General features: G+C 73.2%; 51 protein-coding genes (1 of these 51 running past the window's edge). 17 read left to right on the top strand and 34 right to left on the bottom strand.

Annotated elements, in window-relative coordinates:
* A protein-coding gene (locus AC069R_RS13185; RefSeq protein ID WP_478766933.1) for a serine/threonine-protein kinase crosses the window boundary here: on the top strand, positions 1-807 show its 3' portion. 645 nt of this gene lie to the left of the window's left edge; only the last 807 of its 1452 coding nucleotides appear in the window; its start codon lies beyond the left edge, outside the window; its stop codon occupies positions 805-807.
* Positions 808-820: 13 nt separating this feature from the next.
* Here the strand turns inward: AC069R_RS13185 and AC069R_RS13180 are convergent, their stop codons facing one another.
* The 8 genes from AC069R_RS13180 to AC069R_RS13145 form a co-directional block, all read right to left on the bottom strand.
* Positions 821-1639, bottom strand: a complete 819-nt coding sequence (locus tag AC069R_RS13180; protein WP_478766932.1) for a TrmH family RNA methyltransferase — start codon at positions 1637-1639, stop codon at positions 821-823.
* Between the two features lie 108 nt (positions 1640-1747).
* Complete coding sequence (cobA, locus tag AC069R_RS13175) at positions 1748-2980, bottom strand: uroporphyrinogen-III C-methyltransferase (protein WP_478766931.1); 1233 nt, start codon at positions 2978-2980, stop codon at positions 1748-1750.
* A gap of 420 nt (positions 2981-3400) precedes the next feature.
* On the bottom strand, positions 3401-7186 hold the full coding sequence (cobT, locus tag AC069R_RS13170; RefSeq protein ID WP_478766930.1) for a nicotinate-nucleotide--dimethylbenzimidazole phosphoribosyltransferase: 3786 nt from the start codon (positions 7184-7186) through the stop codon (positions 3401-3403).
* A 336-nt stretch (positions 7187-7522) separates the two neighbouring features.
* On the bottom strand, positions 7523-8746 hold the full coding sequence (gene cbiE / locus AC069R_RS13165) for a precorrin-6y C5,15-methyltransferase (decarboxylating) subunit CbiE (RefSeq protein WP_478766929.1): 1224 nt from the start codon (positions 8744-8746) through the stop codon (positions 7523-7525).
* Positions 8747-8859: 113 nt separating this feature from the next.
* Complete coding sequence (locus AC069R_RS13160; RefSeq protein WP_478766928.1) at positions 8860-9498, bottom strand: GNAT family N-acetyltransferase; 639 nt, start codon at positions 9496-9498, stop codon at positions 8860-8862.
* Between the two features lie 171 nt (positions 9499-9669).
* Positions 9670-10500, bottom strand: a complete 831-nt coding sequence (locus AC069R_RS13155) for a MetQ/NlpA family ABC transporter substrate-binding protein (protein ID WP_478766927.1) — start codon at positions 10498-10500, stop codon at positions 9670-9672.
* Between the two features lie 113 nt (positions 10501-10613).
* Positions 10614-11360 carry a methionine ABC transporter permease gene (locus AC069R_RS13150; RefSeq protein WP_478766926.1) on the bottom strand — a complete coding sequence of 249 codons (747 nt, stop codon included), beginning with the start codon at positions 11358-11360 and terminating at the stop codon, positions 10614-10616.
* On the bottom strand, positions 11357-12391 hold the full coding sequence (locus AC069R_RS13145; RefSeq protein ID WP_397986860.1) for a methionine ABC transporter ATP-binding protein: 1035 nt from the start codon (positions 12389-12391) through the stop codon (positions 11357-11359). The genes AC069R_RS13150 and AC069R_RS13145 overlap by 4 nt, the downstream gene beginning before the upstream one ends.
* A 591-nt stretch (positions 12392-12982) precedes the next feature.
* On the opposite strand from AC069R_RS13145, the gene AC069R_RS13140 reads away from it, so the two are divergent.
* Together AC069R_RS13140 and AC069R_RS13135 are read left to right on the top strand one after the other, a co-directional pair.
* On the top strand, positions 12983-13342 hold the full coding sequence (locus AC069R_RS13140) for a hypothetical protein (RefSeq protein WP_471065933.1): 360 nt from the start codon (positions 12983-12985) through the stop codon (positions 13340-13342).
* 2 nt (positions 13343-13344) lie between these two features.
* Complete coding sequence (locus tag AC069R_RS13135) at positions 13345-13764, top strand: hypothetical protein (protein ID WP_478766925.1); 420 nt, start codon at positions 13345-13347, stop codon at positions 13762-13764.
* A 19-nt stretch (positions 13765-13783) separates the two neighbouring features.
* On the opposite strand, the gene AC069R_RS13130 is transcribed toward AC069R_RS13135, so the two are convergent.
* Positions 13784-14281, bottom strand: a complete 498-nt coding sequence (locus AC069R_RS13130; RefSeq protein ID WP_478767074.1) for a GNAT family N-acetyltransferase — start codon at positions 14279-14281, stop codon at positions 13784-13786.
* Positions 14282-14462: 181 nt separating this feature from the next.
* A complete protein-coding gene (locus AC069R_RS13125) occupies positions 14463-15638 on the bottom strand; it encodes a glycerophosphodiester phosphodiesterase (protein WP_478767073.1) in 1176 nt (391 codons plus the stop codon).
* Between the two features lie 362 nt (positions 15639-16000).
* Between AC069R_RS13125 and AC069R_RS13120 the strand changes: the two genes are divergently transcribed.
* Positions 16001-16672, top strand: coding sequence for a lysophospholipid acyltransferase family protein (locus AC069R_RS13120; RefSeq protein WP_478766924.1), 672 nt, complete (start codon positions 16001-16003; stop codon positions 16670-16672).
* A gap of 148 nt (positions 16673-16820) precedes the next feature.
* Positions 16821-18491, top strand: a complete 1671-nt coding sequence (locus tag AC069R_RS13115) for a multicopper oxidase family protein (RefSeq protein WP_478766923.1) — start codon at positions 16821-16823, stop codon at positions 18489-18491.
* 22 nt (positions 18492-18513) lie between these two features.
* Here the strand turns inward: AC069R_RS13115 and AC069R_RS13110 are convergent, their stop codons facing one another.
* The 5 genes from AC069R_RS13110 to AC069R_RS13090 all read right to left on the bottom strand — a co-directional run bounded on the left by AC069R_RS13110 (position 18514) and on the right by AC069R_RS13090 (position 24572).
* Complete coding sequence (locus AC069R_RS13110) at positions 18514-20037, bottom strand: MFS transporter (protein ID WP_478766922.1); 1524 nt, start codon at positions 20035-20037, stop codon at positions 18514-18516.
* Positions 20034-20585: a TetR/AcrR family transcriptional regulator gene (locus AC069R_RS13105; RefSeq protein ID WP_397986854.1), complete on the bottom strand. Its 552-nt coding sequence runs from the start codon at positions 20583-20585 to the stop codon at positions 20034-20036. Before AC069R_RS13105 ends, AC069R_RS13110 begins: the two co-directional genes overlap by 4 nt.
* A 110-nt stretch (positions 20586-20695) precedes the next feature.
* Positions 20696-21667 carry an aldo/keto reductase gene (locus tag AC069R_RS13100; protein ID WP_478766921.1) on the bottom strand — a complete coding sequence of 324 codons (972 nt, stop codon included), beginning with the start codon at positions 21665-21667 and terminating at the stop codon, positions 20696-20698.
* A gap of 164 nt (positions 21668-21831) precedes the next feature.
* The gene (gene argH / locus AC069R_RS13095; RefSeq protein ID WP_478766920.1) at positions 21832-23265 is read right to left on the bottom strand and encodes an argininosuccinate lyase; all 1434 of its coding nucleotides are present in this window, start codon (positions 23263-23265) and stop codon (positions 21832-21834) included.
* Positions 23266-23378: 113 nt separating this feature from the next.
* Complete coding sequence (locus AC069R_RS13090; RefSeq protein WP_478766919.1) at positions 23379-24572, bottom strand: argininosuccinate synthase; 1194 nt, start codon at positions 24570-24572, stop codon at positions 23379-23381.
* A gap of 177 nt (positions 24573-24749) precedes the next feature.
* Between AC069R_RS13090 and AC069R_RS13085 the strand changes: the two genes are divergently transcribed.
* Positions 24750-25469 carry a L,D-transpeptidase family protein gene (locus AC069R_RS13085; protein ID WP_478766918.1) on the top strand — a complete coding sequence of 240 codons (720 nt, stop codon included), beginning with the start codon at positions 24750-24752 and terminating at the stop codon, positions 25467-25469.
* Positions 25470-25539: 70 nt separating this feature from the next.
* Here AC069R_RS13085 and AC069R_RS13080 read toward each other — a convergent pair whose 3' ends face one another.
* Positions 25540-26994, bottom strand: coding sequence for a sensor histidine kinase (locus tag AC069R_RS13080; RefSeq protein WP_478767072.1), 1455 nt, complete (start codon positions 26992-26994; stop codon positions 25540-25542).
* Positions 26995-27419: 425 nt separating this feature from the next.
* Positions 27420-28166 (bottom strand): response regulator transcription factor, encoded by a 747-nt coding sequence (locus AC069R_RS13075; protein ID WP_478766917.1) that lies wholly within the window; start codon positions 28164-28166, stop codon positions 27420-27422.
* A gap of 248 nt (positions 28167-28414) precedes the next feature.
* Here AC069R_RS13075 and AC069R_RS13070 point away from each other — a divergent pair, with 248 nt between their 5' ends.
* From AC069R_RS13070 to AC069R_RS13050, 5 genes are all read left to right on the top strand, one after another.
* Positions 28415-29767 carry a ferredoxin reductase family protein gene (locus tag AC069R_RS13070; RefSeq protein WP_478766916.1) on the top strand — a complete coding sequence of 451 codons (1353 nt, stop codon included), beginning with the start codon at positions 28415-28417 and terminating at the stop codon, positions 29765-29767.
* A gap of 19 nt (positions 29768-29786) precedes the next feature.
* Positions 29787-30278: an FMN-binding protein gene (locus AC069R_RS13065; protein WP_478766915.1), complete on the top strand. Its 492-nt coding sequence runs from the start codon at positions 29787-29789 to the stop codon at positions 30276-30278.
* Positions 30279-30303: 25 nt separating this feature from the next.
* Positions 30304-31038 (top strand): FAD:protein FMN transferase, encoded by a 735-nt coding sequence (locus tag AC069R_RS13060; RefSeq protein ID WP_478766914.1) that lies wholly within the window; start codon positions 30304-30306, stop codon positions 31036-31038.
* A 95-nt stretch (positions 31039-31133) separates the two neighbouring features.
* Entirely contained in the window at positions 31134-31343 is a 210-nt protein-coding gene (locus AC069R_RS13055) for a hypothetical protein (RefSeq protein ID WP_478766913.1), read from the top strand.
* Positions 31344-31420: 77 nt separating this feature from the next.
* Complete coding sequence (locus tag AC069R_RS13050; RefSeq protein WP_478766912.1) at positions 31421-33265, top strand: ABC transporter ATP-binding protein; 1845 nt, start codon at positions 31421-31423, stop codon at positions 33263-33265.
* 29 nt (positions 33266-33294) lie between these two features.
* Here AC069R_RS13050 and AC069R_RS13045 read toward each other — a convergent pair whose 3' ends face one another.
* From AC069R_RS13045 to argC, 7 genes are all read right to left on the bottom strand, one after another.
* Positions 33295-34077 carry a zf-HC2 domain-containing protein gene (locus AC069R_RS13045; RefSeq protein ID WP_478766911.1) on the bottom strand — a complete coding sequence of 261 codons (783 nt, stop codon included), beginning with the start codon at positions 34075-34077 and terminating at the stop codon, positions 33295-33297.
* On the bottom strand, positions 34067-34654 hold the full coding sequence (locus AC069R_RS13040) for an RNA polymerase sigma factor (protein ID WP_086809001.1): 588 nt from the start codon (positions 34652-34654) through the stop codon (positions 34067-34069). Before AC069R_RS13040 ends, AC069R_RS13045 begins: the two co-directional genes overlap by 11 nt.
* Positions 34655-34743: 89 nt before the next feature.
* Positions 34744-35289, bottom strand: a complete 546-nt coding sequence (locus tag AC069R_RS13035) for an arginine repressor (protein ID WP_285560682.1) — start codon at positions 35287-35289, stop codon at positions 34744-34746.
* A gap of 7 nt (positions 35290-35296) precedes the next feature.
* Positions 35297-36517: an acetylornithine transaminase gene (locus tag AC069R_RS13030; RefSeq protein ID WP_478766910.1), complete on the bottom strand. Its 1221-nt coding sequence runs from the start codon at positions 36515-36517 to the stop codon at positions 35297-35299.
* Complete coding sequence (gene argB / locus AC069R_RS13025) at positions 36514-37422, bottom strand: acetylglutamate kinase (RefSeq protein ID WP_478766909.1); 909 nt, start codon at positions 37420-37422, stop codon at positions 36514-36516. The genes AC069R_RS13030 and argB overlap by 4 nt, the downstream gene beginning before the upstream one ends.
* A complete protein-coding gene (argJ, locus tag AC069R_RS13020; RefSeq protein ID WP_478766908.1) occupies positions 37419-38570 on the bottom strand; it encodes a bifunctional glutamate N-acetyltransferase/amino-acid acetyltransferase ArgJ in 1152 nt (383 codons plus the stop codon). The genes argB and argJ overlap by 4 nt, the downstream gene beginning before the upstream one ends.
* Positions 38567-39595 (bottom strand): N-acetyl-gamma-glutamyl-phosphate reductase, encoded by a 1029-nt coding sequence (gene argC, locus AC069R_RS13015; RefSeq protein WP_478766907.1) that lies wholly within the window; start codon positions 39593-39595, stop codon positions 38567-38569. The genes argJ and argC overlap by 4 nt, the downstream gene beginning before the upstream one ends.
* 252 nt (positions 39596-39847) lie before the next feature.
* On the opposite strand from argC, the gene AC069R_RS13010 reads away from it, so the two are divergent.
* Together AC069R_RS13010 and AC069R_RS13005 are read left to right on the top strand one after the other, a co-directional pair.
* On the top strand, positions 39848-40525 hold the full coding sequence (locus tag AC069R_RS13010; protein WP_478766906.1) for a DUF4232 domain-containing protein: 678 nt from the start codon (positions 39848-39850) through the stop codon (positions 40523-40525).
* A 23-nt stretch (positions 40526-40548) separates the two neighbouring features.
* Positions 40549-41352 carry a VOC family protein gene (locus tag AC069R_RS13005; RefSeq protein ID WP_478766905.1) on the top strand — a complete coding sequence of 268 codons (804 nt, stop codon included), beginning with the start codon at positions 40549-40551 and terminating at the stop codon, positions 41350-41352.
* Here the strand turns inward: AC069R_RS13005 and AC069R_RS13000 are convergent.
* The 6 genes from AC069R_RS13000 to AC069R_RS12975 form a co-directional block, all read right to left on the bottom strand.
* Positions 41309-41701: a GtrA family protein gene (locus tag AC069R_RS13000; protein WP_478766904.1), complete on the bottom strand. Its 393-nt coding sequence runs from the start codon at positions 41699-41701 to the stop codon at positions 41309-41311. The two genes, AC069R_RS13005 and AC069R_RS13000, sit on opposite strands and share 44 nt — an antisense overlap.
* Positions 41698-42648 (bottom strand): glycosyltransferase family 2 protein, encoded by a 951-nt coding sequence (locus AC069R_RS12995; protein ID WP_478766903.1) that lies wholly within the window; start codon positions 42646-42648, stop codon positions 41698-41700. The genes AC069R_RS13000 and AC069R_RS12995 overlap by 4 nt, the downstream gene beginning before the upstream one ends.
* A 24-nt stretch (positions 42649-42672) precedes the next feature.
* Positions 42673-45240, bottom strand: coding sequence for a YfhO family protein (locus AC069R_RS12990; protein WP_478766902.1), 2568 nt, complete (start codon positions 45238-45240; stop codon positions 42673-42675).
* Positions 45241-45495: 255 nt separating this feature from the next.
* Positions 45496-46089, bottom strand: coding sequence for a histidine phosphatase family protein (locus tag AC069R_RS12985; protein WP_478766901.1), 594 nt, complete (start codon positions 46087-46089; stop codon positions 45496-45498).
* A gap of 73 nt (positions 46090-46162) precedes the next feature.
* Positions 46163-46606 carry a GNAT family N-acetyltransferase gene (locus AC069R_RS12980; RefSeq protein WP_478766900.1) on the bottom strand — a complete coding sequence of 148 codons (444 nt, stop codon included), beginning with the start codon at positions 46604-46606 and terminating at the stop codon, positions 46163-46165.
* 69 nt (positions 46607-46675) lie between these two features.
* Complete coding sequence (locus AC069R_RS12975) at positions 46676-48109, bottom strand: aminotransferase-like domain-containing protein (protein WP_478766899.1); 1434 nt, start codon at positions 48107-48109, stop codon at positions 46676-46678.
* Here AC069R_RS12975 and AC069R_RS12970 point away from each other — a divergent pair.
* A complete protein-coding gene (locus tag AC069R_RS12970) occupies positions 48108-49022 on the top strand; it encodes a DMT family transporter (RefSeq protein ID WP_478766898.1) in 915 nt (304 codons plus the stop codon). The two genes, AC069R_RS12975 and AC069R_RS12970, sit on opposite strands and share 2 nt — an antisense overlap.
* Positions 49023-49042: 20 nt before the next feature.
* A complete protein-coding gene (locus AC069R_RS12965; RefSeq protein WP_478767071.1) occupies positions 49043-49240 on the top strand; it encodes a DUF1918 domain-containing protein in 198 nt (65 codons plus the stop codon).
* Between the two features lie 153 nt (positions 49241-49393).
* On the opposite strand, the gene AC069R_RS12960 is transcribed toward AC069R_RS12965, so the two are convergent.
* Positions 49394-50719, bottom strand: coding sequence for a glycoside hydrolase family 10-like protein (locus AC069R_RS12960; protein WP_478766897.1), 1326 nt, complete (start codon positions 50717-50719; stop codon positions 49394-49396).
* Positions 50720-50893: 174 nt separating this feature from the next.
* Between AC069R_RS12960 and AC069R_RS12955 the strand changes: the two genes are divergently transcribed.
* Positions 50894-51769, top strand: a complete 876-nt coding sequence (locus AC069R_RS12955) for a 3-hydroxybutyryl-CoA dehydrogenase (RefSeq protein WP_478766896.1) — start codon at positions 50894-50896, stop codon at positions 51767-51769.
* Positions 51770-51964: 195 nt separating this feature from the next.
* Complete coding sequence (locus AC069R_RS12950) at positions 51965-52225, top strand: hypothetical protein (protein WP_397986822.1); 261 nt, start codon at positions 51965-51967, stop codon at positions 52223-52225.
* 33 nt (positions 52226-52258) lie between these two features.
* On the opposite strand, the gene AC069R_RS12945 is transcribed toward AC069R_RS12950, so the two are convergent.
* From AC069R_RS12945 to AC069R_RS12935, 3 genes are all read right to left on the bottom strand, one after another.
* The gene (locus AC069R_RS12945; RefSeq protein WP_397986821.1) at positions 52259-52795 is read right to left on the bottom strand and encodes an NUDIX hydrolase; all 537 of its coding nucleotides are present in this window, start codon (positions 52793-52795) and stop codon (positions 52259-52261) included.
* A 65-nt stretch (positions 52796-52860) separates the two neighbouring features.
* Positions 52861-54201, bottom strand: coding sequence for a transcriptional regulator (locus AC069R_RS12940; protein WP_478766895.1), 1341 nt, complete (start codon positions 54199-54201; stop codon positions 52861-52863).
* Positions 54202-54395: 194 nt separating this feature from the next.
* The gene (locus tag AC069R_RS12935; RefSeq protein ID WP_478767070.1) at positions 54396-55445 is read right to left on the bottom strand and encodes a PP2C family protein-serine/threonine phosphatase; all 1050 of its coding nucleotides are present in this window, start codon (positions 55443-55445) and stop codon (positions 54396-54398) included.
* Positions 55446-55767: the final 322 nt, after the last annotated feature.

Raw genomic sequence — 55767 nt, 5'->3', positions numbered from 1 at the left:
TTCGGGCACGGCAGTTCGGAGGTGATGCTGTACCGGGTGGTGCACGAGGAGCCGCATCTTCAGGGCGTGCCCGACGCGCTCGCCCCGCTGATCCGGGCCTGCCTCGCCAAGGACCCCGAGGACCGGCCCAGCACGCTCCAACTGTCGCTGCGGCTCAAGGAGATCGCGGCCCGCGAGGCACAGGGCCTGACCGAGGTACGGCCGCCCTCCCCGCGCGCGGCGGAGGCGGACCGGCCCACCGGGCGGCTCGTCGACACCTACCCGGAACCGCAGCGCGCCGCGCGCCGCCCGGCCCCCGGCACTCCGCCGAGCGGTGCCGGGCCCCGGAGCGGAATGCCCTCGCGGGGCGGCGGGCGCGGTGGCGGCACCCCCGCGCGTCCGGGTGCGCCGCGGCCCCCCGAGCAGCGGAGCGGCGGCCCCCGCCCCACCGCCGGCCCCCGCCCCACCGCCGGCCCCCGTCCCACCGGCGGTGGCCACCCCGGCACCCGTGGTGGCGCCCGGCGCCCGGCCCCGCGCACCACGAAGACCGGGCTGCGCCCCGCCAACCCCCGGCTGCTGCGTCAGCGCCTCACCGTCTTCTTCGTGGTGACCCTGCTCGTGGCCCTCGGCATCGCCCTGGCCCAGGGCTGCCAGGGCCCGACTCGTGGCCTGGGCGGCGGGTTCGGGGGCGTGTCCGGCGGGAGCGGCGTGACGGGCGTACGGCAGTCGTGGCAGATGCCGGTCGAGCGCACGGGGGCGGTCGGGCAGGCGCGGCCGTACGACGACCCGTACGGGTCCTCCCTTACCCGCCCCGGCGCCGGAGCGTAGGAGAGAGTCCCGCTCAGCCCTGCGGTCGTCCCGTCGCCACCGCGTAGAAGGCGACCGCGGCCGCCGCGCCCACGTTGAGCGAGTCGACGCCGTGGGACATCGGGATGCGGACCCATTCGTCGGCGGCGACCAGCGCCTGCCGGGACAGGCCGTCGCCCTCGGCGCCCAGCATCAGCGCGACCCTGTCCATGGTGTGCGGGGCGGCCTCGTCCAGGCTGCGGGCCTTCTCGTCCGGGGTGAGGGCGAGCAGGGCGAAGCCGGCCTCGCGGACCTGCTCCAGGCCCTTCGGCCAGTTCTCCAGGCGGGCGTACGGCACCGAGAACACCGCGCCCATCGACACCTTGACGCTGCGCCGGTACAGCGGGTCGGCGCAGTCGGGCGAGAGCAGGACCGCGTCCATGCCGAGGGCGGCGGCGGAGCGGAAGATGGCGCCGATGTTGGTGTGGTCGTTGACCGACTCCATGACCACCACGCGGCGGGCGGAGCCGAGCAGTGCGGCGGCGGTCGGCAGCGGCTTGCGCTGCATGGAGGCGAGGGCGCCGCGGTGCACGTGGTAGCCGGTGACGCGCTCGGCGAGTTCCGGGCTCACGGCGTAGACGGGGACGGACAGTTCGTCGATGACATCGCGCATGACGTCGATCCACTTGGCCGAGAGCAGCATGGAGCGCATCTCGTAGCCGGCGTCCCTGGCCCGGCGGATGACCTTCTCGCCCTCGGCGATGAACAGTCCCTCGGCGGGCTCGCGCTTGCGGCGCAGCTCGACGTCGGTCAGGTCCGTGTAGTCCGACAGGCGCGGGTCGTCGGGGTCCTCGACGGTGATGAGATCGGCCACGGGGTGATACTGCCTTGTCCTGGTGGGGTGCCAACGGCTGGGTAGGGGTGCGTTACCCGAGGTTACGCGTGATCACGGGGGCTCGGTCGGTGACCGGGGGGTATTCGGTCAGCCGGCCGGCGCGGGGCCCTGCGTCACGACCTCGCCGATCACGATGACCGCCGGGGGCTTCACGTCCTCGGCGCGGACGGCCTCGGCGACCGTGGCGAGGGTGGCGTCGACCCGGCGCTGCGCGGCCGTCGTGCCCTCCTGCACCAGGGCGACGGGGGTCTTCGGGGACTTGCCGTGCGCGACGAGCGTCTCGGCGATCTTCCCGATCTTGTCGACGCCCATCAGGATCACCAGCGTGCCGGTGAGCCTGGCCAGGGCGGGCCAGTCGACCAGCGAACGCGCGTCGTCGGGGGCGACATGGCCGCTGACGACCGTGAACTCGTGGGCGACGCCCCGGTGGGTGACCGGGATGCCGGCCGCGCCCGGCACCGAGATGGAGCTGGAGATGCCCGGTACGACGGTGCAGGGGATGCCGGCCTCGGCGAGCGCCTGGACCTCTTCCATGCCCCGGCCGAAGACGAAGGGGTCGCCGCCCTTGAGCCGTACGACCGACTTGCCCTGCCTGGCGTGTTCGATGAGCGCGTTGTTGATGGCCTCCTGGGCCATGTAGCGGCCGTACGGGATCTTCGCCGCGTCGATCACCTCGACGTGCGGCGGGAGTTCGGCGAGCAGGTCGCGCGGGCCGAGCCGGTCGGCGATCACGACGTCCGCCTCGGCGAGCAGCCGGCGCCCGCGGACCGTGATCAGGTCGGGGTCGCCGGGCCCGCCGCCGACCAGGGCGACGCCGGGGGCGCGGGTGCGGTGGTGGGGGGCGACGAGGGTGCCGTCGCGCAGGCCCTCGACGACCGCGTCGCGGATGGCGGCGGTGTGCCGGGGGTCGCGGCCGCGGGCGTCCGTGGTGAGGACGGCGACGGTCACGCCCTCGCTGGTGCCGGTGGCGGGGGTCCAGGCGGTGGCCCGGTCGGCGTCGTCGGAGCGGACGCACCAGACGCGGTGCCGCTCGGCCTCGGCGGAGGCGGCGGCGTTGGCGGCGGGGTCGCTGGTGGCGATGAGGGCGTACCAGGCGTCGGCGAGGTCGCCGTCCTCGTACCGCCGCCGGTGCCAGGTCAGCTCGCCGGCGTCCGCCATCGCCTCGACCGAGGGGGTCGCCTCGGGGGAGACGAGGACGATGTCCGCGCCGGCCGCGATCAGGGCGGGCAGGCGGCGCTGGGCGACCTGTCCGCCGCCGAGGACGACCACGCGGCGGCCGGACAGGCGCAGCCCTACGGGATAGGCGGGGTGTTCGGCCATGGCTCCTCCGGGGGCGTTGGGTGGCCCTGACGTGCGGATTTTACGGTCCCGGAGGGCGCGGACGGGACGGGTGTCCGGGGGGGTGGGCAGGCGCGGCCCGGTGGACGGTATCTGGGATGGGCGGGTGCGGCCCTGGTGGACGGGTGTCCGGGGGTGGACGGGTGCGGCCCTGGTGGACGGGTATCTGGGGGTGGGCAGGCGCGGCCTGGTGGACGGGTGTCCGGGGGTGGACGGGTGCGGCCCTGGTGGACGGGTGTCCGGGGGTGGGCGGATGGGGCCCTGGTGGACGGGTGTCCGGGGGTGGGCAGGTGCGGCCCTGGTGGACGGGTGTCCGAGGGTGGACGGGTGCGGCCCGGTGGGTGGGTACAACCACTGGGCCGCACCCGCCGGGCCGCGTCCGGGACCGCGGTGCCGTGGCACCTACTTCTCGGTGACCCCCGCCGAGTCGAACGTGGCCACCTCGTGCATCGCTCTCGCCGCGCTCTGCACCAGCGGCAGGGCGAGCAAGGCACCGGTGCCCTCGCCGAGCCGGAGGTCGAGGTCGATCAGGGGGCGCAGGCCGAGCTTGTTGAGGGCCGCGACATGGCCCGGCTCGGCGCTGCGGTGGCCGGCGATGCAGGCCGCGAGGACCTCGGGGGCGATGGCGCGGGCCACGAGGGCCGCGGCACCCGCGCTCACGCCGTCCAGGATGACCGGCGTACGCAGGGACGCGCCACCGAGCAGCAGGCCGACCATCGCCGCGTGCTCGAAGCCGCCGAGGGCCGCGAGGACGCCGATGGGGTCGGCCGGGTCCGGCTGGTGGAGTTCCAGGGCGCGCCGGACCACCTCGGTCTTGCGGGCCAGCGTCTCGTCGTTGATGCCGGTGCCGCGGCCGGTGACCTCGGCCGGATCGGTGGCGGTGAAGACGGAGATCAGCGCGGCGGAGGCGGTGGTGTTGGCGATGCCCATCTCACCGGTGAGCAGCGCCTTGTTGCCGGCCGCGACCAGATCGCGGGCGGTCTCGATGCCGACCTCGATGGCGGCCTTGGCCTCCTCGCGGCTCATCGCGGGCCCGGCGGTCATGTCGGAGGTACCACCGCGGATCTTGCGGGGCAGCAGGCCGGGGGTGGCGGGCAGGTCGGCGGCGACACCGACGTCCACGACGCACACCTCGGCACCGACCTGGGCGGCGAAGGCGTTGCAGACCGCGCCCCCGCCCAGGAAGTTGGCCACCATCTGGCCGGTGACCTCCTGGGGCCAGGGGGTGACGCCCTGGGCGTGCACGCCGTGGTCGCCCGCGAAGATGGCCACGGCGGCGGGCTCCGGGATCGGCGGCGGGCACTGCCGGGACAGGCCCGACAGCTGTGCGGAGATGATCTCCAGCATGCCGAGCGCGCCGGCCGGCTTGGTCATGCGCTTCTGGCGCTCCCAGGCCTCACCGAGGGCCTTGGCGTCGAGCGGGCGGATCTGGGCGACGGTCTCGGCAAGCAGGTCGTGGGGTTCCTCTCCGGGCAGCGCACGGCGGCCGTACGTCTCTTCGTGCACCACCCAGGACAGGGGGCGTCGCTTGGACCAGCCGGCCTGCATCAGCTCGGGCTCGTCCGGGAATTCGTCGACGTACCCGACGCACAGGTAGGCGATGACCTCCAGGTGCTCGGGCAGGCCGAGCGCGCGCACCATCTCGCGCTCGTCGAAGAAGCTGACCCAGCCTACGCCGAGGCCCTCGGCGCGCGCGGCGAGCCAGAGGTTCTCCACGGCGAGCGCGGCGGAGTACGGCGCCATCTGGGGCTGGGTGTAGCGGCCCAGGGTGTGCCGGCCGCCGCGGGTGGGGTCGGCGGTGACGACGATGTTGACCGGGGTGTCGAGGATGGCCTCGATCTTCAGTTCCTTGAACTGCTTGGCCCGGCCCTTGGGCAGCGACTTCGCGTACGCCTCGCGCTGGCGCATGGCCAGTTCGTGCATGGTGCGCCGGGTGTCGGCGGACCGGATGACGACGAAGTCCCAGGGCTGCGAGTGGCCGACGGAGGGCGCGGTGTGCGCGGCCTCCAGGACGCGGAGCAGCACCTCGTGCGGGATGGGGTCGCCGCGGAAGCCGTTGCGGATGTCGCGGCGCTCGCGCATCACCTTCAGCACGGCCTCGCGCTCGGCGTCGTCGTAGCCGGGGGCGGCGGGGCCGGTGGCCTGCGGCGCGGGCGCGGGTGCCGCTTCGGCCGGGGTCTCGCCCTGCTCGACGGCGGGCTCCGGAGCCTCGGCGGCGGGCTCCGGGGCCTCGGCCTGCGGTACGGCCTCGGCCTCGCGCGGCGCGGGCACGGTGGCCTGCGGCGCGGCGCCCTGCGCGGGCAGGGTGAGCGGGTGCGGCGCGGTCGGCGCGAGCTGCGGGTCGCCCGGCACCTGCCCCTCCACCGGCACGGACTCCCCGGCCGGCTGCTCGGGAGCCGGCTCCAGGGGAACGGCGGGCGCGGGCACGGCGGTGTCCACCGGCTCGGGGGCCTGCGGGACCGGGGCTTCGGCGGCCGTCGGAGCTTCGGCCTGCGGCTGGATGGGGGCGGCGGCCTGCGGCTGTACGGGGGCTTCGGCGGGGGCCGGTTCGGCGGCCTGCGGCTGTACCGGGGCGGCTGCGAGGGCCGGTTCGGCGGCCTGCGGCTGCGTGGCCTCCGCGGTGACGAGGTCCGCCTGCGGGTCGGTGGCCACGGCGGCGACCGGCGCCGGGGTGGCGTCGGCGGGCTGCTGGGGGGCGGCGGGTACGGCGGGGTCGCTCGCCGGGGCGGGCTCGGCGGCCAAAGCCGCCTGGGCCGCCGGGTCCTGAGCCGCCGGCTGCGCCTGCGCCTCGGCCAGGGACTCCGGCTGCGCGGGCTGCTGCGGCTGCGGGGCACTGGGCGCGGCCGGGGTCACCGGGGCCTCCTGGACCACGGGCTCCACCGGCTGCGTGCCCTGGACCTGCTGCGCGTCCGGCGCGGGGGCGGCGGGAACCTCGACCGCTTCGACCGGGACGGCCTGCTCGACCGGGACGGCCACGGGCTCGGCGGGCTCAACCGGCTGGGCGGGCTCGACCGGCTGGGCGGGCTCGGCGGCGACCGGCTCGACCGGCTGGACCACCTGGACGGGTTCGGCGGCGACGGGCTCGTCCGGCGCGGCGGCCTGCGCGACCGCGGCAGCCTCGGCGGCCTCGACCGCGAGCGGCTCGGCCTGCTGGACGGCCTCGACCGCAGGAGCCACGGCGTCGGCGGCCTGCTGGGCGTCCGACACGGGCGCGGCGACGGCCTCGACCGGCTGGGGCGCCTGGGCGGCCTCCGGTACGGGCTCGACGGCGATGGGCTCGGCGGCCGGTACGGGCTCGGCGGTGACCGGCTCGACCTGCTGAGCGGCCTCGGCGACCGGGACGGCGGCATCGGGCGCCTGGACCTCGGCCTGCGCGGGCGCACCGGCCTCCGGCGTACCGTCCACGGGCGCCGGGGCCTCGGCGACCTGCGCCTCCTGGACCGGCTGGACCTGCGGCACGGGCGCGCCCGCTTCCGTGACCTCGGCGACCTGGGCGTCCGGTGCCTGCACGGGCGCCACGGCGACCGGCACGTTCTCGCCGGCCACCGGCGCCGCCGCGCCTTCGGTCACGATCTGCTGGGAAAGCTCGGGTGCGGGCACCTGCGCGACGGCCTCACCGGCGGCGGCCTCCGGCGTACCGGCGACCGCCGGATCAACCGTTTCCGCACCCGGCCCCTGCTCCGCGACCGGCGCCTGGGACACCTCCGCCGCGTCCGGTACCTGTCCGGCCACCGGCGCCGCCACCGCCGTACCCGCCGGAGCCGCACCCCAGGGGGCCGCGCTCTGCGGGCCCATCTCCCGGAGCGGCTGGGCGTCGAGGTACTCGGGGCCGCGGTCGGCGAGGGAGCGGACCGGTCCCGCGGAGGCGCTGGGGATGGGCGGGCCGAGATGCAGCGGGCGGCGCGGCGCCGGCGTCTCCTGCGCGGACGGCAGGCGTACGCCGTTGAGGTCCACGGAACCCGTGTCGCGGCCGGAGGCCTCGTGGACGGCCTCGACCACCGGCTCCGGGGCGGGTGGCGGCACCTCGTTGCCCCATGCGCCCCGGGCGCCCGGCAGCAGCAGGTCTTCGTCCTCGGCGGGGGCCTCGGAGAGGTAGGTGTACGCGCCGTGCGCGGTGACGCCCGGCTGCTCCACCATGCCTGCGCTCTCCGGCTGCCCCTCGCCCGGGACCTGGCCGGTGTCGGTCATGCGTACCCCTCGCCCAATCGGTTAGTGCTCCTACGACCAGCTCACCCGGAACGGCACACCGACCGCCCCGTAGTGAAGAACGAGCGTGCGTGCCCAGCGGCACGAACGACCCGCCGGAAAAGGCGACAAAGCCATTCAGTGGCATTGTCCCGGTCGTTGCCTCGTCGCGACAGCATGATCCGCGACAGGCCGCTGTGGACTACGCCACGTTGCGCGTCCACGGGTTCGCCGTACCACACCCACCCCAAAACGGGCGTGCGTTCCGGACATTGGCGAACGAAGTTCCGGGCCACCGGTGCGGTACAACGATCGGCCAGCCTACCGCGCGCGGTACGACTACCGGATCACGGGGCGATCGGACAGTATGCCGCTGAGCAGGAACGCGACGTTCCGCTCGGTCTCCCGCCAGGCGCGGGTGTCGAGTTCGACGGACTGGAGCAGGGCGCACTCGACGCGGTATCCGTGCTCGCTCAGGTCGCGGCCGACGAGTTCGGCCGCGTCGCGGGTCGCGGCATGGGTGACGATGCGCTGCGGGCGCCGGTCGGCGACCGCCGAGACCACGGCCGCTCCCCCGCCGCCGACCCGGACCACATCCGGTTCGGGCAGGTCCTCCAGGACGTGCGGGGCGCTGCCGTGCACCACCTGGAGCTGGACGCCGTAGCGGCGGGCGGCGCCGTCGGTGCGGGCGCAGGCGGCCGGGTCCTGGTCGACGGCGATGACGGCGGCACCGGCGCGCGCGGCCTCGGTGGCGAAGGCGCCGGAGCCGCAGCCGATGTCCCAGACGAGGTCGCCGACCCGCGGTCCGAGGCGGGCGAGTTGGGCGGCCCGCAGCAGCTCGGTCTCGCCCTCGCCGAGGGCGGTGCCGTCGCCGTACGCCTCGTCGGGCTGGACCCAGCCGCGCGGGCCGGTGCCCGGATCGCGGCCGGCGATCCAGCCGCCGCCCTCCGTGGCGTTCGCGGGGCCCCCGATGACGATGACGAGGTTGGGGTCGCGCCAGGTGTGGTCGGCGGCCTTGTCGGAGGTGACGATGGAGACCTGTTCGCGGTCGGTGCCCAGTTCCTCGCAGACGACGAAGGTGCGGTGGACGCCCGCGAGGAGGAGGCCGAGTTCGGCGGGGCCCGCGCCCGGCGCGGTGAGGACGGCCACCTTGGTGTGGGCGCGGCAGACGTTCACGGCCCGGCGCAGGGTGCGCGGGTGGGCGACGACGACCTGGGCGTCGTCCCAGGGCATGCCGGCCCGCGCGAAGGCGGCGGCGACGGAGGAGACGCCGGGGACGACCTCCACCTCCAGGCCGAACTCGGGGGCGCGCAGGGTGCGTACGACGCCGAAGAAGCCGGGGTCACCGTCGGCGAGCACCACCGCGGTGCCGCGGTGGCCGGCGATGCGGCGGGCGGCGAGCGCGACGCTGCCGAGGCGGATGCGTTCGGCGGAGGGCGGGATCTCGGGCAGTGCCAGGTGGTGGGCCGCGCCTGCCACGAGGGTGGCGGCGCCGAGGGCGGAGCGTGCCGCGTCGGTCAGCGGCGAGCCGTCCCAGCCGATCACCGTGACCCGGTCGGCCATCGTCGTCCATCTCCAGGTTTTCGCAGGTCGTCAGGGGTGCGGGGCCCGTGGGCGGGCTCCGTGAGGGTACCCGGTCGCGCGGCGTCGCGGGCGGCGGGGCGCGGCGGCGGGGGTCAGTTCCAGTCGGCGTACGAGGTGAAGCCGCCGGTGTCGGCGAGCTGTTCGTCGGCGCCTTCCAGGTCCTCCGGCAGCAGGCTCCACACGATGAAGTCGGTGCGCAGGTCGGCCCAGCCGCCGTCCTCGGTGCGCACATGGACTATGCACGCGTTGCGCAGCACCCCCTCGCTGATGCAGCCGATCTTCTGGGCGACCTGCTGGGAGGCGGTGTTGTCGGCGGCGGTGCGCAGCTCGATGCGCTCGAAGCGCTGGTCGCCGAAGAGCCAGCGGGCGGTGGCGAGCGCCGCCTCGGAGGCGTACCCCTCGCCGCGGGCCCAGGGGGCGATGATGTACGACAACTCGGTGGCGCGGACGTGCCAGTTGGTCCGGGTCAGCTGGACGATGCCGACCAGGCGCTGGGTGAGGAACTCGGTGACGGCGAGGTCGAGTCCGCGGCCGGCGGCGCGTTCGGCGGGCGCGTGCTCGGTGATCCAGCGCCGGGCGCCGGCCTCGGTGAACGGCTGGGGCACGTCGGTCCAGGCGGCGACCTGCTCGTCGTTCATCATCTCGGCCAGGGCGGGCACGTCGTCCTCGTCGAGGGGGCGCAGCACCAACCGCTCCGTGCTGATGGAGATGTTGGGGAAGGTGCTCGTCATGCGCCGCTCCGTAACCTTCGGGGAGAACTCGAGTGCCAGCGGCCGCCGTGGCGCGGTCCTGCTGAACTGCCCAGCATGCAGCATGAAACCACTGAACCGCACGACGGGGTCCACACCCGGTGAGGGAGTGGACCCCGTGGGTCGCGACGCGGTGTGTGCCGGTGGCCGGAATCAGAAGGACGGGATGACCGAGCCCTGGTACTTGTCCTCGATGAACTTCTTGACCTGGGGCGAGGTGAGGAGCTTGGCGAGCTTCTTGACCCGCGGGTCGTTCTCGTTGCCCTTCTTCACGGCGAGGAAGTTGCCGTAGGGGTTGTTCTTCGCGGACTCCAGGACGAGGGCGTCCTTGGCGGGCTTGAGGCCCGCGGAGATGGCGTAGTTGCCGTTGACGACCGCCGCGTCCACGTCGTCCAGGGAGCGCGGGGTCTGGGCCGCCTCGACCTCCTTGAACTGGAGGTGCCTGGGGTTCTTGGCGATGTCCTCGGGGGTGGCCTCGTTGCCGGCGCCGGACTTGAGGGTGATGAGCCCGTTGTCGGCGAGCAGCTTCAGGGCGCGGCCCTCGTTGACGGCGTCGTTGGGGACGGCGACGGTCGCACCGTTCTTGAGGTCGCCCGCCTTCTTGACCTTGTGGGAGTACAGGCCGAGGGGCTCCAGGTGCACCGTGACGACGGGCACGATGTGGGTGCCGCGCTTCTTGTTGAAGTCGTCCAGGTACGGCTTGTTCTGGAAGTAGTTGGCGTCCACCGAGCCGTCCTCGGTCGCCGTGTTCGGCGTGATGTAGTCGGTGAACTCCTTGACCTGGAGGTCGAGCCCGGCCTTCTTCGCGAGGTTCTTCTCGACGAAGTTCAGGATCTCGGCGTGCGGGACCGGGCTGGCGGCGACGACCAGCGGGCCGCTGTAGTCGTGGGAGGCGGAGGAGTTGCCGGAGCCGCAGGCGGTCAGCCCGAAGGTGAGGGCTCCGGCGGCGAGGACGGCGGTGGTGAGCTTGGCGGTGTTACGCACGAAAAGTGCCTTTCCTTATGGGTGGTGCGACCCCGCATCAGGGGGTGCGGCGCGAAGCGCCTCGTTGAGGGGTGGTGGTCGGGTGACGGGTGGGCGGGGAGTCTGGGGTGCTGCTAGGCGGCCTTGGTGACCTCGGCCGGGTCCGGCTTCCGGTCGTCCTTGGCCTTCAGCAGCCGCAGCTTGGGCGCGGGGCCCGAGCGGCCGCCGCGGCGGTGCAGGGCGCGGGCCGCGAAGTCGCCGGCGAACTGGATGAGGGAGATGACGACGGCGAGGATCGCGACGGTGATCCACATCAGCTCAGTCTCGAAGCGCTGGTAGCCGTAGCGGACGGCGAGATCGCCGAGACCGCCGCCGCCGACCGTGCCGGCCATGGCGGAGTAGCCGATGAGGGCGATGACCGTGGTGGTGGTGCTGGCGATCAGGGAGGGCAGGGACTCGGGGACGAGCACCTTGCGGACGATGGTCCAGGTGTTGCCGCCCATGGACTGCACGGCCTCCACGAGCCCGCCGTCCACCTCGCGCACGGCCGTCTCGACCAGGCGGGCGAAGAACGGGATGCCGCCGATGGCGAGCGGCACGACCGCGGCGGCGGTGCCGATCGTGGTCCCGGTGACCCAGCGGGTGAAGCTCATCAGGGCGACCATAAGGATGATGAACGGCAGCGAGCGGCCGACGTTCACGATCTGGCCGATCACCTTGTTGGCGACGACGTTCTGGAGCAGGCCCCCGCGGTCCGTGAGGACGAGGAGGAGGCCGAGCGGGAGGCCCACGACGACGGCGATCAGGGTGGACCAGAGCACCATGTCGAACGTCTGGGAACACGCGTCCGACAGCAGCGGCCGCATCTCGGACCAGGTCACTTGGCACCTTCCTTGACCAGTACGGGCTCCTGGCCCACGACGTCGATCTGGAGTCCCTGCTCGCGCAGGAAGCCGATGGGCACCACGTTGTCCTCGTAGTGGCCGGGCAGCTCGATGCGCATCCGGCCGATCTGGAGGCCGCCGACGGTGTCGATGGCGGCGCCGAGGATCGAGATGTCGATGTTGTAGGTGCGGGAGAGCTGGGAGATGACCGGCTGGGTCGCGGCCTCGCCGTGGAAGGTGACGTCGAGGACGGTGCGCTCGGTGCCGGTGCGCTCGCCGCTCACCGGGAACAGGGCGGCGGCCAGCTGGGAGCCGGGGGTCGCCAGCAGCTCGCTGACCGTGCCGGACTCCACGATCCGGCCCTTCTCCATCAGGGCGGCGGAGTCGCAGATCGACTTGACCACGTCCATCTCGTGGGTGATGAGCAGGACGGTGAGGCCGAGCTGCCGGTTCAGGTCGCGCAGCAGCTGGAGGATGGAGCGGGTGGTCTCCGGGTCGAGGGCGCTGGTGGCCTCGTCGGAGAGCAGCACCTTGGGGTCGCCGGCCAGGGCGCGGGCGATGCCGACGCGCTGCTTCTGGCCGCCGGAGAGCTGGGCGGGGTAGCTCCTGGCCTTGTCGGCGAGGCCGACCAGGTCGAGCAGTTCGAGCGCCTTGCGGGAGCGTTCCTTCCCGGACTTTCCGAGGATCTCCAGCGGCAGCTCGACGTTGTCCTGCACGGTCCGCGAGGACAGCAGGTTGAAGTGCTGGAAGACCATGCCGATCCGGCTGCGCGCCTGGCGCAGTTCCCGGCCCGCGCGCGGTCCGCGCCCGGCCAGGGCGGTGAGGTCCTGTCCGGCGACGGTCACGGTGCCGGAGGTGGGGCGCTCCAGCAGGTTGACGCAGCGGATGAGCGAGGACTTGCCGGCGCCGGACTGGCCGATGACGCCGTAGACCTCGCCTTCGCGGACGTGGAGATCGACGCCGTCGAGGGCGGTGACCTCGCGGCCGCGGGAACGGTAGACCTTGGTGAGGCCCGATGTGGTGATCACAGGATTTCCGTCACTGTCGAGTGCGCGGGCGCGGGTGTGCCCGGACACGGGTGCGTTGCGTGCGTTCATGGGGGTACGCGGCACGGTTCTCGGGGTGGCGGTGCAGCGGGAGAACGTCGTGTGCGCGCGGCGGCCCTCGGTCACACGCGCCTGGGTAGGGGCGCGGGACGGGTCGCGGCTCTCGCTTCGGGGCGCGAGGCTCAGGTGGTGCGGGGGCCCTCTAGAAGGCGCACATTCGACACGGACACAGACAAACAGCACCGGGCGTCATGGGCGCCCCGGTCGCAGGGATGCGGCTGCTCGTCGTGGTCATGCGGCCCAGTAAAGCAGAAGCGCGCCGGGGACCGGTGGCCGCTGTCCGCATAGTGGACAGCGGCGGACACCTCGGGGCGGGCCCGGCCGCGGCCGGGGACCTGCGCTCCCCCGCCGGTGACCAGTGCGCGCAAGGCCGCGCGGCCGTCCTCGACGAGACCGGCGTCCCCTTCTTCACCCCTGCGGGTTGTGGCCAACGCCACGGTCCGTGTGCCGGACCCGGTGGTGTACGGCGGGGTCGGGGGCGTTGCCCCGATTCCGCCGTAATAAGGTCACCGCATGCTCACTGTCCTGACGCTGGTGACCGGGGTCGCCGCGCTGCTGCTCGCCGCGTGGTGCGGCTGGGCCGCCTATCGTGACCAGCCGACGAAGGACTGGCACCTCATCGGCATGGCCGTGGTGTCGCTGCTGGCCGCGATCCAGCTGGTGATCGGGATCGTGCAGCTGGCGCGGGGCGAGAAGCCGGCGCAGGGGACCACGATCTTCGTGGCGTATCTGCTGGGCGCGTTCGCGTGCGTGCCGGCCGCGGGGTTCATGTCGCTGGCCGAGCGGACCCGCTGGGGTTCGGTGACGGCCGCGGCGGGCGGAGTGGTGCTGGCCGTGCTTCAGGTCCGGCTCTTTGACATCTGGGGAGGCTGAGGATGACGACCGTCGAGGAGAAGCCGGCCCGGTTGATCAGCGGTCCGGGCATGCTGCTGGTGTGGTTCTACGGCGTGATGGTCGTCGGCGCGGTGTCGCGTTCCGCGTTCCAGATCGCGACGGACTTCGGGCGGGCGCCGCTCGCCTATTCGCTCTCCGCGGTGGCCGGGCTGGTGTACGCGTTCATCACGTACACGCTCGTGCGGGGCGGGGAGACGGCGCGGCGGGCGGCGCTGGTCTGCTGCGGGGTCGAGTTGGCCGGTGTGCTGCTCGTCGGCACGTGGACGGTGGTCGACAGCTCCGCGTTCCCCGACGCCACGGTGTGGTCCGACTATGGGATGGGGTACGTGTTCATTCCCGTACTGCTTCCCCTTTCCGCGATGTACTGGTTGCGGAAGGCGCGGTCGCAGGAGGCTGGTTGATCACCGTGACACGCGGTGGTCACGCCGTGGCCACATAGGTCGCCGCCGGCTTCTCCAAAACGATCAGCTCGACCCCGTCCGTGCCCCGCACCCTGCCCACCGGCTCGTAGCCGGCGCGGCGGTAGAGGCGGAGGTTGCCCTCGCTGCGGTGGCCGGTCTGGAGGCGGAAGAGGGTGGCGCCGCGCTGCCCGGCCAGCTCGGCCTCGGCGGCGCGCAGCAGGCGGGCGCCGATGCCGTGGCCCTGGAGGCGGGGGTGCACGCACAGGCGGGTGATGGCGGCGGAGCCGTCCTCCGCGATCCTGCCGCGTACGGCGCCCACCACCTCGTCGCCGAGCCGGGCGACGAAGACGCAGTCGACGCCGATCTCCCGGCGGACGGCGTCGAGGCTCTCGACGAGCGGGTCGATGCGGTAGTTGCCGTACAGCCGCGCCTCGCTCTGGAAGCACAGGTACTGGAGGCGGAAGACATCCTCCGCGTCCTCGTCGGTCGCCACCGAGATGGTCACGCTCATGCCCATGTGCGCATGCCTCCCGCTCACCTGATCACTGTCGTCCCCCACACTCCTATCCCCGCGCCCGGCGGGAAGCAACCTTCGTCGGGCGGGGACGCCCTGTGACATAGCCAACTCCCCGCGATCCGGCGGCGGACCGGGGCATTCCGGGAGGACGCGGGGAGTTCGGCGCGGCGGGCGGCGCGGGTCAGCGCAGGAAGTCGGCGCGGGCGAGGACGCCGGTGTCGGCGTTGTCGGTGAAGACGCCGTCGATGCCGGTCGCGAAGTACGCCTTGAAGGCGCCGAAGGGGTCGCCGTACCCGTCGGCCGCGCTGCCCTTGCGGAACTCGGCGGGCAGGAACGGGTTTTCGTTGCGCATCGTGTAGGGGTGCAGGATCAGGCCGACCCGGTGCGCGTCGGAGACCAGGGTGGAGGGCTGGCCGAGGGAACCGTCCGCCTTCCTGGGGATGACGAGGTCCAGGGTGGGGCCGATGCCCTGGGCGTAACCGGCGATCTCCCGCAGGCCCTTGGGGGTGATCAGGTCGGCGACGGTGCGCGGGTCGCCCGCCGCCACGAAGTCCCAGGGGCGGCTGTCGGCCGTGGACAGCAGCACCACGAGCGGGTTGTCGACGAGCTGGTTCAGCCGCTGGATGCTGGTGGGCTCGAACGACTGGAGGATCACCGGGGAGTTGCGGGTGTCCTTGCCGTACTTGTGCAGCAGCTTGGCGACCCGCTCCTCCAGCGGGAGGCCCAGTCCGCGGAAGTAGGTGGGGTGCTTGGTCTCGGGGTAGATCCAGACCTGCTTGCCGCGCTTGCGGGTCTGCTCGTCCTGCCACTTGAGGACTTCCTCGAAGGTGGGGATCTCCCAGCGGCCGTTGTAGAGGGTGTTGTGCGGCCGGTTGTCCGGGATGCGCTCGATCGCGCGCAGCGTCTTCAGCTCGGCGAGGGTGAAGTCCTCGGTGAACCAGCCGGTGGTGGGGACGCCGTCGAGCACCTTGGTGGTCTTGCGGCCGGCGAACTCGGGGTGGTCCGCGACATCGGTGGTACCGCCGATCTCCGGTTCGTGCCGGCAGACCAGATGGCCGTCCTTGGTGGGGCACAGGTCGCCGGCCTCCACGATGTCGGCGCCGAGGTCGAGGGCCAGCCCGTAGGAGCCGAAGGTGTGCTCGGGGCGGTAGCCGCTGGCGCCGCGGTGGCCGACGATGGTGGGCACCGGCAGGCCCTTGAGCCCGCGCGCGGTGCGCCCCGCCGCCGGTGCCTCGGCGGCCCTGGCGGTGCCGGACAGGCCGAGGACGGCGCCGCCGGCGCCCAGCATCGCGGCGCCGAGGAGCGCCCGCCGTCCCGTGACCTGCGGCTGCGTCTCGTCCCTGCGCTCGGTTCCCATGGCGGCCTCCTGCCGTCGTCCGTCTTCTTCGCTCATCAGTCCGATGCTCATCAGTCCGGGAGATCGTAGGGGCGCGCATATGACAGAAGGGCGGCTTCGCGTCGAACTCGCGGGTGCCTGTGTATGACCCCTGCGTGCGGGCACCTGACGAGGTGTCGCCAGGGGACGAAGCGAGCGATGTCCGTCACATCGGCACCGGTGCGTCACCCGCCGTCCGCCGGGCGTCACCGCAGGTAAACCCGCGTCAACACTTCGTAAGACCTCGGTGAACCGCTCGTTCCCGATGTGCGTTCGCGCCGAGGCCGCGAGTAATGTCCTCACCTGCACAGACTCATATCGCTCCCCTGACATCGGAGGACCCGTTGTCCCGCTTCCGCCTCATCAAGGCAGTGCTCGGACCGATCATGCGCCTGATGTTCCGCCCACAGGTGGAGGGCGCGGAGCACATTCCGGGGGACGGCCCGGTGATTCTGGCCGGAAACCACCTCACCTTCATCGACTCGATCGTGCTGCCGGTCGTCACGAAGCGTCAGGTGCTGTTCATCGGCAAGGACGAGTACGTCACCGGCAAGGGCTTCAAGGGCCGGCTGATGGCGTGGTTCTTCACCGGGGTCGGCATGATCCCGGTGGACCGGGACGGCGCGAACGGCGGAGTGGCGGCGCTCATGACGGGGCGGCGGGTCCTGGAGGAGGGGAAGGTCTTCGGGATCTACCCGGAGGGCACCCGCTCCCCCGACGGCCGCCTGTACCGGGGGCGCACGGGCATCGCCCGGCTGACCCTGATGACCGGCGCACCGGTGGTGCCGTTCGCCATGATCGGCACCGACAAGCTCCAGCCCGGCGGCAAGGGCATGCCCCGGCCCGGCAAGGTCACCGTCCGGTTCGGCCCGGCGATGGAGTTCTCCCGCTACGAGGGCATGGACCGCGACCGCTATGTGCTGCGCGCCGTCACCGACTCCGTGATGGCCGAGGTCATGCGGCTGTCGGGGCAGGAGTACGTCGACATGTACGCCACCAAGGCGAAGGCCGCCTGAGCCTGACGCGGCAGATGGACGCGGGCCGTTCCGGTTGTACCGGGGCGGCCCGCGTTCGTCCGTCTGCCGGTGTGAATCTGCCCCGGCGGCAGGGGCATTCGGCCTACGCCCCCGAGCGCGTGATCCACCGGACATGTCTGATGCAGACATGGATACACCTTCGCGGCGAACCCTCCTCCGTGTCCCGATCGCAGCCGTCGGCGCGGGTTTCCTGGCGGCTTGCGGCTCCGGTTCAGGACCCGAGAGCCGCTCCGGCCCGCACCACGCGGACACCGGTCCCCTCGGGACGGGCGTCGGGGAAACCTTCGTACCGGCGGGGCCCAAGGGGTACGTCAACCCGTCGGACCCGGAGGTCCTCGCCACCGAGCGCAAGCGGGGGGAAGGGCGGGTGCGCACGTACCGGTTCACCGCCGCGGAGGCCAAGCTGGACCTGGGCGGGCGCTCGGTGCACACCTGGGCGTACAACGACACGGTGCCGGGGCCGCTGGTCCGGGTGACCGCGGGCGACATCCTGGACCTGACGCTCGCCAACCGGCTGCCGACCACCACCACCCTGCACTCCCACGGGGTGCGGCTGCGCTGCGACATGGACGGCGTCCCGGACCTGACGCAGCGGCCGATTCCGGCCGGTACGGACTTCCGCTACCGGTTCAACGTGAAGCACCCCGGCACATATCTGCTCCACTCCCACGTCGGGATGCAGCCCGACCGCGCCCTGTACGCGCCGCTCGTGGTGGACGACCCCAAGGAGACACTCGGCTACGACAAGGAGTGGATCGTCGTCCTGGACGACTGGCTCGACGGCGTGGACGGCTCCACCCCCGACAGCGTGCTCGAACAGCTCAAGCCGGGCGGCTCCGGGATGGCCAACATGGGCATGGGCCCCGAGCACCCGCACGCGAGCGGGAGCCCCGCCCCGAGCGCGAGCAGGCCGGCCGGGGCGAAGGCGTCGCCGTCCGCGAAGGCCAGGGGCGGCGGCCCCGACCGGGTGCTGCACGACTCCCACAGCCGGATGCTCCACGGCGACGGCGGCAGCGTCGACTACCCCTACTACCTCGCCAACGGACGGCTGCCGCACAACCCGCAGGAGTTCCGCTGCCGCCCCGGCGACCGCATCCGGGTGCGCTTCGTCAACGCAGGCTCGGAGACGGCCTTCCGGGTCTCGCTCGGCGGCCACGCCATGACGGTCACGCACACCGACGGCTACCCCGTGCGGCACAAGGAGACCGACGCCCTGCTCATCGGCATGTCCGAGCGGTACGACGTGCTGGTGACCGCCAAGGACGGCTGCTTCCCGCTGGTCGCGCTGGCCGAGGGCAAGAAGGGCAACGCGCTCGCCGTCCTGCGCACCGACAAGGGGAGAAACCTTCCGGCACCGGATGTCCGCCCCAAGGAGCTGGACGGCGAGTGCGTGCCGGCGCGCCGGCTGGAGCCGGCCGACTCGGTGGCCCTGTCCGAGCGGCACCCCGACCGCCAGCTGCGCATCAAGATCACCGGCAGCATGCGCAGGTTCGACTGGGGCTTCGACCACAAGCCGTACGACGTCCGGCAGCGGCACGAGATCCGTGCCGGGGAGCGGGTGCGGCTCACGCTCATCAACGCGACGGACATGTGGCACCCGATGCACCTGCACGGCCACACCTTCGCCATGACGGGACTGGACGCGGTGGGGGCGCGCAAGGACACGGCGCTGGTGCTGCCGCACCGCAAGCTGGTGGTGGAATTCGACGCGGACAACCCCGGTCTGTGGATGGTGCACTGCCACAACCAGTACCACTCGGAGAGCGGGATGATGACGATCCTCGGCTACAAGCGGTGAGGGGGCGCCGGGCGAGCGGGGCTCACCCGGTGTTCTCCAGTTTCTGCCCCTTCAGCAGGAACCACGCCGCGACCGCCGTGCCCAGCAGGACCGCCGCGCCCGCGCCCGAGGCCAGGTGGAGGCCGTGGACGAAGGCGTCGCGGGCCGCGTCCAGCATGGGCCCGGCCGTCCGGTCGGGCAGGTGGGCCGCCGCCTCCACCGCCGCGCCCAGGGAGTCGTGGGCGCCCGGCGGGGTGCCGGCCGGACCCCGGAAGCCGCCGTAGACGGCGGTCACGATGGAGCCGAGGAGGGCGATGCCCAGGGCGGCGCCCAGTTCGTAGGCCGTCTCGGAGACCGCGGAGGCGGCGCCCGCCTGATCCTTGGGCACGCTGGAGAGGATGACGTCGGCGGTGACCGTGAAGGACAGGCCCGCGCCGACGCCCACCACCAGCAGGGCGGCGCCGAGCACCGGGTAGCCCGTGCTCTGGCCGAGCGAGGTCAGCGCGGCCAGCGACAGGCCGACCGCGGCGAGGCCGGCCGAGACCACCGAACGGACCGAGAAGCGCCGGGCGGCGCTGCCCGCGAGCAGTCCGGCCACCACCGCGCCGACGGCGGCCGGCAGTTCGGCGAGCCCCGCCTCGAACGGCCGCCTGGACTGGACGAGTTGGAGGTACTGGGAGAGGAAGAAGACCAGGCCGGACATGCCGAGCACGGTCAGCAGGTCGGCGAGGACCGCGCCGCTGAAGCCGCGGTGCCGGAACAGCCGCATGTCCAGCAGCGGGGCCGGCATGGTCAGCTGGCGGCGCACGAAGCCGTACAGCGCGCCCGCGCCCAGCAGACCGGCGGCGAGCGTGGGCCAGGAGAAGCCGTGGGTGGCCGCCTCCTTGACGGCGTAGACGACGCCGATCATGCCGACGAGCGACAGCAGCACACTGGCCAGGTCCCAGGGGCCCGGTTCCGGGTTGCGGGACTCGGGCAGGGTGCGGATGCCGACCAGGACCAGGACCGCCATCACCGGCAGGTTGATCAGGAAGACCGAGCCCCACCAGAAGTGCTCCAGCAGGAAGCCGCCGGCGATGGGACCGACCGCCGTACCCGCCGAGGCCGTCGCGCCCCAGATGCCGACGGCGAGGCTGCGCTCGCGCGGGTCGTGGAAGAGGTTGCGGATCAGGGCGAGGGTGGCCGGCATCAGGGTCGCGCCCGCGACGCCGAGCAGCGCCCGCGCCAGGATCATCAACTCCGGTGTGGTGGCATAGGCGTTGAGCACGGAGACCGCGCCGAACGCAGTGGCGCCGCAGAGCAGGATGCGCTTGCGGCCGATCCGGTCGCCGAGGCTGCCCATGGAGACCAGCAGGCCGGCGATGACGAAGGAGTAGACGTCACCGATCCACAGCAGCTGGGTGCCCGAGGGGCGCAGGTCCTCGCTGATGTAGGGGGTGGCCAGGCCGAGGACGGTGGCGTCGACGGCCACCAGCAGCACGGCCAGGACGAGGACGCAGAGCGCGAGCCAGCGGCCCGGACGCTTCTCCGCCTCCGCCACGCTGGCCGGCCGCACGGTGCTGGTCATGGTTCCTCTCTCCGTAGCGCGCCGCCGAGCAACAGCTCGGCGACCATGGTCGGGAAGTCACGGGCGGCCACGCGGCCGTCCAGGGTGGCCCAGGCGCAGGAGGCGGTCAGGCCGTACAGCGCCTCGGTGAGCCAGACGGGGCTGAGATCGATGCGGAACTCGCCGGCCTGCTGCCCGCGCTGGAACAGGGCGCCGATCCGGCCGTCGAGGCGCTGCCAGCCGTCGTTCTGCCGGTCGCCCTCCCACAGCTGGCTCTCGCCGTACAGGAAGGCGAGCAGTCCCGCGGCCGGCTGGATCTCGCGGACCAGCCTGCGCACGGCGTCGGTCGCGGACCCCTCCTCCGGGCGGGCCCGGTCCAGCGCCGCCTCGCACTCCGCGATGCCGAGCGCCTCCAGCGCCCGCACGAGCGCGTCGCGTCCGGCGAAGTGCCGGTGCAGCGTGGCCCGGCTGATCCCGGCGGCCTTGGCGACCTCGTCCATGGTCGCGGTCGATTTACGGGTCAGCAGGGCGGCGGCGGCGCGCAGCACATGGTCTCGGTCCAGGGCCATGAGACAAGGGTAGCCCAAGTGAGACATGAATGTCTCATGGCGGGCACGCGCGGCTCATCGCCGCTGGTCAGGGGTGGTCAGCGGGGGCTTTCCGTAGCGAGATTTTCCGGTCAGTGCCAGGGCAGCTCTCCGCGTCGCGCCCAGTAGGCGTCCGGCTCCTCCGTGAGCGTGGCGAGGCGGGTCATCCGGTCCGCGTCCAGGTCGACGGCGGGGGCGTGCAGGTTGGAGGCGAGCTGGGCGAGGGTGGCGGCGCCGGAGAGGACGACGCCCACCCAGGGCTGGCGCAGGATCCAGGCGAGGGCGACGGCGTCGCAGCCCAGCCCCTCCTCGGCGGCGATCGCCTTCAGGATCTCGGGGGCGTGCGGGCCGGCGAGCCGGCCGTTGGCCATGCCCTCCTTGACGATCACGGTGAGCCCGGCGTCATGGGCCTCGGCGAGGGCGGGGGCGGCCGAGTGCTCCAGGATGTTGTACGTCGACTGGACGGTACGGAACAGGGGCGCGCCGTCGACGGTCACCTCCAGGGCGGCACGGACGGTGTCCGCCTGCCGGGGGCCGCTGGTGGAGAAGCCGATGGTCACTCCCCCGGCGGCGGCCTCCGCGAGCCTCGCGTGGAGTTCCTTGTCGGTGAGGGCCGGGCTGTCCGGGGTGAGCGAGTGGATCTGGTAGAGGTCGAGCCGGTCGCCGAGCAGCGCCTCGGTCTCGGCGCGCTGGCGCTCGTACGTCGCCAGGGTGTGGTCCTTGACCTCGTGCCGCTCGGCGTCGGTGGACCAGTCGGCGGTGTAGGTGTAGCCCCACTTGCTGCCGATGACGACGTCGTCGATGCCGGGGTGCTCCGTCAGCCACCCGGCGAGGAACTCCTCCGAACGGCCGTAGGAGCGGGCGGCGTCGAAGTAGCGAACGCCCTGGGCGTAGGCGGCGTCGAGGAGTTCATGGGTGCGGGTGCGCAGGGCGTCGACGCTGCGGTCCTCGCCGAGGTCGTCGTCCCGGCCGAGGTTGATGTAGCCGGGGCGGCCGACGGCGGCGAGACCGAGTCCGATGTGGCACGTCGGGGTGGTCGCGTGGGCGAGGCGGGCGAACGGCATCGCGGGCTCCGGTTCGGTCGGTTCCGGTTCGGTTCCCGACCAACGTAACCCGCGAGTGGCTCCGCCCAGGAGCGTGGCTCGTGCGGTGGGTGCGCGCGTGCGAGTGCGTCCGGGGTGCCCGCGCCCACGCGGCGGCAGCCGCATATCGGCACAGCCCCGCGACCCTAACGGAGCTTTTTCGCCTCCGCCCACTGGTGCTGCCGGGCCACGTCCGCCTTGACCTCGGCGAGCTGGACCGCGACCGCGCTGGGGGCGGTGCCGCCGCGGGCGTTGCGGGAGGCGAGGGCGCCGGGGACGTTCAGGACGGTGCGGACCTCGGGGGTGAGGTGGGCGGAGATCTTGGCGAACTGCTCGTCCGTCAGCTCGTCCAGCTCCTTGCCCTCGGCCTCGGCGGCCTTGACGCACTCCCCCGCGACCTCGTGCGCCACCCGGAAGGGGACGCCCTGGCGGACCAGCCACTCGGCGATGTCCGTGGCGAGGGAGAAGCCGGCCGGGGCCAGTTCCTCCATCCGCTCGCGGTGGACGGTGAGGGTGGCCATCATCCCGGTGAACGCGGGCAGCAGGACCTCCAGTTGGTCGCAGGAGTCGAAGACCGGCTCCTTGTCCTCCTGGAGGTCGCGGTTGTAAGCGAGGGGCAGGGCCTTGAGGGTGGCGAGCAGACCGGTCAGATTGCCGATCAGGCGGCCGGACTTGCCGCGGGCCAGCTCCGCGATGTCCGGGTTCTTCTTCTGCGGCATGATCGAGGAGCCGGTGGAGAACGCGTCGTGGAGGGTGACGAAGGAGAACTCCTTCGTGTTCCAGATGATGATCTCCTCGGCGATCCGGGAGAGGTTCACGCCGATCATCGCGGTGATGAAGGCGAACTCCGCGACGAAGTCCCGCGAGGCCGTGCCGTCGATGGAGTTGGCGGCGCTGCCGTGCTCGAAGCCGAGGTCCGCGGCCACCGCCTCCGGGTCCAGGCCGAGCGAGGAGCCGGCGAGGGCGCCCGAGCCGTACGGCGACACGGCCGTGCGCTCGTCCCACTGGCGCAGCCGCTCCGCGTCACGGGACAGGGACTGGACATGGGCGAGGACATGGTGGGCGAACAGCACCGGCTGGGCGTGCTGGAGGTGGGTGCGGCCGGGCATCGCCACGTCCGGGTGGGCCTCGGCGAGGCCGATCAAAGCGTCCTGGAGGTCGGCGATCAGGCCGCCGATGATCCGGGCGTGGTCCCTGAGGTACATCCGGAAGAGGGTGGCCACCTGGTCGTTCCGGGAGCGGCCGGCGCGGAGTTTGCCGCCGAGGTCCGGGCCGAGGCGCTCCAGCAGGCCCCGCTCCAGGGCGGTGTGCACGTCCTCGTCGGCGATGGTGCCGGTGAAGGAGCCGTCGGCGACGTCCGCCTCCAGCCGGTCGAGACCGGCGATCATGCGGGTCAGCTCGTCCTCGGTGAGGAGTCCGGCCCGGTGCAGCACGCGGGCGTGGGCGCGTGAGCCGGCGATGTCGTAGGGCGCGAGCCGCCAGTCGAAGTGGACGGACGCGGACAGCTTCGCCAGGGCCTCGGCGGGACCGTCGGCGAAACGGCCGCCCCAGAGCCGTACGTCACCGCTGTTGCTGCTCACTGCGTTGCTCCTCGGGAGATGTCTCTGTGCCACCGCCTCCCCGCCCTTGCGGGTGGGGAGGCGGCCGTCAGCGTGATGCGCATGCGAGGTGGACCCCGTAAGGGATCGCGGGGTTACGCCAGGTCCCGCTTGGCGGCGATCTTCGACGACAGGCTGTAGATGTCGATGAAGCCCTTGGCCGCCGCCTGGTCGAAGGTGTCGCCGGTGTCGTACGTGGCGAGGTTGAAGTCGTACAGGGACGACTCGGAGCGCCGGCCGGTGACGACCGCGCGGCCGCCGTGCAGGGTCATCCGGATGTCGCCGTTGACGTGCTGGTTCGCCTCGTCGATAAAGCCGTCCAGGGCGCGCTTGAGCGGGGAGAACCACTGGCCGTCGTAGACCAGCTCGCCCCAGCGCTGCTCGACCTGGCGCTTGTAGCGGGCCAGCTCGCGCTCGACCGTGACGTTCTCCAGCTCCTGGTGGGCGGTGATCAGGGCGATGGCGCCCGGAGCCTCGTAGACCTCGCGGGACTTGATGCCGACCAGGCGGTCCTCGACCATGTCGATCCGGCCGATGCCCTGGCCGCCCGCGCGCTCGTTGAGCTGCTGGATGGCCTGGAGGACGGTGACGGGCTTGCCGTCGATCGCGACCGGGACGCCCTGCTTGAAGCTGATGACGACCTCGTCGGCCTCGCGCGGGGTGGCGGGGTTGGAGGTGTACTCGTAGATGTCCTCGATCGGGGCGTTCCAGATGTCCTCCAGGAAGCCCGTCTCGACGGCGCGTCCGAAGACGTTCTGGTCGATGGAGTACGGGGACTTCTTGGTGGTGGCGATCGGGAGCTGCTTGGCCTCGCAGAAGGCGATCGCCTTGTCGCGGGTCATCGCGTAGTCGCGGACCGGGGCGATGCACTTGAGGTCGGGGGCGAGGGCGACGATGCCGGCCTCGAAGCGGACCTGGTCGTTGCCCTTGCCGGTGCAGCCGTGGGCGACCGTGGTGGCGCCGTGCTTCTTGGCGGCGGCGACGAGGTGCTTGACGATCGTCGGCCGGGAGAGAGCGGAGACCAGCGGGTAGCGGTCCATGTACAGGGCGTTGGCCTTGATCGCCGGGAGGCAGTACTCGTCGGCGAACTCGTCCTTGGCGTCGGCGACCTCGGCCTCGACCGCGCCGCACGCGAGGGCGCGCTTGCGGATGACGTCCAGGTCCTCGCCGCCCTGGCCGACGTCGACCGCAACGGCGATGACCTCGGCGCCCGTCTCCTCGGCGATCCAGCCGATGGCGACGGAGGTGTCCAGACCGCCTGAGTAGGCGAGTACGACGCGCTCGGTCACGGGTTTCTCCTCACAGTGCATTCGCTGACATGCATGAGTATGCAGAACTCCGCATGATTCGTCAATCACCCCTCCGGGTGACATGGTCGGAGATCTCCGGGTGACATGGTCGGAGAGGTGATTCCGGACGGACCGTTCCGGGCTGCCGTCGCCGCTGCCCCCGTCTAGCGTCTGAGCATGCGCCCCGGTGTCGTCGCCAGCCTCGTGTCCGTCTCCGTGCTCGGCCTGCTCGGGGCCGCGCCCGCCCCGGTGCCGCGCGCGCCGGTGCCGGTGCCGCTGCCCGCGCGGCTCGCCGACACCGGCGGCGGCAGCCAGCTGATCATCGCGCGGGCGCCGGACACGTCGTCCACGACGGGCACGGTCACCTGGTGGGACCTGCGCGACGGCACCTGGACGCAGGCCGGCTCCGCACCCGCGCGGTTCGGGGCGAAGGGGCTGGTCGAGGGGAACGCGCGCACCCAGGGGACGGAGACGACGCCGACCGGGTTGTACGACCTTCCGTTCGCGTTCGGCATCAAGGCGGCGCCGGCCGGCACGCGGATCTCCTACCGGACGGTGACGGAGAGTTCCTGGTGGTGCGAGGACAACGCGTCGTCGTCGTACAACCGCTGGACGGATCCGCTGCCGGCCGACTGCCGTGCCGCGGAGTCGGAGCGGCTGGGCGCGTATCGCGTGCCGTACGCGTACGGGCTCATCGTTGGGTTCAACTACCACCGGCCGGTGCGGGGGCGGGGGGCCGGGATCTTCCTGCATGTCAACGGGGCGGGGGCGACGGCCGGTTGCGTGTCGGTGCCGGAGGATGCCATGCGGCGGATTCTTCAGTGGGTGGCGCCGGGGGCGGAGCCGCGGATCGCCATCGGCACCGAGGGCGGCGCCACAGGGGTTACCCGGTACTGAGTTCGCCGTGCACCCGTACGCCCGTGCGCCCGTCGCGGTGGGGCCGCAGGTCGTCGCGGCCCCGCGAACCTCAAGCGGGCAAACCGACCCGGAATGCCGTGGAGCCCGGTGCGCTCTCCACGTCCACCGTGCCGCCGTGCGCCTCCACCACCGCCGCCACGATGGACAGGCCGAGGCCCGCGCCCGTGGCGGAGGTGTCGCCGTGGCGGCGGTGGTCGGCGCGGGTGAAGCGTTCGAAGACGGCGGAGCGGAGGTCCTCGGGGATGCCGGGGCCGTTGTCGTGGACGCGGAGGAGGACGGCGTCGGGGCCGCGGTCCAGGGTCAGGGTGACCTTGGTGCCAACGGGCGTATGCAAACGCGCGTTGGCCAACAGGTTGGCCACCACCTGGTGGAGCCGGTGGGCGTCGCCGGTGACCGTGACCGGGTCCTCGGGGAGGTCCAGGGCCCAGCCGTGGCCGGGGCCGGCGGCGCGGGCGTCGGTGACCGCGTCCAGCACCAGTCGGGTCAGGTCGACCGGGCCGCGCTCCAGCGGGCGGCCCGCGTCGAGGCGGGCGAGCAGCAGCAGGTCGTCCACCATCAGGCCCATCCGCGAGGACTCGGCGGCGATGCGCTCCAGGGCGCGGGTGACCTCCGGCGGCACCGGTCCGGGATGCAGCAGGCCCAGCTCGGCGTGGCCGCGCACCGAGGCGACCGGCGTGCGCAGCTCATGGCTGGCGTCGGCGGCGAACCGGCGCAGCCGCTCCTCACTGGCGTGCCGTTTGGTGAGCGCGTCCTCGACATGGCCGAGCATGCCGTTGAGGGCCGCGGCGACCTGGCCGACCTCGCTGTGCGGGTCGGTGACGGGGGCGCGCGGGGGCAGCGCGACCGCACCGCTGGCGAGCGGGAGTCGGCTGACCCGTGCGGCGGTGGCGGTGACCCGGCCGAGGGGGCGCAGGGACCAGCGGACCCAGAGGGCGCCGGTCACCCCGGCCGTCACCAGGGCGAGGCCGAAGACGACCCCGGCGACCAGCTCCAGGCGGTGGACTGCGGCCTCGACGGGCTTCAGCGGGAGCCCCGCCATCAGCACGTCGCCGTCGCGGCCGGGGGTGGCGACGACCCGGTAGTGGCCCAGGGCGGAGAGTTCGACGGTGTGCGGGTGGCCGTCGGCCGGGATCCGGGCGAGCCGTTCGGCGTCCCGCGCGGTCAGGGTGATGTCCAGGTCGACATTGAGGTCGCCGGACCGGATGAGGCCCTTGTCCGCGACGGTGCCCTGCCGCAGGCAGGCGCCGAAGGTGCCGGTGGCCATCCGGCGGGTGTCGGCATCCTCGTCGCCGTCGTGGTCGTCGGGCAGCTTGCCGTGGTGCTCCAGGCTCTCCGGGAACCGGGTGCCGACCTGGGCGAGCTGTTCGTCCAGGCGCTGGGTGAGGAATCCGTTCAGCTCGACCACGGCGGCCACCCCGACCGCGGCGCAGCTCACCGCCAGCAGCACCACCAGACCGAAGGTGATCCGGGCACGCAGGGTCCGGAAACGGGGCAGCCGGCGCAGGAGCCCCCCGGCCTTCCAGCCCTCGGCCTCCCCCCGGCCACCGGCTGTCCCCCGACCGCCCTTGTCCGCACCGCCACCGGCTCTCCCCCGGTCGCCCTCGCCCACACGGCCACCGGCCGTCCCCCGGTCACCCTTGCCCGCACGGCCACCGGCCGTCGCCTGCCCGCCGTCCTCCACAGCGCCACCGGCTCCCACCCGGCCACCCTCCTCCACGCGGCCACCGGCTCTCCCCCGGTCCCCCTTGCCCGCACGGCCACCGGCTCCCGCCTGCCCGCCGTCCTCCGCAGCGCCACCGGCTCCCACCCGGCCGCCCTCCTCCGCGCGGCCACCGGCTCTCCCCCGACCGCCCTTGCCCGCACGGCCACCGGCCGTCGCCTGGCCGCCGTCCGCCGCGCCGCGAGCGGTTTTCCCCCGGTTCCCCGGCCTCATCCGGTCACCGGTTTCAGTACGTACCCCGCCCCGCGCACCGTGTGGATCATGGGCTCGCGGCCGGCGTCGATCTTCTTGCGGAGGTAGGAGATGTACAGCTCGACGACATGGGCGCGGCCACCGAAGTCGTAGGACCAGACGCGGTCGAGGATCTGCGCCTTGCTGAGGACGCGGCGGGGGTTGCGCATCAGGAAGCGCAGGAGTTCGAACTCGGTCGGCGAGAGCTCGATCAGCTCGCCGGAGCGGGTCACCTCGCGGGCGTCCTCGTCCATCACCAGGTCGCCGACGACGAGTCCGGGGTCCTCCTCCGGCTCCGGGCGGCGGGCCATGCCGGCGCGGCGCAGCAGTCCACGCAGCCGGGCCACGACCTCCTCCAGGCTGAAGGGCTTGGTGACGTAGTCGTCGCCGCCCGCGGTGAGCCCGGCGATCCGGTCCTCGACCGCGTCCCGCGCGGTGAGGAAGAGGACGCACACCTCGGGCTGGGTCTCGTGCAGCCGGCGCAGCACCGTGAAGCCGTCCATGTCGGGGAGCATCACGTCCAGCACGACGGCGTCGGGCGTCAGCTCGCGCGCGGCGGCGAGGGCGGCGGCGCCGTCGCAGGCGGCGCGCACCTGCCAGCCCTCGTAGCGCAGGGCGCCGGTGAGCACCTCGGCGAGGTCGGGGTCGTCGTCCACGACGAGGACGCGCAGCGCGGTGCCGTCGGGGCGGGTGAGGGCCGGTCGGCCGGAACGGGTCGTGTTCATCGCGCCTCCCAGCATCGCCGGTGCGCGCGGCGGCCGGTCGCCGCGGGGGCTCTGAGTTTCCTCTGAGTCCGCTCGGCGGGGTGTCGTATCCGCTGGTCAGGGGCGGTTTGTGAGAGGTCTCTGAGACCTCTGTGAGAAAGCGCTCAGAGATCCGGGCGCGCACCCTTTCTCAGAGGTGCCTCAGAGGTGGCTCCCGCACAGTGGCTCCGCCGGCCGGGGCCCGGTCGGCGGACGAAGGGACGGCACTGATGACAGCCGTGGACATGAGACGAGCGGCACCGCCCCGGCGGGGGGTCGCGCGGCGCTCCCCCGCGGGGCCGTTGCTGGCCGTGCTGTGGGCGGGGGCGGCGGCCGTGGTCGCGCTGTGGTGGGCGGACACCGCCTCCGTGGTCGGCGCGGCGGGCTGGCTGACCGGTGCGGGACGGATCGCCGGGCTGCTGTGCGGGTACGCCTGCGCGGTGCTGGTCGGCCTGATGGCGCGGGTGCCGGCGCTGGAGAACCGGGTGGGTTCGGACCGGGTGGCCCGCTGGCACGCGATGGCCGGGCGGTACACGGTGTGCCTGCTGGTGGCGCACATCGGGCTGATCCTCGCCGGGTACGCGGCGCAGGACCGGGCGTCGCTGTGGCACGAGACGGTCACCGTGGTGCTGGACTACCCGGACATGCTGAAGGCCACCGCCGGCACGCTGATCCTGTTCGCGGTGGGCATCACCTCGGCGCGGGCGGCCCGGCGGCGGATCCGGCACGAGTTCTGGTACTACGTCCATCTGCTGACGTACGCGGCCGTGTTCCTGGCCTTCTTCCACCAGGTGTCGCTGGGCGAGCAGTTCAACGGCGATCCGGTGGCGAGCGCCGCCTGGTACGCGCTCTACCTCGGGGTCGCGGCGCTCGTGGTGTGGTTCCGGGTGCTCGCGCCGATCCGGCTCAACCGGCGCCACCGGCTGCGGGTGGAGTCGGTGCAGCAGGAGGCGCCGGGGGTGTTCTCGGTCGTGGTGCGCGGCCGGGATCTCGGCCGGCTGGGCGCGCGCTCCGGGCAGTTCTTCCGGTGGCGGTTCCTCGCCGAGGGCATGGCCTGGACGTCCACGCCGTACTCCCTGTCGGCGCCGCCGCGCCCGGACCGGCTGCGGATCACGGTGAAGGCGCTGGGCGACCACAGCGCGGCGATATCCACGCTCCGGCCCGGCACCCGCGTGTGGGCGGAGGGCCCCTACGGCGCGCTGACCGCCGACCGGGCCACCGGCGGGCGGTCCCTGCTGATCGCGGCCGGTGTCGGCATCACCCCGCTGCGGGCCCTGTTCGAGACGCTGCCCGGTGAGGTCACGCTGCTGTACCGGGCGCGCTCGGCCGAGGACCTGGCGCTGGGCGCCGAGCTGGAGGCGATCGCGCGGTGGCGCGGCGCCGAGGTGCTGTACGCGCTGAACGGGCCGCGCGGCGAGCGTCCCCGCATCACCGCGGAGTCGCTGCGCGCGCGGTTCCCCGATCTGCGGGCCCGCGACGTGTACATCTGCGGGCCGCACGGGTTCGCGCGGGATGTGTACGAGGCCCTGCGCGCGGCCGGTTCGCCGGACCGCCGCATCCATCACGAGTCGTTCGAGCTGTGAGAGTTGTGAGGCCGAGGTCATGCACGCACTGAGGAAGAACCGCCCGCTGCGCCGCGTCGTGCTGGCGAGCGCCACGACGGTCTCCGCCGTGGTGCTGCTGCTGTCCCTGAAGCCGCACACCAGTTCCGGTCTCGCCATGGGCGCGTCGGCTTCGGCCCCGCAGAGCGCCGCGAGTACGCCGTCGTCGTCCGGGAGTTCTCCGGCGCCCGGTGGCACCCCGGCCGCCGGAGGTGCCTCGAAGACCGTCACCGGAGCGACCGAGCAGACCCGCTGGGGCCCGGTCCAGGTGCGGGTGACCATCAAGGACGGCAAGCTCACGGACGTGACGGCCCTCCAGTACCCCACGGACAACCCGCGCGACCAGGAGATCAACAGCTACGCGCTGCCCCAGCTGCGGCGCGAGGCGCTGGCCGCGCAGAGCGCGCAGATCGACATGGTCTCGGGCGCGACGTACACCAGCACCGGCTACCAGCAGTCCCTCCAGTCCGCGCTGGACCAGGCCCGTGGGTGAGGCGGTGCGGCACGCGGAGGAGGTCATGGGGACCGTGTTCTCCTTCGACGTGCGGGGCGGGGAGCCCGGTGCGGTGCGGGCGGTGCTCGGGGAGGTCGTGGCCGCACTGCACGGCGTGGACGCGGTGTTCAGCACCTACCGGGAGGACAGCGAGGTGTCGCGGCTGGCCCGCGGCGAGACGGCCGTGGAGCGGTGCGTGCCCGAGGTCGCGGAGGTGCTGGAGCTGGCGGCGCGGGCGGAGCGGGTGAGCGGGGGGTGGTTCAGCGCGCGGTACCGGGGGGTGCTGGATCCCACCGGGATCGTCAAGGGCTGGTCGGCGGAGCGGGCCGCGCGGCGGCTGGCCGGGGTGGACGGGGTGACCGGGGTGAGCGTCAACGGCGGCGGGGACGTGCAGTCGCTGGGCGCGCCGGAGCCGGGGCGCCCCTGGCGGGTGGGGATCGCGGACCCGCTGCGGCCGGGCGGGCTGGCCGCGGTGGTGTCGGGGGCGGGCGAGCTGGCGGTGGCCACGTCGGGCACGGCCGAGCGGGGTGCGCACATCGTGGACCCGCGCACGGGGCAGCCCGCGGTCACGGACCTGGTGTCGGTGACCGTGGTGGCACCCCAGCTGACCTGGGCGGACTGCTGGGCCACGGCCGCGTTCGCGCGGGGCTCGCGGTCGGGGCTCGGCTGGCTGGAGTCGCTGCCCGACGCCGAGGGACTGCTGCTCACGGCGGACGGCGAGGTGCTCCACACCGCGGGACTGGCCGCGTACATAGGGTGAAAAACGGGTTGAACGGGAAATTTTTCCGCCGAGGAGCCATCCGAGACCCGTTCCCGGACGTACCCCTGGTGAGCAAATTTTCCGGGAGGAACGTTATGTCCATCTTCAGCAGTCTGCTGCCCCAGGGCGGCGGCCACGGAGGCCACGGCCGGGGTCACGGTCGCGACCACGACGATGACGACCGCTTCGACGCGTTCGACCGGCACGACCGCCACGGGCACCGGCACGGCGACCGTCACGGCCACGGCCACGGTTATGGCGGCCACGGTCACGGCCACGGCGGCCACGGCCACGGCGGCTACTGACCACCCCACGCACAGGCTGAGCGGACCGGGGCCCGGAGGACCCGGTCCGCCAGGCCGCTGTCCGAGGAACGGATCCCATGACGCGAGTCCTGCGGCGTCTGCTGTCCTGGGGAGACCCCGAGGACTCCTCCTCCGGCACCCCCGAAGCCTCCGGCGATGTCGTCGCCGCGGCGCCCGTCCTGTCGCCGCGCGCCGTCTTCCGCCGGTTCTGGCCCTACACCCGCGGCAACCGGCGCTGGCTCGTCCCGCTGCTGCTGCTCAGCCTGACCGGACCGGTCATCGACGCCGGTGAGCTGTGGCTGTTCAAGAGCGTCGTGGACCAGGTGCTGGTCCCCCGGAACCTGGGCCCCTTTCTGTGGATCGCCCCGGCCTACCTGGGGCTGATCCTGTGCTCCGGCGTCCTCGGGTTCGCCGACGAGATGACCTCCACCTGGGTCGGCGAACGCTTCCTGCTCTCCCTGCGCTGCGATGTCTTCCGGCATGTGCAGGGCCTGTCCCTCGGCTTCTTCGAACGCCGCCGGCTCGGCGATGTGCTCTCCCGTGTCACGGGTGACGTGGACGCGGTCGAGACCTTCCTGCTCTCGGGCGTGGCGGACGCCCTGTACTACGTGCTCCAACTGGCCGTGTTCGTCGGCCTGTTGTTCTATCTGAGCTGGGATCTGACCCTGCTCGCGCTGGTCATCGTGCCGCTGTTCTGGGGCGCCGCCCGGCACTTCTCGCGGCTGATCAAGGACGCCTCGCGGGAGCGCAGACGGCGCACCGGCTCCCTCAGCGCGATCGCCGAGGAAGTGCTCGGCAATGTCGCGCTCGTGCAGGCGTACAACCGGCAGGGCTGGGAGGCGCGCCGGTTCGAGCGGGAGAACGTGGGCCGGTTCCGGGCGGTGATGGCCTCGACGCGGATCAGGTCCCTGTACGCCCCCCTGGTGGAGATCATCGAGGTGGCGGGCGGGCTCGCGGTGCTGGGCCTCGGCACCTGGAAGCTCTCCCAGGGCCAGCTCACCCTGGGCGGGCTGCTGGTCTTCCTCGCCCTGATCGGCAAGATGTACAGCCCCGTGCACGGCCTGTCCGGGCTCGGCACCACCTTCTACACCGCCGCCGCCTCGGCCGAGCGGATCATCGAGCTGCTGGACCAGCGGCCGCAGGTCACCGAGCGGGCCGGCGCCCGCCGGGTCGGCCGGGCGCGCGGGGCGGTGGAGTTCGACGGGGTCTGGTTCCGCTACCCCGGCACCACCCCCTGGGCCCTCTCCGGCGTGTCGTTCCGGGTCGCGCCCGGCGAGACCCTGGCGCTGGTCGGGGCGAGCGGCGCGGGCAAGTCCACGGCCGCGCGGCTCCAGCTGCGGTTCTACGACCCCGACCGGGGCGCGATCCGGCTCGACGGCACCGATCTGCGCGAGCTGCGCCTGGCCGATGTGCGCGAGAGCGTCGCGGTGGTGCTCCAGGAGACCCTGGTCTTCCACGGCACCGTGCGGGAGAACATCGCCTACGGCCGCCCGGAGGCGTCCGAGGCGGAGATCGTCGCGGCGGCGCGGGCGGCGGACGCGCACGAGTTCATCGAACGGCTCCCGGACGGCTACGACACCCTCGTCGGCCAGCGCGGCCGCACCCTGTCCGGCGGCCAGAGCCAGCGCCTCGCGATCGCCCGCGCGATGGTCAGGGACGCGCCGGTGCTGCTGCTGGACGAGCCGACCACCGGGCTCGACGCGGATTCCGGCCGGCGGATCATGGAGCCGCTGCGCCGGCTGATGGCCGGGCGGACCACCATCGTCATTTCGCACAACCTGCTCACCGTGCGCGACGCCACGAGGATCGTGGTGCTCGACCGGGGCCGGGTCGTGGAGGACGGCGCCCACGGCGATCTGCTGGTGCGCGACGGGACGTACGCCCGGCTGCACCGGCTGAACACGGGCACCGTGCTGTCGTAGCCCGACCGGCTCTCCTGTCCGTCCGATCGTCACGTCTGCTGGGACGGCACATGCGTCTCCCGCGTCAGTACGTGCCCGGTCTGGAGGTGGGCGCGGGCGAGGACCGTGCCGTCGGCGGAGGTCAGCCGGGCGCCGGAGACCGCGTCCGGGTCGACGGGCGCCTGCGCCCCCCAGTGGCCCTGCCCGTTGCGCACGGTGAAGTCGCCCACCCGCACGGTCGTGCCGTCGGAGCGCTCCAGCACACAGCTGACCCGGCCGGTGTACGCGCTGCCGTGCCCCGCCAGGTCGACGGAGACGAAGATCCAGCCGGGGCTGCCGGGATGGGCGTAGACCTCCCCGATGGGCGACCCGCCGGCCGAGTCCGTGGTCATGTCCCCGACCAGCATGGGCTCGGACTCCATGGTGCGCGGGGGCGAGGCGGTGACCGTCTCCACGGCGGTGCCGATGCCCCAGCCGGCGAACCCGGCGACCACCGCGAGGCCGGCCGCGGCCGCCCCGAGCCGGATCCGGGACCGGCGCGCCCGCCCGCGCAGGACCGTGAGGGCCGGGGCGCGCGTGGCGCGCCCGTACGCGGCCGCCTGCTGGGCGAGGCTGCGCGCCACCCGTGTCTCGAAGCCCAGCGGCGGCTCCTGGCAGGGCAGCAGTCCGATCAGCCGGTCGCCGACCAGGGTCAGCTGGCGGACGAACTCCCGGCAGTCCGCGCAGGTGTCCAGATGGGCGATCGCCTCCGCGCGCTCGCGTCCGGGCAGCACGCCCAGCGCCAGCTCGGCGCCGATCTCGCGCGTCTTCTCGCAGTTCGCGTCACTGGACATGGCCGCCTCGCTCCGGGGCCGACAGTGTGGTGCGCAGTTTGCCCATCGCCGCCCTGATGCGGGTCTTGGCGGTGCCCAGCGGGATCTGTTCGGTGTCGGCGACCTGCTGGGCGGTCATTCCGTAGATGCCGGCCATCATCAGGGCCCGCGCCTGTTCGCGGGGCAGCCGGGAGACGGCGGCCCGCAGCCGGGCGGAGGCCTCGTCGGCCAGCGCCCACCGCTCGGGGGTCTCGGTGACGGTGCCGAGCAGGGCGTCGAGGTCCTCGGGGGCCACCGGCTCGGTGCGCCGGGCGCGTACGGCGTCGATGGCCAGGTTGTGCGCGATGGTGGTCAGCCAGGTGGTGACCGAGCCCCGGCGCGAGTCGTAGATCTGCGCGTGCCGCCACGCGCGTTCGAACGTCTGCTGGGCGACGTCCTCGGCGAGCTGACGGTCCCCGGTGACGGCCATGGCGACGCCGAAGACCCGGTGCTGGAAACGCCGTACGAAGACGACGGCCAGCTCCTGGTCTCCGGTGGCCAGCCCGGACAGCAGAGCCTCGTCCGGGAGGCGACCCACGGGGAACCGCAAACCCGACACACCTCTTCATACGGCCGACGGCCACGGGGAGATTGCCGCTTCCATTCTCCGCCGGGAGGCCGGGCCCCGCATGCCGGTCGGGGCCCGGCTCAGTGGCCGTTCTGCGCGAGCTTGAGCAGATGGTCCGCGAGCGCCTGGCCGCCGGTCGGGTCGCGGCTGATCAGCAGCAGGGTGTCGTCGCCCGCGATGGTGCCGAGGATGTCGTGCAGTTCGGCCTGGTCGATGGCCGAGGCGAGGAACTGGGCGGCGCCCGGCGGGGTGCGCAGCACGACCAGGTTGGCCGAGGCCTCCGCGGAGATCAGCAGCTCCTGGGACAGGCGCCGCATCCGCTCCTCCTTGGCGGACTCGCCGAGCGGTGCGCGCGGGGTGCGGAAGCCGCCCTCGCTGGGCACGGCGTAGATGAGGTCGCCGTCGTTGTTGCGGATCTTGACCGCGTTCAGCTCGTCCAGATCCCGGCTCAGCGTCGCCTGGGTGACGCTGAGCCCGTCGTCGGCGAGCAGCTTGGCGAGCTGGCTCTGCGAGCGGACCGGTTCCCGGTTGAGGATGTCCACGATCCGGCGGTGCCGTGCGGTGCGGGTCTGCGGCACGGCGGGCCCGGCACCTGTCTGCTGCTCGTGCTCCTGCGCCTGGCTCATCGTCGTCTCATTCTCCGGATCGTCCGTCCCCGCCTGCGTCGAGGATGCCGGGCAGCGCCTGGAGCAAGGCACCCGCCTCGTCGTCGCGCAGGTTCAGCGGGGGCATGAGCCGTACGACGTCGGGGGCGGGCGCGTTCACCAGGAACCCGGCCTCCTGGGCCGCCTGCTGCACCTGGTGCGCGCGCGGCCCGGTGAGCACGATACCCAGGAGCAGGCCCGCGCCCCGGACATGGTCGACCAGGGGGTGGCCCAGCGCCTCGATGCCGGCGCGCAGCCGCTCGCCCTGCCGCTTCACGTTCTCCAGCAGTCCCTCGCCCTCGATGGTGTCGAGGACGGCGAGACCGGCGGCACAGGCGACCGGGTTGCCGCCGAAGGTCGTACCGTGCTGGCCGGGCTGGAGCAGGTCGGCGGCGCGGCCGAAGGCGACGGTGGCGCCGAGCGGGAGGCCGCCGCCGAGCTGCTTGGCGAGGGTGACCACATCGGGCAGCACGCCCTCGTGGGCCTGGTAGGCGAACCAGGTGCCGGTGCGGCCGACGCCGGTCTGCACCTCGTCCAGGACCAGCAGGGCGCCGGTGGCGGCGGTGATGGCGCGGGCCGCCTTGAGATAGCCGGGCGGGGGCACCACGACGCCGTTCTCGCCCTGGATCGGCTCGATGATCACCAGGGCGGTGTCCGCGGTGACGGCCGCGGCCAGGGCCTGGGCGTCGCCGTAGGGGACGTGCGTGACCTCGCCGGGCAGCGGCCGGAAGGGGTCCTGCTTGGCGGGCTGCCCGGTGAGCGCGAGGGCGCCCATCGTACGGCCGTGGAAGCCGCCCTCGGTGGCGACGACATGGGTGCGCCCGGTGAGCCGGCCGATCTTGAAGGCGGCCTCGTTGGCCTCGGCGCCGGAGTTGCAGAAGAACACCCGGCCCTCGCGGCCGAACAGCTGGAGCAGCCGTTCGGCCAGCGCGATGGGCGGCTCGGCCATGAACAGGTTGGAGACATGGCCGAGGGAGGCGATCTGCTTGCCGACGGCGGCCACGATCGCCGGGTGGGCGTGCCCGAGCGCGTTGGTGGCGATGCCGCCGACGAAGTCGGTGTACGCGCGGCCCTCGGCGTCCCACACGGTGGCGCCCGCGCCGCGCACCAGCGGCAGGCGGGGGGTGCCGTAGTTGTTCATGAGCGCGCCCTGCCAGCGCTGCGCCAGGTCCTGATTACCCGTCCGGTTCCCTGTCTGATTCCCCGTCACGATGCGTCCTTTGCGGGCTCGTCGGGCACGACCATGGTGCCGATGCCCTCGTCGGTGAAGATCTCCAGCAGGATGGAGTGCTGCACCCGGCCGTCGATGACGCGGGCGGTGTGCACGCCGCCCCGCACGGCGTGCAGGCAGCCCTGCATCTTCGGGACCATGCCGGAGCTCAACTCCGGGAGCAGCTTCTCCAGTTGGGTCGCGGTGAGGCGGCTGATCACCTCGTCGGAGTGCGGCCAGTCCTCGTAGAGGCCCTCGACATCGGTGAGAACCATGAGGGTTTCGGCGCCAAGGGCCGCAGCGAGTGCCGCAGCCGCCGTATCAGCATTGACGTTGTAGACATGACCGTCGTCCTGGCTCCGGGCGATGGAGGAGACGACCGGGATGCGGCCGTCGGCGAGCAGGGCCTCGATGGCGCCGGTGTCGATCGCGGTGATCTCGCCGACGCGCCCGATGTCGACCAACTCCCCGTCGATCTCGGGCCGATGCCGGGTGGCGGTGATGGTGTGGGCGTCCTCGCCGGTGAGGCCGACGGCGAGCGGGCCGTGCTGGTTGAGCAGGCCGACCAGTTCGCGCTGCACCTGTCCGGCGAGCACCATCCGTACGACGTCCATGGCCTCGGCGGTGGTCACCCGCAGGCCGGCCTTGAACTCGCTGACGATGCCGTGCCGATCGAGGGCGGCGCTGATCTGGGGGCCGCCGCCGTGCACCACGACCGGCTTGAGCCCGGCGTGCCGCAGGAAGACGACGTCCTGGGCGAAGGCGGCCTTCAGCTCCTCGTCCACCATGGCGTTGCCGCCGAACTTGATGACGACGATCTTTCCGTGGTGCCGGGTCAGCCAGGGCAGCGCCTCGATGAGGATCTGCGCCTTGGGCAGGGCCGTGTGCTTGCGGGTCGTGGTCATGAGGAGTAGGCGCTGTTCTCGTGGACGTAGTCGGCGGTCAGGTCGTTGGTCCAGATCGTCGCGGTCTCGGTGCCCGCGGCGAGGTCGGCCACGATGTGGACCTCGCGGTAGCGCATGTCGACCAGGTCGCGGTCCTCCCCGACGGCGCCGTTCTTGCACACCCAGACGCCGTTGATGGCGACGTTGAGCTGGTCGGGCTCGAAGGCGGCGCTCGTGGTGCCGATCGCGGACAGGACGCGGCCCCAGTTGGGGTCCTCGCCGTGGATGGCGCACTTGAGGAGGTTGTTGCGGGCGATGGAGCGGCCCACCTCGACGGCGTCCGCCTCGCTGGCCGCGCCCACCACCTCGACCTTGATGTCCTTGCTGGCGCCCTCGGCGTCGCCGATGAGCTGACGGCCGAGGTCGTCGCAGACCTGCCGTACGGCCTCGGCGAAGGCGTCGAACTCGGGGGTGACACCGGAGGCGCCGGAGGAGAGCAGCAGCACGGTGTCGTTGGTGGACATGCAGCCGTCGGAGTCGACGCGGTCGAAGGTGACCCTGGTGGCGGCGCGCAGGGCCTTGTCCAGGGTGGCATCGTCCGCGTCGGCGTCGGTGGTGAGCACGACCAGCATGGTGGCGAGGCCGGGGGCGAGCATCCCGGCGCCCTTGGCCATGCCGCCGACGGTCCAGCCGTCCCCGGTCACCACGGAGGTCTTGTGCACGGTGTCGGTGGTCTTGATGGCGATGGCGGCCTTCTCGCCGCCGTGCTCGGACAGCTGGGCGGCGGCGGTCTCGATGCCGGGGAGCAGCTTGTCCATGGGCAGCGGGACGCCGATGAGGCCGGTGGAGCAGACGGCGACCTCGATCGCGCCGCGGCCCAGCACCTCGCCCGCCTTCTCGGCGGTGGCGTGGGTGTCCTGGAAGCCCTTGGGGCCCGTACAGGCGTTGGCGCCGCCGGAGTTGAGGACGACGGCGGAGACCTGGCCGCCCTTCATGACCTGCTCGGACCACAGCACCGGCGCGGCCTTGACGCGGTTGGCGGTGAAGACGCCGGCGGCGGCCCGGCGGGGCCCGTCGTTGACCACGAGGGCCAGGTCGGGGTTGCCGTTCTGCTTGATCCCGGCGGCGATGCCCGCCGCCCGGAATCCCTTGGCTGCCGTGACGCTCACGGTGCGACTCCGATCGTGGAAAGCCCGGTGGTCTCGGCGAGACCGAGGGCGAGGTTCATGCTCTGGACGGCACCGCCGGCGGTGCCCTTGGTCAGGTTGTCGATGGCGCTGATCGCGATGATGCGGCCCGCGGCCTCGTCGTACGCGACCTGCACCTGAACGGCGTTGGAACCGTGGACGGCGGCCGTCGCGGGCCACTGGCCCTCGGGCAGCAGGCGGACGAAGGGCTCGTCGGCGTACGCCTTCTCGTACGCGGCGCGCACCGCCTGCGCGCCCACTCCGGCGCGGGCCTTCGCACTGCACGTGGCGAGGATGCCGCGGGGCATCGGGGCGAGGGTCGGGGTGAAGGAGACGGTGACCGGCTCCCCCGCGACCGCGCCGAGGTTCTGGATCATCTCGGGGGTGTGCCGGTGACCGCCGCCGACGCCGTACGGCGACATGCTGCCCATGACCTCGCTGCCCAGCAGGTGCGGCTTGGGTGCCTTGCCCGCGCCGGAGGTGCCGGAGGCGGCGACGATCACGGCCTCGGGCTCGGCGATCCGCGCCGCGTACGCCGGGAAGAGGGCGAGGGTCGCGGCGGTGGGGTAGCAGCCGGGTACGGCGATCCGCCTGGTGCCGGTGAGGGCGGCGCGGGCGCCGGGGAGCTCGGGCAGGCCGTAGGGCCAGGTGCCGGCGTGCGGGGAGCCGTAGAACTTCTCCCAGTCGGCCGCGTCCGCCAGCCGGAAGTCGGCGCCCATGTCGATCACCAGCACGTCCGGGCCGAGCTGTGCGGCGACGGCGGCGGACTGGCCGTGCGGCAGCGCGAGGAAGACCACGTCGTGCCCGGCGAGGGCGTCGGCCGTGGTCGCGGCCAGCACCCGGTCGGCCAGCGGCCACAGGTGCGGCTGGAGCGCCCCGAGCCGCTGCCCGGCGTTGGAGTTCGCGGTCAGGGTTCCGATCTCGACCTCGGGGTGCGCGAGGAGCAGCCGCAGGACCTCTCCGCCCGCGTACCCGCTCGCTCCGGCAACCGCCGCACGTACCGCCATGTCCGTCCTCCTCTGGATGGCATGACTATACGCAGCCTTGCACGTTTATGCAATGACTCTGACAGGGGTGCGGGCGTCAGGGCGGGGCCGCTCCGCGCCCGTGACAGGACGAGGACATCGCGGAGAACCGCCCGTAACCGGCGGCGAGATACACATACTTCCGACCGCACGGACAGCGCTCGTGCCGGACTCGTGCCGGACTCGTTCCGGACTCGATCCGCCTCGATCCGACCTCGACGTGGGGGAAGCACCTTGAAGTCCACTCGCATCACCGCACTCGCCGCCATCGGCGTCGCCGTCACCCTCTCGCTCACCGCCTGCGGCAACGGCGGCTCCGGGAAAGCCGGGAACGACCCGTCCGCCACGGGCTCCTTACCGGCCGCGTCCTCCGCGCCGTCGGCCAGTGGCTCGAAGCCGGCGGACAGTGACTCGAAGCCGGCGGGCGGCGCGGGCTCCGGTGGCTCGGCGGCGCCCTCCGGTGGCGGCGGACAGGCCGCGGACGGCTCGGCGAGGCCCAGCGGCAAGATCACGTTCTGCAAGACGGCGGACCTGGCCATCGACGCCAGGGACGCCGCGCCCGGCAAGAGCTCCGGCAGGATCGACATCACCATGGTCAACCGGGGTTCGGCCACCTGCTCGGCGACGGGCTTCGCGGGCGGCGACATCAAGGACGCCGACCACACGTCGAGCCCCGTCGAACGCGGCCACGCCCAGCCGCGCGTCACCGTCCTGAAGCCCGGCGACGCCGCCGTCTTCGACCTCGCCTACGACGTCGACGCCTCCGGCCACAGCCTCACGTCCCCGACCGGCATCCTGGTGACGCCCCCGAACGAGACCCACACCGTGACCCTGAAGTGGCCGGCGGGCGCGGGGCCGATCAAGGGCGCCTACACCGGCGTCGAGGTCTACCCGACGCACACGACCGAGTAGGGCGGCTGGCTAGGATCACCGGCATGCCACTGCGCCCCGTCCAGGTGAACATCAAGGCCCTCGATTCCCAGGCGGTCGGCCGGTTCTGGGCGGCGGCGCTCGGCTGGAGCGCCTACCACCCCGGCGTGACCACCTATGTCGGGCCCGAGGGCGGCCTCGTCTGGCCGGACCCGGTCGCCCTCGGCATCGACATCGTGCCCGTCCCGGAGCCCGGCGCGGCGGTGAAGAACCGGGTGCACCTCGATCTCGCCACCGCCTCCCCGGCCCACCAGAAGGACCTGGTCGGGCGCCTCACGGCCCTCGGCGCGACACCCGTCGACGTGGGCCAGGGCGAGGTGCCGTGGCGGTGCCTCGCCGACCCGGAGGGCAACGAGTTCTGTGTGCTGGAGCCCCGCGAGGTCTACCGGGACACCGGGCCGATCGCCGCGGTGGTGGTCGACTGCGCCGATCCGGGGGCCATGGCCCGGTTCTGGGGCGAGGCGACGGACTGGGTCACGCACCGGGTGACCGACGATCTCGCGGTACTGCGCTCCCCCGAGGGCACCGGCCCCTACCTGGAGTTCCTCCGCACGCCCGGCGGCAAGACCGCCCCGGACCGCGTCCACCTCGACCTGCTGCCCTACCCCGGCGACGACAAGGCGGCGGAGGTGACCCGGCTGCGCTCCCTCGGCGCCACCGACCTCGACCTCGGCCAGGGCGACGTCCCCTGGACGTGCCTGACGGACCCGGAGGACCACGAGTTCTGCGTGCTCGACTCGCCCGGCCAGGCGTCGCGCGGGTCGCTCACTCCTCCACCGCCACCCGCGGCGCGGTGCCCGGCAGCATGATCCAGCGGGAGAGCACGAAGGTGACGGGGATCGCCGCCGCCGAGGCGAGCAGGGGGGCGAAACGGCTTCCGGCGTGCAGCACGTCCACGATCACGTACACCCCCGCCGTGGTGATCACGAAATTCGCAGCGTTGGTCAGCGGGAACAGCAGGAATTTCCGCCAGGTCGGGCGGATGCGGTAGGTGAACCGCGCATTGAGGAAAAAGGAACCGACCATGCTCAGCGCGAAGGCGAGCACATGCGCGGCGAGATAGGGCAGCCGGATGAGGAACAGCAGGTAAAGGCCGTAATAGACGACCGTGTTGAGCACGCCGACCACGGCGAAGGTGATGATCTGTCGCGCTATCAAGGGATGAGGTCTTTCGTCCGTTCGACATTGGTCGCCTTCACCAGGAAGTGCGGGCGGCCCTTCACCTCGTAGTAGATGCGTCCGGTGTACTCCCCGATCACTCCCAGCATGACCATCTGTACACCGGCGAGGGCGGTGACCGCGGTGATGATGGTGACATAGCCGGGCGTCTGCACCCCGTGCAGCAGCGCGGCGACCACGATCCATGCGGTGTAGAGGCCGGCGCACAGCAGCAGGCCGACGCCGAGCCAGAGGGCGGCGCGCAGCGGGCGGTTGTTGAAGGAGAGGACGCCGTCCAGTCCGTAGTCGAGCAGTCCGCGCAGGCTCCAGGAGCTGCTGCCGGCCTCGCGCACGGCATTCTCGTACGCGAAGGTGGTGCTGGGGAAGCCGACCCAGGCGAACAGGCCCTTGGAGAAGCGGTTGTACTCGGTCAGGCCGAGCACCGCGTCCACCACCCGGCGGGACAGCAGCCGGAAGTCGCCCACGCCGTCCACGAGTTCGACGTCGACCAGGCGGTTGACGAGACGGTAGTAGAGGCGGGCGGTGAGGGTGCGGGTGCGGCGGTCGCCGGTGCGGGTGCGGCGGGCGATGACCTGGTCGTAGCCCTGTTCGCGCAGCCGGACCATGCGGGCGATCAGCTCGGGCGGGTGCTGGAGGTCGGCGTCCATGACGACGACCGAGTCGCCGGAGGCGTGCCGCAGTCCGGCCAGCAGGGCGGCTTCCTTGCCGAAGTTGCGGCTGAAGGAGACGTAACGCACCCGCGGGTCGCGGCCGGCGAGGTCTTCCAGCAGGGCGAGGGTGCGGTCGCGGCTGCCGTCGTCGACGTAGACGAACTCCATGTCGTGGCCGAGCGGCAGCAGTTCGTCGGCGACCTGCTGGACGGCTTCGTGGAAGCGCTCCAGGACGGCTTCCTCGTTGTAGCAGGGCGCGACGATCGATATCAGCATGATGGATGTCCCCCAGGATCGCGGTCAGGACGCGGCGGGCACGCGCTCGCGCGGTGCCGGTGGTGTGGTCGGGGCGGGCTGCGGAGTGCGTCGGCGGCGGACGGCGGTCGCGGCGGTGAGCAGCAGGAGCGCCGCGAGCGAGGCGAGGCCGACGGCCGTACCCAGCCGGAGGCCGGGCGGGTGGAAGGTGCAGGTCAGGGTGGTCTCGGTGCCGTCCAGGGGGACGGCGATCAGGCCGTGGTACTGGCGGGCGGGGCGGGCGGGGCCGTCCCCGGCGGCGCAGCGCCAGCCGGCGATCCGGGGCGCGGCGAGGACGGCGAGTCCCTTGCTGTGGACGGGGAGCCTGGCGTGTACGGTGCCGTCCGCGACGGTGACCGAGGTGGCGCCGGTGGCCTTGAGGCGGGCGGCGGCGGCGCCGAGCCGGGCGGTGTCCAGGCAGCCGACGGCGCCGGGCGGAATGCGGCCGGGCCGGTCGGGGACCAGGTCGATCCGGACCCGCCCGGAGCCGGGGGCGCGGCCGAGCGGCGCCATGGCGGCCAGGGCGCGCCCGCGGTCGGCGTGGAACCGGGCCGGAGTGTCCGTGCCGCCGTCCAGCCGCGCGGTGCCGGAGAAATCCGGGGCGGCCAGGTACACCCGGCTGCCGGCCGGGCAGCGGGCGGTGATCACCGGCCCGGTCAGCGCGTTCCCGGAGCCGACCCGGCCGTCGGGGACCGGCGTTCCGTCGTCGCCGCGCACGCCGATACGGGGCACGGTGTAGACGCGGCTGCCGAGCAGCAGTTCCTGGTTGCGGTACGGCGAGGGGCCGAAGGGCGTGGCGTCGGGGGCGGTCCGCACGGTCACCAGGGGCGGCACGTCCCGCCGGGTGACGGTCGGCGCGGCGGTGTCACCGGGCAGCCGGGTCTGGTGCGGGTCGGGCGGGCTGTGCACCCGTGCGCCGACGGAGAAGATCACGTCCGTGACGGCGTTGTCGAGGCTCTGCACGCCCCGGCCGCCCGAGGTCCAGCCGCCGCCGAGGGCGGTGAGGGTGCGGGTCAGGACGTCGGAGGTGAGGCTGCTGTAGTAGGCGGCGCCCTGGCCGCCGACCGTCAACGGGTCGTTGGCGACGGTCTGTTCGCGGCCGGGGTCGGTGCGGTAGCGGGGCCAGCCGTCGGCGCGGGCGATCGCGGCGGCCTGAAGCCTTTGCCGCTCGCCCCAGGGCGCGTAGTCGTCCAGGTGCTTGAGGCGCAGCCCGCTCGCCACGGCGGCGCCGGCCGCGCTCTCCCCCGCCTGCGCGCCGAGCAGCACCAGCACGGCCAGCACGGCGAGCCGCCCCCGCTGCCCGCTGCGGCGCAGCAGGGCGAGCCCGGTGAGCGCGCCGCCGGTGCCGAGCAGCAGCACGGGCCAGGTGTGCGCGTGCACCAGGTCGGTGCGGCTCGCGGCGGCGGCGGCCACGGCGAGCAGGGCACCGGCCGCGCCGAGGGCGGGCGGGCCCGGCGGGCCGTACGACAGGGTGTGCCAGGCGGCGATGACCAGCAGCCCGCACAGCACGAAGGCCTGCCGGTAGGAGCTGCCCTGGGGGATGGCGAAGGCGTGCCAGGCGAGGCTGGTGGGCGCCCATTGCAGGGAGAGGGCCACCGCGAGCACCAGCGCGGTCCAGCAGGCGCGGACGCGGCCGGGGACGGCGCGGTGGAAGGGCAGGGCGAGGGCGAGGAGCAGGGCGGTGGTGCCGACGCAGAGGGCCGGGGAGCTGTAGTCGTACGTCGCGGGCAGCAGCCGGGCGAGCAGGTTCTCGGCCGGGACCGGGTGGAATCGCGCGAGGCGGCCGGGGTAGGCGTGCTTGGTGCCGAGGTAGACGACGGCGAGCAGCGGAGCGGCGAGGCCCATGCCGAGGACGGCGGTGAGCGCGGCGCGGCCGGCTCTGCGCAGGGCCCGCCCGAGCGGCGGGCCGGTGATCAGCAGCCGTGCGAGCAGGACGAGTCCGGCGCCGAGGGTGGCCATGTAGGCGGTGTAGAAGTTGGCGCTCCAGGCGAGCGCGACGAGGAGCACGCCGAGGACCCGGCGCCGCCCGGCGAGGGCCCATTCGCCCGCCAGGCACAGCAGCGGCAGCGCGATCAGCCCGTCGAGCCACATCGGGTTGTAGTCCGCGGCGAGGGTCCAGCCGCACAGCGCGTACGACGCCCCGAGCAGCCCCGCCGCCCACCAGCGGCCGGGCCGCAGGCACAGCAGCAGCCAGGCCATGGCGGCCGCGGCGCACGCGATCTTCAGGACGGTGATCACATAGACCGCGAGGTCGATCCGGTCGCGGGGGAAGACCGCGACGAGCGGCGCGAACGGGCTGGAGAGGTAGGTGCCGAGGTCGGGCAGGAAGCTGGAGCCGTATCCCGACTGCCAGTTGACCAGCAGCCCGCCGTCCGCCCTGCCGTGCAGCAGGTCCCAGAGGTGGGCGTGCAGGGGTACGTACTGGTTGCCCAGGTCGTTGACGCTGCGGGTGCGGGAGCCGGAGGGATAGCTGCCGGCCAGCAGATCGCCGGCGCACAGTGCCACGCCGGCGAGGAGAGCGGCGAGAAGCGCGGCGACCCGGCGCCCGGCATACGGCACGGTCGAACGGTCCATCGGTCGGCAGGCCCCCCGTGAATTCACCTCGGATTTCGCCGACTTAGACGGGAGAGCATTCCGATCGGTTGTGCGCTCAATGGAAGTTGCCGCGTTATCGGACGAACACCGGCCGGAATTCGGGGATATGATGTCCGGCCGGGAAACACGACCTTTCCTGCGCGTTATTCAAAGGTGTTTTCAAGGTGCCGTGTTCGTGGGGCTCGGTTTCCTGGGTGTTGCGGTGTTGATCGCCAGGACGGCGGGACGCGGTCCCTAGGGCAGGGGTTCCCGTGCGGCCGGGGGGTCGAAGCGGAGGTTCCAGTGGCCGCCGTGGCCGGTGAGGGTGGTGGTGGACAGGGGGCGGATGTCGAGGTTCCAGTAGGTGGCGGGCGGGGCCTTCAGGGCGTAGACGAGGGCCGCGCGGATCACCGCGGGCTCGGCGACCGCGACGATCCGGGCGCCGTCGTCGGCGGGGCGGGTCTCCAGCCAGCCGCCGACGCGGGAGATGAAGGCGAGCAGGGGCTCGCCGCCGTGCGGGGTGGCGCGCGGATCGGCGAGCCAGGCGTCCACCGCCGCCGGCTCCCGTGCCATCGCCTCGCCCAGCGTCAGCCCGCGCCAGCGCCCCATGTCGCAGTCGCGCAGCGCGAGCTGGGCCAGCGGGGCATAGCCCAGGGCGTCGCCGGTGGCGCGGCTGCGCCGGGTCGGCGAGCAGTAGCGCAGCTCGGCGGCGGCCAGCGGCACCAGTTCGGCGGCGGCGCACCGCACCTCGTCCCAGCCGGCCTGGTCCATCGGCCGGTCGTCGTCGAACCGCTCGGCGAGCAGCGGAGCGCTGCGCGCCGCGGCGACGAACGTCACCCTCAGTGGCATGCGGTGATGGTGGGGCCGCACGGAACGCGGGTCAAGGTGTCCCGCCGGGGCGCTACCGGTGGTGAGCGGCCGCTCACTCGAAGCGGTGGATCATCCAGGTGCCGGGGCGTTCCAGCGGTGTGAAGCCGACCGTCTCGTACACCCCGTGCGCGTCCTCGGTGCACAGCAGGATGCGGCGCACGCCGAACGCCGCCAGGTGGTCGCGGACGGCGGCGACGAAGGCGGTGCCCACGCCCTTGCCGCGCACCGAGGGGTCGACGTACACATCGGCGAGCCAGGCGAACAGCGCCCGGTCGGTGACCCCGCGCGCGTAGGCGACCTGCGCGCCGGAGGCCGTGTCGTAGACCCCGAAGTTGATCGAGGACGCCATGGCCTCCTCGTGCTTGTCGCGGGTGCGGCCCTTCGCCCAGTAGGCGTCGGCCGACAGCCAGCGGTGGACCAGGTCCACATCGACGCGGTCGGTGTCGGCGGAGAACTCGTAGCCGTCGGGGAGCCGTAGGCGGGAGGTGTCACTCATCCCTTGATCGTCGCAGCTGCGGGGCGTGGAGGCGAGCCGTCGACTCCCTTACGGCACACCGGGGTTCGGCTACAGCACCTCGTCGCAGGCCGTCCGCAGCCGCCGTACGCCCTCCGCGATCTCCCCGAGGCCCGCCACCGCCGCGAAGCTCAACCGGACGTAGGGCGCCGGGGGTTCGGCGCTGAAGTAGGGGCGGCCCGGAGTGAGGGCCACGCCCGCGCGCAGGGCCGCCGCGCTGAACGCGTCGTCGTCGGTGCCCTCCGGCAGCCGCGCCCACAGGTGGTAGCCGCCGGACGGGATGTGCGGCAGGGCGAGTTCGGGCAGGCGCAGCGCGAGCGCGCTCGTCATGGCGTCCCGGCGCTCCTTCAACTCCCCCGACAGGGAGCGCAGATGGCGGGGCCATGCCGGGGAGCCGACCAGTTCGAGGGCGGCCTCCTGGAGCGGGCGGGGCACGAAGAAGGAGTCCACCACCTGGATCGCGCGCAGCCGTTCGAGAACCGGGCCGTGCGCGGCGAGGGCGCTCACCCGGAAGCTGGGCGAGGTCGCCTTGGTCAGCGAGCCGACGTGCACCACCACGCCATCGGGGTCGTCGGCGGCCAGCGGGCGGGGCAGCGGGCCCGCGTCGGCGTGCACGAGGCGTCGTACGAAGTCGTCCTCCACCACGAAGGCGCCGGCCGCGCGGGCGATGGCCAGCACCTCGGCGCGCCGGTCGGGGGCGAGGACCGCGCCGGTCGGGTTCTGGAAGAGGGGCTGGCAGACGAACAGCCGGGCGCCGGTGGCCCGGAAGGCGTCCGCGAGCAGCTCGGGCCGGACACCGTCGCGGTCCACCGGCACCGGGACCGGGCGCAGTCCGCCCGCGCGGGCGAGGGCCAGCATGCCGGGGTAGGTGGGCGACTCGACCAGTACGGGGGCGCCCGGCGGGGCGAGCGCGCGCAGGGCGGTGGCCAGCGCGGACTGGCCGCCGGCCGCGATCAGCACCCCGGCCGCGGTGACCGCGCCGCCGATCTCGCGGGCGAACCACTCGCGCAGCTCCGGCAGCCCCTCCAGCGGTGGCCGCCCCCAGGCGCCGGGCCGCCGCCCCGCGCGGGCGAGCGCCGCCGCCATGGCCCGCTCGGGCTGGAGCGAGGGGTGCGGATAGCCGCCGTTGAACTCCAGCACGCCGGGCGGCGGGGCGGCCAGCGAGACGGTGACCCCGGTGGCGTCCACGGTGCGCGGTACGAGGTCGGCGGCGCCGTCGGCGCTCAGCGCGACCTCCTGCCAGGAGGTGTCCCCGGCCGGCGCCTCGGGGGTGCGCGGCCGGGCCCGGAAGGCGCCGGCGCCGGGCCGGGTGACGACAAGCCCCTCGGCGGCCAGCTGGGCGAGCGCCCGCGAGACGGTCACCGGGCTCACCCGGAACCGCTCCACCAGCGCCCGGCTCGACGGCAGCTTTCCACCCGGTGAGTAGTGGTCCAGCTCCCTTCGCAGCCGTTCCGCCAGTTCTCCCACACTGCTACGCTCTTGCATGAAGACACAGAGTAGCGCTATCGACTCCGGCCCGATAGCGGTCACCGCTCCCCCGGCGGAGCGCCGGGCGTTCGGCACCGCGCTCGCCGCGTTCGGCGTCGCCGCCTTCTCCCTCACCTTCCCGGCCACCGCCTGGGGCCTGGAGGGCTTCGGCCCCTGGACGCTGGTGACCGTGCGCAGCGCCCTGGCCGCCCTGGTCGCGGGCGGCGCCCTGCTGGTCCTGAAGGTACGGCCGCCCGAGCGGCGCCAGTTGCGCGGCCTCGCGGTCGTCGCGCTCGGTGTGGTGCTCGGCTTCCCGACGCTGACCACGCTCGCGCTGCGCACCTCCACCACCGCGCACGCGGCCGTCGTGGTGGGCCTGCTGCCGCTGACCACGGCCGTCTGCTCGGCGCTGCGCACCGGCCACCGCCCCTCCCGCCGGTTCTGGCTCGCGGCGGTGGCGGGCGCGGCGGCGGTGCTGGCGTTCACGGCCCTGCAGAGCGGGGGCGCGCTCACCGCGGCCGACGGCTGTCTGTTCGCGGCCCTGCTGGTGTGCGCCGCCGGATACACCGAGGGCGGGCTGCTGGCCCGCGAGATGCCGGGCTGGCAGGTCATCGGCTGGGCGCTGGTGCTGTGCCTGCCGCTCACGCTGCCGGCCGCCGCGCTGGCGCTGTCGTACGAGCCGTTCACGGTGACTGCGCACGGGGTCGCCGGTCTGCTCTGGGTGGCGCTGGGTTCGCAGTTCCTCGGGCTGGTCGTCTGGTACCGGGGCATGGCGGCCACCGGGGTGCCCAGGGCGAGCCAGTTGCAGTTGGCCCAGCCCCTGCTCACACTGGTGTGGTCGGCGCTGCTGCTGGGCGAGCACTTCACGGCGGCCGCTCCCCTGACCGCCGTCGCCGTGCTCGTGTGCATCGCCGTCACCCAGCGGTCGTGATCGTTGAGAGGGGCCTGGAGATGCGCGCATCCAAGGGCGACCGGCTTGTCCAGCACGGCAGGGTGGTCGGCCAACACGACCAGGAGTCCGAAGTCGTCGAGGTGATGGGGCAGGAGGGCAATCCGCCCTACCGGGTCCGTTTCGAGGACGGGCACGAGGCGATCATGTCGCCGGGACCCGACTGCCAGGTAAAACACCAGGAGGACCGGCCGCGGTAGGCGCCGGGCGTCCGCCGGTTCAGCGGTGGGCACCGGTTCAGTGGTGGGCACCGGTTTTCCGCCGGCCAAGCGGTGGGCACCGGTTTACCGCCGGCCAAGCGGTCGGCATAGGTCCTCCGCCGGCCAAGCGGTAGACACAGGTCCTCCGCCGGTTCAGCGGGGCGGGCTCGCCGGGCGTGTGTAGTGGTCCGCGACCACGCGGCGCATCGCCCCGATCGGATCGTTCGCCACGTCCCCGGCGGCGAAGAAGATGTGCCCGCCCACCTGCGGACGGCGGGCGGCGAGCGTGAGGTGCCGGGACAGCTCCGCGGGGTCCTGCCACGCCTCGGGCCGGCCGTCCGCGCCCGCGGCCCCGGCCCGGTACAGCGCCTCGCCGATGTACAGCCGCGTCCCGCTGCCCTCGGCGACCCCCGCCCACCAGTCCAGCAGCGTCCCGTAGTCCGCGCCGCTCGCGCCGATCTCCCAGTACAGCTGGGGCGCGATGTAGTCGATCCAGTTCTCCCGCACCCAGGTGCGGGTGTCGGCGTACAGGTCGTCGTACGTCTGGGCGCCCGCGTCCGTGTCGGAGCCGCGCGGGTCGGTCGACGCGTTGCGCCACACCCCGAAGGGGCTGATCCCGAACCGGGTGCCGGGCCGCACCCGCTTGATGCCGGCCGCCATCTCCCTGACCAGCCGGTCGATGTTGTCCCTGCGCCAGTCGGCCCGGCTGGTGAAGGCGCCGCGGTAGCGCTCGTACGCCTCGTCGTCCGCGAAGGCCGCCCCGTCCTCGGGGTAGGGGTAGAAGTAGTCGTCGAAGTGGACCGCGTCCACCGGGTAGCGGGCGACCGCGTCGAGCATCGCCCGCTGCACGAAGGCGCGTACGGCGGGCAGGCCGGGGTTGTAGTAGAGCTTGCCGCCGTACGGCACCGCCCAGTCGGGGTGGACGCGCGCCGGGTGGGCGGGCGTGAGGAGACCGGGGTCGGTGTGGTTCGCGATCCGGTACGGGTTGAACCAGGCGTGCAGCTGGAGCCCCCGCGCGTGGGCCTCGCGCACGGCGGTGCCCAGCGGATCCCAGCCGGGGTCGCGGCCCTGGGTGCCGGTGAGGAACTGCGACCAGGGCTCGTACGGCGAGGGCCACAGCGCGTCGGCGGTGGGCCGCACCTGGAGGATCACGGTGTTCAGCCGGTCGCGCACCGCCCGGTCGAGGTGGACGGTCAGCTCCTTCTCCTGCTCGGCGGCGCTCAGACCGGGCCGCGAGGGCCAGTCCCGGTTCTCGACGGTCGCCATCCACACGCCCCGCAGCTCGGTGACCGCACGGGCGCCGGGCGCGCCGGTGGCGCCCTTGGTCCCGGCCGGCCCGCCCCCGGACCGGCCGCCGTCCGACCGCTCGCCCCCGCCCCGCTTGATCTCCGCGGTCCCGGTCGCCGCCGCACCGCACCCGGCCGTGGTCAGCGCCGACAGCGTCCCCAGGGCGAAATCCCGGCGTGAGAGGGGTCCCATTCGGCCACTTTCCCTTACGTTGCGGATCCGCTCGGTCACGGAAGGTCTCCGTGGCCAAGAATGCCCGCACCCACACGATCGATCATCGATACTTCGCGGTAACGTGCACGATCGGAGCAGGCGCCGAAACCCGGAGGTCTGCCAGCCAAGCCGGAGAACAGCGAAGGGGACGATGTGACAGGCATCCCATCGGGCGATATCGCGCGCGTCGGAGTCGTGGGCTGCGGCCAGATGGGCGCGGGCATCGCCGAGGTGTGCGCCCGCGCGGGACTGGACGTGAAGGTCGCCGAGACCACCGGCGAGGCTCTGGAGATCGGCCGCACCCGGCTGTACAACTCCCTGTCCAAGGCGGCCGAGCGCGGCAAGATCTCCGACGAGGAGCGGGACGCCACCCGGGCGCGGCTCAGCTTCACCACGGACCTCGGCGAGTTCGCCGACCGCGACCTGGTGATCGAGGCGGTCGTGGAGAGCGAGGCCGTGAAGACGGAGATCTTCCAGGTCCTCGACCAGGTGGTGACCCGGCCGGACGCGATCCTGGCCTCCAACACCTCCTCCATCCCGCTGGTGAAGCTCGCGGTCGCCACCTCGCGCCCGGACCACGTCGTCGGCATCCACTTCTTCAACCCGGCCCCGGTGCAGCAGCTGGTCGAGCTGATCCCCGCGCTCACCACCTCCGAGGGCACCCTCAGCCGGGCCCAGGTCTTCGCCGAGAAGACGCTCGGCAAGCACGCCATCCGCGCCCAGGACCGCTCCGGCTTCGTGGTGAACGCGCTGCTCGTGCCCTATCTGCTCTCCGCGATCCGGATGTTCGAGTCGGGCATCGCCAGCCGTGAGGACATCGACAACGGCATGGAGATGGGCTGCGCCCACCCGATGGGCCCGCTGAAGCTGTCCGACCTGATCGGCCTGGACACCATCGTCTCCATCGCCAACTCGATGTACGCCGAGTACAAGGAGCCGCTGTACGCCGCTCCCCCGCTGCTCCAGCGCATGGTCGAGGCGGGCCGGCTCGGCCGCAAGACCGGCTCGGGCTTCTACACCTACGGCTGATCACCCTCAGCTACCAACAGACGTGCCCGGCACCGGAATCGGTGCCGGGCACATCCGTTTCACACACCGTGTGCGCGCCGGGCCCGCAGACGTCCACCGCACACGCTCCCCACGCGACCACCAGGCGAGTTCACTCTTCATGCGCATGCAAGGGGGTGCGGAACCCCCCGTTCGACTACGGAAAGGAGTGGACCCGTGACCGGCGATCCGGAGCATCCCGTGGTCCATGGAGAACTCGCAGAGTTACGGCGCCGGCTGGACGTGGCCTACGCCCGCGTCGAGGGCGGTCTCGCACTGCTCGGTCACCGCACCGAGGAGACCGCCAAGGAGCTGGACGAGCTGAACTCCCGCATGGTCTCGCTGGAACACGCGCGCTGGCCGCTGCCCTCGCTCGCCGCGCTGACCGCGCTCGGCGCGCTCGTGGTGACCATCTGGTCGGCCGTGCGCGCCCATTAGCCCTCGGCGCAGCTCGGCACAGCCCTCGGCGCGTCAGCCCTCGGCGAGCCTGAGGTGGTGCAGCAGCAGTAACGCGGCCGCCATGTTGGCGGCCGGGACCTCTCCACGGGCGATCAGGTCGGGGACGAGCTTGAGGGGCACCCACTCCCGGCGGTCCGACTCGAAGTCGTCCACGGGGTGTCCGAGGTACTCGCCCCGGTCGGACCAGTAGATGTGGTGCCGGGCGTCGGTGAGGCCGTTGGACGGCTCCACCGTCATCAGGTGGTGCAGGGGCCCCGGCCGCCAGCCGGTCTCCTCCTCCAGTTCCCTGGCGGCCGCGCGCGCGATGTCCTCGCCGTCCTCGACGACGCCCGCGGGCAGTTCCCAGCCCCAGCTGTCGGTGATGAAGCGGTGCCGCCACAGCAGCAGGACCTCGTTGGCCTCGTTGACGACCGTGGCGACGGCGACCGGCCGCATCCGGATGAGGAAGTGGTCCAGATGCCGGCCGTCGGGCAGCTCGACATCCGCGAGATTGACGCTGAACCAGCGGTTTGCATACACCTTTTGTTCGCTCTGTTTCGTCCACTGCACGGTTCTGCCACCTTTCGGGAGGTAGGTGGCAATATCGCAGCAGTGGCGGCGCGCCCACAGGGCGCCTACAGGGGCACGCGCAGCACTCCGTCGATGAGTTCGGCGGCCTCGGTGGTGCCGGGCGACCCGCAGCGCGCCAGGTGTTCGCGCACCACGCGCAGCCGGTCGCGCAGCCGCTGGGACTCCATGCCGCGCACCTGCTCGGCCATCCGCACGGCGGTGACCACGGCTTTCTCCGCGTTGCCCTGGCGCAGTTCGATGGTGCTGAGCATGGCCAGCCGGTGCACCCGCCCCCGGTCGTGCGCGGGGTTGTCCACGGCGGCCGCCGCGTGCTCCCGCGCGGCGGCGAGTTCACCCAGGCTGAGCAGCGCCTCGGCGACCTGCACATTGACCAGGCCTGGCTGCACGTAGCCGGTCTCGTCGGGTTCATGGCCGCGCCGGATGCGTTCGGCGGCGTTCTCCGCGCGCCGGATGCAGGCGAGCGCGCCGGCCGCGTCGCCCAGATGCGCGTACGCCTTGGCCTGCATCGCGTACAGGTCGGAGGCGAGCGCGGGGGTGATGTGCCGGCCCGCGGTGCGCAGCGCGGCCTCCGCGAAGGCCACCGCCTGCCGGAACTCCCGCATGAACAGCGACTGGTTGACCAGCAGCGCTATGACGTAGGCGCCGAGTCCCCGGTCCCCGCTGGCCTTTGCCAGTCGCAGCGCCTGGTGGAAGTAGCGCTGGGCGAGTCCGTGCGCGTCGGAGTCGTACGCGCAGATCCCGGCGACGGCGACCAACCCGCCGGTGGCCCGGTGCAGTTGGCGGCCGGTGGCGTCGGTGTAGCTGCCGCGCAGCAGCGGGGCCGCCTCCGCGTTGAGGAAGCCGACGATGCGGGCGCGGGTCGCGATGCCGCCGGCCTTGCGGTACATCTGCTCGTAGTGGGCGCGGGCCGCGCGCAGCGTCTCGATGTCGGCCGCCGTGACCAGGTGTCTGCCGCCGCGGGAGACATCGGTGTCCTCCGGCGGGTTCTCCCACTCCCATACGGGCATCACGGCGGGCGTGCCGGTGACGGCCGGGGCGCCCAGCACATGCGGGCGCTGCTGTTCGTCGGAGCGCCACAGGGCGGTGGCCCGCTCCACGAAGCCGGACAGCGTGCCGGCGGCCGCGCTGCCGGGCCGGCCGGGCACGCCGAGGCCGATGTCGTCCAGGGTGACCGGGCGGTGCAGCCGGGCGGCCAGCACCTCGCAGATCAGATCGGGCACCTGGCCGCGCGGCCGCTGGCCCTTCAACCACCGGGCCACGGCGGTGTGTTCGTAGCGGAGCGCGAGGCCCCGGCGGCGCCCCGCCTGGTTCACATGGGCGGCGAGACCGGCGTGCGAGATCCCCGCCTCGTCCAGGATGGCGTCAAGGAGCGTGTTGGGCTGCATGGGATGACCCCCGAGTGCCTGATGCCGTCAGCGTAGTGGCTGCGCCTTCACACGGGGTGTGAACGGAATGCCCGCATCCGGGGCGTGTGCGCGCTGTCGCGGAGCGTGGCCGGGCCGGTTCACTGGTGGTCCTCCTCGCGAGGCCCGCCAGGCCACCGGCTCCCCCTCCTACAGCGGTGGTCTGGCGGGAACCATCAGCCGTGCGTGGTGGTGGCGGGCCGGGCCGGCTCCCGCGCCTTCGGTGCCGCTCCCCGCTCGTTGCGCAGCACCAGGAGGGCCACGTCGTCGGTGGGGGTGCCGCCGGTGTGCCGCAGCAGGGCGGTGAAAAGGGTGCGCAACACCCGCTGAGGAGAGGCGGGTTGGTCGCGTACGGCGGTGCGCAGCGCGTCGGGCAGGGCGAAGAACCGGCCCCGTGCGTCCCGCGCGTCCTCGGCGCCGTCGGTGAACAGGACCAGCGACTCGGCGGGCCGCAGCGGCGGGCAGTGGTGCGGGGCGAGGTCCGCCGGGAGCGGGAACGGGCCCAGCGGGGGCAGCGGTTCGGCGCGGGTGAGGGGTTCTACGGCGGTGCCGGTGAGCCGGTAGGGCCAGGGGTGCCCGCAGTTGAGGGCCCCCAGCGTGCCGTCCCGGCCGATCTCCAGCAGCAGGACGGTGACGAACTCCTCGGCGACGGGGTGGTCGGGGTCCGCCGGGCACCCGGTGGAGGGGTGTTCGGCGCGGGCGCGTTCACGCAGGTGCCGGGCGAGCGCCCGCTCCAGCCTGCGCAGCACTCCGTCGAGCCGGGCCTCGTCATGGGCGGCCTCGCGGAAGCTGCCGAGGAGGGCGGCGACGGTGCCGAGGGCGGCCAGCCCGTGCCCGCGGACGTCCCCCATCACCACCCGCACCCCGTGCTCGGTGGCGATGGCCTCGTACAGATCGCCCCCGACGCTCGCGCCCCGGTCCGCGGAGAGCTGGGCGGCGGCGACGCCGAGCCCGTCGAGCCGCGGGGGCGGCGGCCGCAGTACGACACCCTGGGCGACCCGCGCCGCCCGCCGGGCGAGCCGTAACTCCCGCAGCAGGGCGCGCCGCACATGGGCCAGCAGCCCGATGCCCACGCCGAAGAACACGACGCTGGCGGCGATGCGGGCGCCGAGCCGCTCCTGGGTGGCGAGCGGGCAGCCGAACTTGTAGGCGACCGCGAGCGCGCCCCAGAGCGTGGGAAGCACGGCGCCGCGCGCGGTGGGTGCCCGTGCCTTGATGCGGATCATGCCTCTGTCCCCCATGGAGAGTCCCTGACAGAGCAGCCGGACCGACCCCGAAAGGCCGGTCCGATTCTGTCGACGGCATGGCCCGCGAGAACTGGTTCGCCTCCGATGACCACTCGAACGAGTGAGAAGGCGCAGGTGGGGGTGCATTTATGCAGGAGGTGACGCCGTGTCAGAACGTTTCTCCGGCCAAGACGAAGGCGGGGGGGGGGGGGGGAGGGGGGGGGGGGGGGGGCCCCCCTCCCCCTCCCCCCTCACAGGCCAAAAAAAAACCGCCGTGGTGTTCCCCTAGGGCAGAAAGAAGATGCAAAGGCCTCGAAAAACC

The organism is Streptomyces sp. NPDC043952 (genome assembly GCF_056435325.1).
The sequence above is the reverse complement of the archived record's forward strand: the minus strand, read 5'-3'. Positions and strand labels throughout refer to the sequence as shown.

What these genes read in the sequence shown, in the direction of transcription:
- AC069R_RS12990 (WP_478766902.1), bottom strand. Translation starts at nt 45,240, where the DNA reads ATGGACCGTTCGACCGTGCCGTATGCCGGGCGCCGGGTCGCCGCGCTT.
- AC069R_RS12940 (WP_478766895.1), bottom strand. Translation starts at nt 54,201, where the DNA reads ATGCAGCCCAACACGCTCCTTGACGCCATCCTGGACGAGGCGGGGATC.
- AC069R_RS13005 (WP_478766905.1), top strand. Translation starts at nt 40,549, where the DNA reads ATGCCACTGCGCCCCGTCCAGGTGAACATCAAGGCCCTCGATTCCCAG.
- AC069R_RS12995 (WP_478766903.1), bottom strand. Translation starts at nt 42,648, where the DNA reads ATGCTGATATCGATCGTCGCGCCCTGCTACAACGAGGAAGCCGTCCTG.
- argB (WP_478766909.1), bottom strand. Translation starts at nt 37,422, where the DNA reads ATGACCACGACCCGCAAGCACACGGCCCTGCCCAAGGCGCAGATCCTC.
- argC (WP_478766907.1), bottom strand. Translation starts at nt 39,595, where the DNA reads ATGGCGGTACGTGCGGCGGTTGCCGGAGCGAGCGGGTACGCGGGCGGA.
- AC069R_RS12985 (WP_478766901.1), bottom strand. Translation starts at nt 46,089, where the DNA reads ATGCCACTGAGGGTGACGTTCGTCGCCGCGGCGCGCAGCGCTCCGCTG.
- AC069R_RS13160 (WP_478766928.1), bottom strand. Translation starts at nt 9,498, where the DNA reads ATGACGAGCACCTTCCCCAACATCTCCATCAGCACGGAGCGGTTGGTG.
- cobT (WP_478766930.1), bottom strand. Translation starts at nt 7,186, where the DNA reads ATGACCGACACCGGCCAGGTCCCGGGCGAGGGGCAGCCGGAGAGCGCA.
- AC069R_RS12965 (WP_478767071.1), top strand. Translation starts at nt 49,043, where the DNA reads ATGCGCGCATCCAAGGGCGACCGGCTTGTCCAGCACGGCAGGGTGGTC.
- AC069R_RS13045 (WP_478766911.1), bottom strand. Translation starts at nt 34,077, where the DNA reads ATGTCCAGTGACGCGAACTGCGAGAAGACGCGCGAGATCGGCGCCGAG.
- AC069R_RS13105 (WP_397986854.1), bottom strand. Translation starts at nt 20,585, where the DNA reads ATGGCCCTGGACCGAGACCATGTGCTGCGCGCCGCCGCCGCCCTGCTG.
- AC069R_RS12960 (WP_478766897.1), bottom strand. Translation starts at nt 50,719, where the DNA reads ATGGGACCCCTCTCACGCCGGGATTTCGCCCTGGGGACGCTGTCGGCG.
- cbiE (WP_478766929.1), bottom strand. Translation starts at nt 8,746, where the DNA reads ATGGCCGACCGGGTCACGGTGATCGGCTGGGACGGCTCGCCGCTGACC.
- AC069R_RS13125 (WP_478767073.1), bottom strand. Translation starts at nt 15,638, where the DNA reads ATGGGAACCGAGCGCAGGGACGAGACGCAGCCGCAGGTCACGGGACGG.
- AC069R_RS13115 (WP_478766923.1), top strand. Translation starts at nt 16,821, where the DNA reads ATGGATACACCTTCGCGGCGAACCCTCCTCCGTGTCCCGATCGCAGCC.
- AC069R_RS13130 (WP_478767074.1), bottom strand. Translation starts at nt 14,281, where the DNA reads ATGGGCATGAGCGTGACCATCTCGGTGGCGACCGACGAGGACGCGGAG.
- AC069R_RS13065 (WP_478766915.1), top strand. Translation starts at nt 29,787, where the DNA reads ATGCACGCACTGAGGAAGAACCGCCCGCTGCGCCGCGTCGTGCTGGCG.
- AC069R_RS13140 (WP_471065933.1), top strand. Translation starts at nt 12,983, where the DNA reads ATGCTCACTGTCCTGACGCTGGTGACCGGGGTCGCCGCGCTGCTGCTC.
- AC069R_RS13055 (WP_478766913.1), top strand. Translation starts at nt 31,134, where the DNA reads ATGTCCATCTTCAGCAGTCTGCTGCCCCAGGGCGGCGGCCACGGAGGC.
- cobA (WP_478766931.1), bottom strand. Translation starts at nt 2,980, where the DNA reads ATGGCCGAACACCCCGCCTATCCCGTAGGGCTGCGCCTGTCCGGCCGC.
- AC069R_RS12980 (WP_478766900.1), bottom strand. Translation starts at nt 46,606, where the DNA reads ATGAGTGACACCTCCCGCCTACGGCTCCCCGACGGCTACGAGTTCTCC.
- AC069R_RS13035 (WP_285560682.1), bottom strand. Translation starts at nt 35,289, where the DNA reads ATGAGCCAGGCGCAGGAGCACGAGCAGCAGACAGGTGCCGGGCCCGCC.
- AC069R_RS13135 (WP_478766925.1), top strand. Translation starts at nt 13,345, where the DNA reads ATGACGACCGTCGAGGAGAAGCCGGCCCGGTTGATCAGCGGTCCGGGC.
- AC069R_RS13060 (WP_478766914.1), top strand. Translation starts at nt 30,304, where the DNA reads ATGGGGACCGTGTTCTCCTTCGACGTGCGGGGCGGGGAGCCCGGTGCG.
- AC069R_RS13075 (WP_478766917.1), bottom strand. Translation starts at nt 28,166, where the DNA reads ATGAACACGACCCGTTCCGGCCGACCGGCCCTCACCCGCCCCGACGGC.
- AC069R_RS13085 (WP_478766918.1), top strand. Translation starts at nt 24,750, where the DNA reads ATGCGCCCCGGTGTCGTCGCCAGCCTCGTGTCCGTCTCCGTGCTCGGC.
- AC069R_RS13070 (WP_478766916.1), top strand. Translation starts at nt 28,415, where the DNA reads ATGACAGCCGTGGACATGAGACGAGCGGCACCGCCCCGGCGGGGGGTC.
- AC069R_RS13110 (WP_478766922.1), bottom strand. Translation starts at nt 20,037, where the DNA reads ATGACCAGCACCGTGCGGCCGGCCAGCGTGGCGGAGGCGGAGAAGCGT.
- AC069R_RS12935 (WP_478767070.1), bottom strand. Translation starts at nt 55,445, where the DNA reads ATGATCCGCATCAAGGCACGGGCACCCACCGCGCGCGGCGCCGTGCTT.
- AC069R_RS12975 (WP_478766899.1), bottom strand. Translation starts at nt 48,109, where the DNA reads ATGCAAGAGCGTAGCAGTGTGGGAGAACTGGCGGAACGGCTGCGAAGG.
- AC069R_RS12970 (WP_478766898.1), top strand. Translation starts at nt 48,108, where the DNA reads ATGAAGACACAGAGTAGCGCTATCGACTCCGGCCCGATAGCGGTCACC.
- AC069R_RS13050 (WP_478766912.1), top strand. Translation starts at nt 31,421, where the DNA reads ATGACGCGAGTCCTGCGGCGTCTGCTGTCCTGGGGAGACCCCGAGGAC.
- AC069R_RS13100 (WP_478766921.1), bottom strand. Translation starts at nt 21,667, where the DNA reads ATGCCGTTCGCCCGCCTCGCCCACGCGACCACCCCGACGTGCCACATC.